Raw genomic sequence first — 55,335 nt, 5'->3', positions numbered from 1 at the left:
ATCACGCTTTCGAGCAGGGGCGCCTCGACTTCGGAGAGCACCAGGTTGTACACGTCCGTCACGGTCGCGCCTTCCAGGTGGGCGAAGTAGTTGTGCAGCGCCTTCTCGACGCTGTCGCGAAGGGTCTGGCCCTCTTCGCTCGGCGTGTTGAGGTGCTGTTTCAGGTTGGCGTTGTCGCTCACGGGCGTTGTTCCACTCACAAATGTCTCGGTCATCATCGTCATGCGGCCACCCCTTGTCCGTCCTCTGTCTCAAGGCTCTGTCGACGTTCGCTGAAAAACGCGCGAACGTTGGCGCACTGCGCTTGTGTGTCTTCCAAAGCGTTGAACCGGGAGCGAAACTCCTTGCCGCCGGGTCGTGTTGCCAGGTACCAGCCAACGTGCTTGCGGGCGATACGAACGCCCATCACATCGCCATAGAAGGCATGCAGCGCGGCCAGGTGCTCCAGCAGGATGCGTTCCACTTCGTCCAGCTGCGGCGCTGGCAAATGTTCGCCAGTGCGCAGGTAATGCTCGATCTCGCGAAAGATCCATGGCCGCCCCTGGGCAGCCCGGCCAATCAGCAGGCCATCGACCCCGGTGGCGTCCAGCACCGCTCGGGCCTTTTCTGGCGAAGTGATATCGCCGTTGGCAAAAACCGGGATTGACACCGCCTGCTTGATGGCAGCGATGGTGTCGTATTCGGCATCGCCGGTGTACAGGTCGGCGCGTGTGCGGCCATGCACCGCCAGCGCCTGGATGCCGGCCTGTTCAGCGATCTTCGCCACGTTCAGGCCGTTTTTGTTCGCCCGGTCCCAGCCGGTGCGGATCTTCAGGGTCACCGGAACGTCCACAGCGCCGACCACGGCATGGAGGATCTCACTGACCAAGGCCTCATCTCTCAATAAAGCAGAGCCTGCAGCTTTGTTGCAGACTTTTTTTGCCGGGCAGCCCATGTTGATATCGATGATCTGGGCACCCGCTTCGACGTTGGCCTTCGCCGCCGCCGCCATCATCTGCGCATCACCGCCGGCGATCTGCACCGAGCGTGGCTCGGGATCGCCTTCATGGATGCGGCGCAGGCTCGACTTGCGGCTGTTCCACAGGCTCATGTCGCTGCTGACCATTTCCGACACCACCATGCCGGCGCCCAGGCGCTGGCAAAGTGTACGGAAAGGCTGGTCCGTGACCCCGGCCATGGGCGCGAGGATCAGGTTGTTACGTAGTGTGTATTGGCCGATGCGTACCGCCGACATAGGTGATCCCTGTTGTGGGGCCGAATCTTGGAGTTCGAAAAAGGGTTGGCATGATACCCGCTCTCGGTGACCGGATAAAGATGGATTTGGATAAAATCTGAACAGTTGTCGGCTTATGACATTTGGTAAGCGCGGGGGCTTGTTACTGTGTTGCAGCCCCCGGCAAGCCGGCCCTTCATTCCGGCGAACGGAAGCTCAGGCTGTAATTCACGGCCTTCGGCCCCGGGTCGAGGATGTCCAGGGCGATGTGGATTGGCGTCTGGCTGGGCATTTCGCCACGCCCTGCCAGTTCGCCGGACAGGTACTCGCTGGGCTTGAAGCGACGGCTGGCGATCAGCTGGCCATTGAGGTCGGCGAAGCGCAGCTCCAGCAGCGGGAACGGCTGGGCGAAGGGTGCGCGGTTGTAGATGATCGCGTCGACGATCAATGCGCCCTTGAAGTCCGGGTGGCTACGCACCACCAGGTTGCTGCTCTTGATACGGGCAATGTCGACGCGGGTGGGTACCTGGCAGCCGACCATCGGGCAGATTTGCTGGAAGATCGGCCGATACTGGTCCTGGCGGGCCATTTCGTCGAAGTGGAACCACACGTACTGAAACGCCAGCAGGCCGGCGGCCAGCAGGGTCAGAAAACCCCACAGCAGGCGCTTGCCCCAGTTAGGCGCGGGCTTTTCCCAGCCCAGTTGCAGCGGATCGTCGACCACGTCGACCAGTGGCTCCTTGCGCGAGGGGCGTTCGGCTTTGCCGGTAAGGCCCGGTTCCAGGCGCTCCCCGGGCAGTACCTCGACGGGTTCGTCGTCGCGCGCCGACAGGTGCAGCGCCAGCGGCTCATCGTCGCGGGCACTCAGGCCTCTTTCCGGGGGTTCGTCATCGCTGGCGCGCAGCGGTTCGCCGAATGCGGGCTGTTCATCGGTTTCGGCCGCGCGGTGCGCGGGCGGCTCGTCTTCGATGTCCAGGTCAAGGTTGCTGCCCAGGGTCGGCTCGGTGCGCTCGCCGGGTGCAGGGCCCAGGTCCAGCTCAAGGGGTTCCGGCTGCAGCAATACTGGGGCGGGCTCTGCCGGGTGCTGCTGCTCGAAGGGCTCATCGGTGGCCGTGCCGAACAGGTCGTCTGCGTGCTCGTCCAGGTGCAGTTCGTCGCGCCGTGCCTGCAGCCCGTCATCCTGGCTGGCCGGGCGTGTCGGGGCGGTTTGGCCGCGACGCTCCAGGCGTTCCAGTTCCTTGTCGAGGTCAAGCTCGTCCAGCGCCTGGGCGGTAAGCGCCCAGTCCTGGTCAAGGGTACTGCTGCGTACTTCGACGGCAGGCTCAGGGGTACTGGCAGGCTCGATCAGCGGCTCGGTAGGCGCGGCAGGTGCCGGCGCAGGTGCCGCAGCCGCGGCCGCGGCCGCGCTGGCGGTACCGGCACGGTTCTGCTCCAGCAACTGCTTGGCGGCGTTGAACACCTGCAGGCAGTGACCGCAGCGCACCACGCCACGGGCCACGCTCAGCTGGTGGTGGGTGACGCGAAAGCTGGTCTGGCAATGCGGGCACTGGGTGACGAAACTGTCGGTCATGCGGCAATCCGGGAGCTGTGCAGAAAAGTATTCTAGGCCCGCTTAGCGGCGCCGACCACTGATGCGCACCCAGCCGTCGCGCACGACGATAGGGTCCAGATCAAAGTCGGCGGCGTAGGCGGCGGCTACTTCCTCGCCCTGCTCGGCAAGGATACCCGACAGCGCCAGCAGGCCACCTGGGCGAACCAGGCCGGACAGCTGCGGTGCCAGCGAAACCAGTGGGCCGGCGAGGATGTTGGCAACCAGCACGTCGGCCTGCATCGCTGGCATGTGCTCGGGCAGGTACAGTGCCAGCTTCTCATCGGCAATGCCGTTGCGCTGGGCATTGTCGCGCGAAGCCTCGATGGCCTGCACGTCGATGTCGGTACCTACCGCTTCACGGGCGCCCAGCAGCAGTGCGGCGATGGCGAGGATGCCCGAGCCGCAGCCAAAGTCCAGCACCTGGGTGCCGTCGAGTTGCTGGCCGTCGAGCCATTCCAGGCACAGAGCCGTGGTGGGGTGGGTGCCGGTACCGAAGGCCAGGCCTGGGTCGAGCAACAGGTTGACGGCATCTTTTTCCGGGGCTTCGTGCCAGCTGGGCACGATCCACAGACGGCGGCCGAAGCGCATCGGCTGGAAGTTGTCCATCCAGCTGCGTTCCCAGTCCTGGTCCTCGATCACCTCGGCTTGGTGTTCGGGCAGCTCGGCGCCAGTCAGCAAACGCAGGTGGGCGAACACCTGCTCTGGGTCGGCATCGGCCTCGAACAGGGCCAGCAGGTGGGTGTGCGACCACAGCGGTGTGGTGTTGAGGTCGGGTTCGAAGATCGGTTGATCTTCGGCATCCATGAACGTGACCGAGACGGCGCCTACTTCAAGCAGGGCGTCTTCGTAGGTTTCGGCTTGTTCCGGGCTGATGGCCAGGCGTACTTGCAGCCAGGGCATGGCGGGCACCTTTGGTAAATCGACAGGGGCAGCCCTTGGCTGCGCGAAGGCTGGCAGTTTACGCGAGTGCGCAGGGTTTGTAGAGGAGGCCGGGCGCACACCCTGTGGGAGCGGTTTTAGCCGCGAACACCGGCAACGCCGGTGCCATGCCACGCAGCGGATGCTTCGCGGGTGAGCCCGCCCCCACAAGTACCGTGCGGCCTAGACGAAGCAGAGCGAGAGCGACTCCGCTATATAGGCAGGCTTTTCTTCGCCGTCGATCTCCAGCGTGGCAATCGCCTTGAGCAGCCACTGCCCCGGCTTCTTCTCCACCACCTCGGCCAGGTCCACCTTCAGCCGAACCTGGCTGTCTACCTTGACCGGCTGGATGAAGCGCACGCTGTCCAGCCCGTAGTTCACCACCATTTTCAGCCCTTGTGGCAGGACCAGGATGTCCTCGATCAGTTTGGGAATCAGTGACAAGGTCAGGAACCCGTGGGCGATCGTGCCGCCAAACGGGGTTTTTGCCGCTTTTTCAGGGTCGACATGGATGAACTGGAAGTCGCCAGTCGCCTCGGCGAACAGGTTGATGCGCTGCTGGTCGATCTTCAGCCAGGCAGAGCGGCCCAGTTCCTTACCAACGTACTGCGAAAGCTCTGTAACCGGTACATAGGGCATCGCGGACTCTCCGGGTTGTCAGTTGGTACGAAAGTGCAAGATCAGCACGGCGAACCGTTTCAGTCAAGTTGCCTGCTTTTCGGCGAATATCGGTCTATAGCCGCGCGTGCTTATAATGGCGGCCATGCCCGAGGGAGATGCTTATGCTGTTGCGTGGTTTGACCTGGCTGGTGCTGTTCCAGCTTTTGGGGACGGCGATCAATCACCTGTTTGTGCCGTTCTTGCCTGGGCCGATCATCGGCCTTTTGTTGCTGCTGTTCTTCCTCATGGCTCGCGGCGAGGTGGGCAAGCCGCTGAACGAGGCCGCCAGTAGCCTGTTGCGCTACTTGCCGCTGTTGCTGGTGCCGCCGGCAGTGGGGGTGATGGTGTATGCCAAGGACATTGCCGCCGACTTCTGGGCGATTGCCGGGGCCTTGCTGATTTCTTGTCTGATGACCCTGGTGTTCGTCGGTGTGCTGATGCAAAAGCTCATCCATCGCCAGGGCAAGCGTGAGGAGCAGCCATGATGCTCGACTGGCAAGGTGCACTCGATGCGGTCGTGCATCACCCGTTGTTCGGCATCGGCATCACCCTTGGGGCCTACCAGGTGGTGCTGGCAGCCTACGAGAAAACCCGCTGGATCTTCCTGCAACCTGTACTGGTATCGATGTTGCTGGTGATCGGTGTGCTGCTGTTGTGTGGCATCGATTACAGGGAATACCGCAAGAGCACCGAAATCATGAACATCCTGCTGGGGCCCGCCACCGTGGCCTTGGCTGTACCGCTCTATCTCAACCTGCGGCGTATCCGCCAGCTGTTCTGGCCGACATTTACTACGCTGGTAGTCGGAGGCCTGTTCGCCACGCTCTGTTGCCTGGTGCTGGGCTGGTGGTTCGGTGCCGAGCACATGATCCTGATGACCATGGCGCCAAAGTCGGTCACCTCGCCGATCGCCATGCTGGTCGCCGAGCAAATTGGCGGTGTGGCGGCCCTGGCAGCGGTGTTCGTGCTGATTACCGGGGTAATCGGGGCCATCTTCGGCCCGGCCCTGCTAAGCCGCTTTGGCGTGCACAGCCCCGAGGCGCGCGGCATGTCGCTGGGGGTGACTGCACACGCGGTGGGCACTTCGGTGGCCCTGCAGGAAAGTGACGAATGCGGCGCCTTTGCCGCGCTGGCGATGAGCCTGATGGGCGTGGCCACGGCGGTGTTCCTGCCGCTGGCAGTCAGCCTGGTGGCTTGAGGAGTTGTGATGACGCTACCGCTGTTTCCGCTCAATACCGTGTTGTTTCCCGGCTGCTTTCTCGATTTGCAGATTTTCGAGGCGCGCTACCTGGACATGATCGGGCGCTGCATGAAGCAGGGCGAAGGTTTTGGTGTGGTGTGCATCCTTGAAGGGGAGCAGGTCGGCAAGGCTCCGCCAGTGGTGGCCTCGATCGGCTGCGAGGCCGTCATTCGCGACTTCGTGCAGCAGGACAACGGCTTGCTGGGTATCCGTGTCGAGGGCGTGCGACGCTTCAATCTGGGAAGCACCGAAGTGCAGAAGGACCAGTTGCTGGTGGGGCAGGTGCAATGGCTGCCGGAGCAAGTGGACAGCCCGTTGCTCGAGGCCGATGACGACCTGATGGCGCTGTTGGTGGCGTTGGGCGAGCACCCCATGGTCGAGGCGCTGGACATGCCGCGCCCGGTGGATGGGCGCCAGGCGTTGGCCAATCAGCTGGCGTACCTGCTGCCGTTCATGGAAGAGGACAAGCTGGATCTGCTGGCAATCGATTCGCCGCAGCTACGGTTGGGGGAGATCCAAAAGCTGCTGGAGCGGATTCAGGGTGAGCTATTCGCCTGATGGTTCTGTTTTGCTTGTGCCTGCCCCTTCGCGGGTACTCCCCGAAGGGGCAGGCACTGGCGACCTCAATATTGGTACCTGAGCAAAGCCTGTGGCAGTGCATGCATGGCAAAGAACGCCAGCAAGGCCAGGCACGCCGGCAACACCAGCCACCACACCCGCAGCGGCAGGGCCGGTAGCGTCTGCTGGCGCTGTACCAGGGTCAGGCTAAGCGCGCACACGCAACATGCCAGCAAGGCCCCAGCCAGGATGTCGGTCGGCCAGTGCGCCCCCAGGTAAACCCGTGACAGGGCAATCGCCAGCGCCGGAATACAACCCAGCATCACCCAGGTCAGGCGCATCCGTGGCGGCTGTCCGCGCCCGGCCAGCACTGCCATCACCAGAAAGAACGCGAACGACGCCGAACTGTGCCCGCTGGGCATGCTGTAGCTGGTCAGCGGGTCGGTCAACACTTCCGGCCGGGCCCGGGCAAACAGCCATTTCAGGGTGCCGTTGGCGATCGCCGTGCCCATCAGTGCGCCGGCGGCGAAAAACGCATGCCGCCACTGACGGGCAAGCAGCAGCAGGCCGGTCAGCAGGCCGCCGAGGAACAGTTGGGTGCGGAAGTCGCCCAGCCGCGTCACCAGGACCACAATGCCGTCGATGGCCTGGCTGCGATGTTCCTGCACCAGTGTCATCACCCCTTGGTCGAACTCATGCAGGTAGGGCCAGCCGAGGAACACGCCGGCCAGGGCGATGAAACTGAGGGCGGCCACCAGCCGAGTACCGTGGCGCTGGTCACGCAGGCTACTGTTCAGGCTCAGGCCGATCAGCACCGCCAGGGTACCGGCGATGATCCCGGCATCCAGCCAGAAGCCTTCTGGCAGAGGCAGGCGCATGGCAGCACCGGTGGCCCAGCCGGGCAGTAAGTACGCGACCGACCAGCCGGCGCCCGCCACCAGGCTGACGGCGATGAAGCGCGGCAGTGGCATGTCGAACATGCCGGCGACCATGGGCAGCATGGGCCGCAGCGGACCGATGAAGCGGCCTACCAGCAGGCTGGCAATGCCGTAGCGCTGGAAGTAGCTTTCGGCGCTGCCGATCCATTCCGGGTGGTGACGCAGCAGGGGCAGGCGGCGGATGTTCTGGTGGAAGTACTTGCCCACCGTGTATGACAAGGCGTCGCCCAGCAGGCCACCTAGAAAGCCCAGCAGCAAGGTTTCGCCCAGGGTGAATGCGCCGCTGCCGGCCAGTACCGCGACGGCGAACAGCAGCACGGTGCCTGGCACGATGATGCCGGCGATGGCCAGGCATTCAATGCAGGCGATCAGGAAAATCGCCAGGCCAAGCCACTGGGGGTTGGCGCTTAGCCAGCCGGTCAGGCTGTCGAGCCATTGGCCCATGTTCAGCTTCCTTGTTCGAGAATGAAGAAGTCACGGCCTTCGACTTGGCCGCGACGTAACGGGTTCCGCGTGCAGAAGCGCGCGTACTCGGCGTCGACGAAGCGGTACGGGAGGTGCTCGTCGCGCCCGTGTGGGATGCCCAGGCGGGCGGCCTGGATTACCCGGGGCACGGCGTTGCCACAATCCTCGACGTACAGGCGTTCGGCGTCGAAACGCTGGGCGTCCCAGTGCGGTACTTTCAGGCCCAGGGCCCGGCACAGCAGGGTCTGGCCGGCGCACAGGCGCTCATCCGGGCGCAGCCTGCCGCTGGCGTCGGGGTTGTTCAGCTGCATCTGCGCCAGGCTGTTGGGCCCCGAGAGGGCGTCCTGCCAAGGATAGGCAGACTTGATCAGCACCGCGTTACCCGGCCCGTGCGCGCTGAAGTTCAGCGAGTCGCCGCCGCGGGCGTAGTACATGTAGATATGCCCGCCATCAAGGAACAGCGCCTTGCGCTTTTCGGTGTAGCCGAGCGAGGCGTGGCTGCCTTTGTCGGTGAGGTAGTAGGCCTCGGTCTCGATGATCCGCGCAGCCAGCCACAGGTCGCCGTGGCGATGGCGGATAACCTTGCCGAGCAGGCCCTTGGCCACGGTTTGGGCATCACGGTCGAAAAAGCTGTCGGGCAGGGCTGGCATGCGGGCGGTTCGTGGCTGGGGAGGCGGGATGATAGCAATGAATGGCTTAATCGAGGCTGAATCGATCGTGATGTTGGCAGTGTCGTTGTAAGGGGGCAGGCCTTATGAAAGCCCTGTGGGCGTGGGCGTGCCCGCGAAAAGGCCACAACGGGTGGTGAATTTTTCGATAACCCTGGTTACATCTTTCCCGTCCATTGCCCCAGCCATTTTCTACCATCCGCCACCCGCCGCTGGGCGTACACCTGCGCGGCAGTTATAATCAGCCGATTTCCCCTTCGCCAAGACACCGAACCCATGACTGAGTCCGTTCTTGACTATATGACCCGCCTGGGTCGCGCCGCCCGTGAGGCTTCCCGGGTGATCGGCCGTGCCAGCACCGCGCAGAAGAACCGCGCCCTGCAAGCCGCCGCCGATGCGCTGGACGCCGCCCGTGCCGAGCTCACTGCTGCCAATGAGCTGGACCTGGCCGCTGGCCGCGCCAATGGCCTGGAGCCAGCGCTGCTCGACCGCCTGGCGCTGACCCCGGCACGCATCGACGGCATGATCACCGGCCTGCGCCAGGTGGCCAGCCTGCCGGACCCGGTCGGTGCCATCCGCGACATGAGCTACCGCCCATCGGGTATTCAGGTCGGCAAAATGCGCACGCCGCTGGGGGTGATCGGGATCATCTACGAGTCGCGCCCGAACGTGACCATCGATGCCGCCAGCCTGTGCCTGAAGTCGGGTAACGCGACCATCCTGCGTGGCGGCTCCGAAGCCATCCATTCCAACCGCGCCATTGCCACCTGCATCCAGCGTGGTCTGGCCGAAGCCGGCCTGCCGGCAGCCGTGGTGCAGGTGGTCGAGACCACCGACCGCGAAGCCGTGGGCGCGCTGATCAGCATGCCGCAGTTCGTCGACGTCATTGTGCCGCGCGGTGGCCGTGGCCTGATCGAACGCATCAGCCGCGATGCCCGCGTGCCGGTGATCAAGCACCTGGACGGCATCTGCCACGTTTATGTCAGCCAGCATGCCGACCTGGACAAGGCCTGGAACGTGGCCTTCAACGCCAAGACCTACCGCTACGGCATTTGCGGCGCCATGGAAACCCTGCTGGTCGACCAGCGGGTGGCGGAGCGCTTCCTGCCGGAAATGGCCCGCCGCTTCCAGGAGAAGGGCGTGGAGCTGCGTGGCTGCGAGCGTACTCGCGCGCTGGTCGAGGCCAAATCGGCCACTGAAGACGACTGGCACACCGAGTACCTGGACGCGATCCTGTCGATCCGCGTCGTCGATGGCCTGGACCAGGCCATCGAGCACATCAACCACTATGGCTCGCACCACACCGACTCGATCATCAGCGAACACCAGGGTGAAGCCCGCCAGTTCATGGCTGAAGTCGATTCAGCGTCGGTCATGCTCAACACCCCGACCTGCTTTGCCGACGGCTTCGAGTACGGCCTGGGCGCGGAAATCGGTATTTCCACCGACAAGCTGCATGCCCGTGGCCCGGTCGGCCTGGAAGGCCTGACCTGCGAGAAGTACGTGGTAATCGGTGACGGCCAGCTGCGCGGCCAGGGGACCTGCTGAGTTGAGCAAGGCCCAGGCAGTCCGGCGCATCGGCATTCTAGGCGGCACCTTCGACCCCGTGCATATCGGCCACCTGCGCAGCGCGCTGGAAGTGGCCGAGCTCATGGGGCTGGACGAGTTGCGCCTGTTGCCCAATGCCCGGCCGCCACACCGCGACACGCCACAGGTGGCCGCGCAGGATCGCCTGGCCATGGTGCGTGAAGCGGTGCAGGGCGTCGCTTGCCTGAGCGTCGACGCCCGCGAGCTGGAGCGCGACAAGCCGTCGTACACCATCGATACGCTGGAATCGATCCGCGCCGAACTGGCCGGCAACGACCAGCTGTTCCTGGTGCTGGGCTGGGATGCCTTTTGTGGCCTGCCTGCCTGGCACCGCTGGGAAGAGTTGCTGCAACACTGTCACATCCTGGTGCTGCAACGCCCGGATGCCGACGTAGAACCCCCTGATGAGCTGCGCAACCTGCTGGCTGCGCGCTCGGAGAGCGATCCCACCGCCATGTCCGGCCCGGCGGGAAATATTTCGTTCGTCTGGCAGACGCCGCTTGCGGTGTCGGCTACACAGATCCGACAGCTGCTGGCCAGCGGCAAATCGGTGAGGTTCCTGGTGCCGGACGCCGTACTGGCCTATATCGAGGCGCACGAACTGTATCGTGCGCCCAACTGACGGTGCCTCTGGCGCCTCATCCAACGAGTTGAACGAGTTTTTTATGACCAAGCAAAAAATTTACGGCGAAGAACTGGTCGCAGTGACCAAGGCAGCGCTGGAAGACGTCAAGGCCCAGGACATCCAGGTCATCGACGTGCGCGAAAAGCACAGCCTGACCGACTACATGATCATTGCCACCGGTACCTCCAACCGCCAGATCAACGCGATGGCCGAAAAGGTCCGTGAAGCGGTCAAGGCCAAGGGCGCCCAGCCACTGGGTGAAGAAGGCAAAGGCGACAGCGACTGGGTGCTGCTGGACCTGAACGACGTCATCGTGCACATGATGACCGCCGCTGCCCGCCAGTTCTACGACCTGGAGCGTCTGTGGCAGGGTGCCGAGCAAAGCCGTGCCGCCGATGGCAAGCACCACAGCCCGGACCATGCTCACGAGTACTCCGACAAGCTCAAAGACCGCGAATAAGGAAAGCGCTGTGCGTCTGCGCCTGATTGCGGTCGGCTCGCGCATGCCCAAGTGGGTCGAGGAAGGCTGGCATGAATATGCCAAGCGCCTGCCCACCGAGCTGTCGCTGGAGCTGGTGGAAATCCCGCTGAATACCCGTGGCAAGAATGCCGACGTCGCCCGTCTGATCCGTCAGGAGGGCGAAGCCATGCTGAGCAAGGTGCAGCCTGGGGAACGCATTGTCACCCTCGAGGTCCATGGCAAGCCCTGGAGTACCGAGCAGTTGGCCACCGAGCTGGACCGCTGGCGCCTGGATGCGCGCACGGTGAATTTGATGGTGGGTGGCCCGGAAGGCCTGGCGCCCGAGGTTTGCGCGCGCGCCGAGCAACGTTGGTCGCTGTCGCCGCTGACTTTGCCGCACCCGTTGGTAAGGATACTCATCGGCGAGCAGATCTACCGCGCCTGGACCGTGCTGTCCGGGCACCCTTACCACAAATGAGCCTGTAAGCAGTCCGATGTCGCAGCCGATCCGTCTCAAGGACCACGAGAAAGACGCCCGCCTGGTGCGCAACCGCGTCGTGGTCGGCGCGGTGGCGATCATGCTGCTTATTTGCGTGCTGATTGCGCGGCTGTACTACCTGCAGATCATCCAGTACGACTACCACTCCACGCTGTCGGAAAACAATCGGGTGCACGTGCAGCCGATCCCGCCGACCCGCGGGCTGATCTTCGACCGCAATGGGGTGATCGTCGCCGATAACCGGCCCAGCTTCAGCCTGTCGATGACCCGCGAACGCGCGGGTAACTGGCAGGAAGTGCTGGATACCATCGTTGAAGTGCTGGAGCTGACCGACGACGACCGCGCCCTGTTCGAGAAGCGCATGCGCCAGGGCCGCCGGCCGTTCGAGCCGGTGCCGATCCTGTTCGAGCTCAACGAAGAGCAGATCGCCCGGGTGGCGGTAAACCAGTTCCGCCTGCCGGGCGTGGAAGTGGTGGCCCAGCTGGTGCGGCATTACCCGCAGGGTGCGCATTTCGCCCATTCGGTGGGTTATGTAGGGCGGATTAACGAGAAAGAGCTGAAAACGCTCGACCCGGTGAACTACAGCGGCACCCACCATATCGGCAAGACGGGCATCGAGCGCTTCTACGAAGATGCCCTGCACGGCCAGGTAGGTTACGAGGAAGTCGAGACCAACGCCCGTGGCCGTGTGCTGCGGGTGCTCAAGCGCACCGACCCGAAACCGGGCAAGGACATTGTGCTGAGCCTGGACATCAAGCTGCAGGAGGCTGCCGAGGCTGCCCTGGGTGGCCGACGCGGTGCGGTGGTGGCGCTCGACCCTCGGACCGGCGAGGTGCTGGCAATGGTCAGCCAGCCAAGCTTCGACCCCAACCTGTTCGTCACCGGCATCAGCTTCAAGGCCTATGCCGAACTGCGCGACTCGATAGACCGGCCGCTGTTCAACCGCGTGCTGCGCGGCCTGTACCCACCGGGTTCGACCATCAAGCCGGCGGTGGCCATTGCTGGCCTGGACAGTGGTGTGGTCAATGCGGGCAGCCGGGTGTTCGACCCGGGCTACTACCAGTTGCCCAACTACGATCACAAATACCGTAACTGGAACCGTTCCGGTGATGGCTGGGTCGACCTGGACACCGCCATCATGCGGTCCAACGACACCTACTTCTACGACCTTGCGCACAAGATGGGCATCGATCGGCTGTCCAGCTACATGAACAAGTTCGGCATCGGCCAGCGGGTTTCCCTCGACATGTTCGAGGAGTCCGCCGGGTTGATGCCTTCGCGCGAATGGAAGCGTGCTACCCGTCGCCAGGCCTGGTTCCCCGGCGAAACCCTGATTCTCGGCATCGGCCAGGGCTACATGCAGGCCACGCCGCTGCAACTGGCCCAGGCCACTGCATTGATCGCCAACAAAGGCGTGTGGAACCGCCCGCACCTGGCCAAGACCATCGAAGGCCAGGCACCGGTGGACGACAACCCGATGGAAGACATCGTGCTGCGTGACAAGTCCGACTGGGCCAAGGTCACCCATGGCATGGAGCAGGTGATGCACAACGCCCGTGGTACCGCGCGCAAGGCCGCCGCCGGTGCTCAGTACCGCATTGCCGGCAAGAGCGGTACCGCCCAGGTGGTGGCGATCAAGCAGGGCGAAAAGTACGACCGCAACAAGCTCCAGGAGCGCCACCGCGACCACGCGCTGTTCGTCGCTTTTGCCCCGGCCGAGGCCCCGAAAATCGTGGTGTCGGTGATGGTCGAGAACGGTGAGTCCGGCTCTGGTGTCGCCGCGCCGGTGGTACGCCAGATCATGGACGCCTGGCTGCTCGACGAAAATGGCCGGCTCAAGCCCGAGTTCGCGCCTGCCACCGTTACCCAGGAATCGCCTCTGTGATGAACAATTTCGATCGCATGCTCTCCAGCGAGGATGTGATGCGTCGGCGCGCCAGCTTTCTGCAGCGCATCCATGTCGACGGCCCCCTGCTGATCATTCTGCTGACCCTTGCGGCTGGCAGCCTGTTCGTCCTTTACTCGGCCAGTGGCAAGAACTGGGACCTGCTGCTCAAGCAGGCCACCTCGTTCGGCATCGGCCTGGTGTCGATGTTCGTCATCGCCCAGCTGGAGCCGCGCTTCATGGCCCGCTGGGTGCCGCTGGCCTACCTGGCCGGGGTGCTGTTGCTGGTAGTGGTGGACGTGATGGGCCACAACGCCATGGGCGCCACGCGCTGGATCAACATCCCCGGGGTGATTCGCTTCCAGCCCTCGGAATTCATGAAGATCATCATGCCGGCGACCATCGCCTGGTACCTGTCCAAACGCACCTTGCCGCCGCATTTGAAGCACGTGGCAATCAGCCTGGTGCTGATTGGCGTGCCGTTCATCCTGATCGTGCGTCAGCCCGACCTGGGCACAGCCTTGCTGATTCTCGCCTCCGGCGCCTTCGTGCTGTTCATGGGTGGCCTGCGCTGGCGCTGGATCCTCAGCGTGCTGGCCGCGACGGTGCCGGTGGCGGTGGCGATGTGGTTCTTCGTCATGCACGACTACCAGAAGCAGCGGGTGCTGACCTTCCTCGACCCGGAAAGCGACCCGTTGGGCACCGGTTGGAACATCATCCAGTCCAAGGCGGCGATCGGCTCGGGCGGCGTGTTCGGCAAGGGCTGGCTGCTCGGCACTCAGTCGCACCTGGACTTCCTGCCGGAAAGCCACACCGACTTCATCATCGCCGTGCTTGGTGAGGAATTCGGCCTGGTCGGTATCTGCCTGCTGTTGATCGTCTACCTGCTGCTGATCGGCCGTGGCCTGATGATCACCGCCCAGGCACAGACCCTGTTTGGCAAGCTGCTTGCGGGCAGCCTGACCATGACCTTTTTTGTATACGTGTTCGTCAATATTGGAATGGTCAGCGGCCTTCTGCCCGTGGTGGGCGTGCCGCTGCCTTTCATCAGTTATGGCGGAACATCGTTGGTGACGCTGCTTTCAGCGTTTGGCGTTCTGATGTCGATCCATACGCACCGCAAATGGATCGCGCAGGTTTGAATAAGGTGAACAATTTCATGCAAGCAGTGCGTAACTGGGCTGCCCGTTGTGCGCCGTGGATCGGTGCGGTGGGCCTGTTCGGCGCTGTACAGCTGGCCCATGCCGGTGATTACGAGGGCTCGCCGCAGGTAACCGAGTTCGTTGGCGAAATGAGCCGCGACTATGGTTTTGCCCCTGAGCAACTGATGGGCGTGTTCCGTGAGGTACAGCGCAAGCAGTCGATCCTCGACGCCATTTCGCGCCCGGCCGAACGGGTAAAACCGTGGAAGGACTACCGGCCGATGTTCCTCACCGATGCGCGCATTGCCCGCGGTGTAGATTTCTGGCGCCAGCATGAGGCGGTATTGGCGCGTGCCGAGCAGGAATACGGCGTACCGGCGCAGTACATTGTCGCGATCATCGGCGTGGAAACCTTCTTCGGCCGCAATACCGGCAACTACCGCGTGATCGACGCCCTGTCGACCTTGGGCTTCGACTACCCGCCACGGGCCGAATTCTTCCGCAAGGAGCTGCGCGAGTTCCTGCTGCTGGCGCGTGAGGAACAGCTCGACCCCTTGACGCTCAAGGGCTCGTACGCCGGCGCCATGGGCTTGCCGCAGTTCATGCCAAGCAGTTTTCGCAACTACGCGGTGGACTTCGACGGCGACGGTCATATCAATATCTGGAACAACCCGGACGATGCCATCGGCAGCGTGGCCAGCTACTTCAAGCGCCACGGCTGGGTGGCTGGTGAGGGTGTGGTCAGCCGTGCCTGGATCGAAGGTGAGCGCGCAGACGAAGGCCTGACTACCGGCATCGAGCCGGTGAAAACGGTAGGGGAGTTGCGCGGGCTTGGCTGGTCGGTTCATGATTCGCTGCGCGATGATCTGCCGGTTACCGCCTTCCGTCTCGAGGGCGACAACGGCCCCGAGTACTGGATGGGCCTGAAGAACTTCTATGCGATCACTCGCTACAACCGCAGCGTGATGTATGCCATGGCGGTGCATCAGCTCGCGGAACAGCTGGTTCAAGTACGGGGCGTCAAGTAATGCGTGCAATCATTTCTGGCAACGCTTTCAAGCTGTTCACCTGCCTCGCCGTCGGCGTGGCGCTGGCCAGTTGCTCTTCCAACCGCCCGGCCCAGCAAAGCAGTGGCAATGTCGTGCGCAGCCAGCCGGGCCTGGACATCAACCGGGCGCACAAGGACGGCGCACCGTGGTGGGACGTGGATGTGAACAAGATCCCCGATGCCACGCCGACCGTGCATACCGGCAACTACAAGGCCAACCCGTACACGGTGCTGGGCAAGACGTACTACCCGATGCAGGACTCGCGCAACTACCGCGCCGAGGGCACGGCGTCGTGGTATGGCACCAAGTTCCACGGGCAAAACACCGCTAACGGCGAGCTGTACGACCTGTATGGCATGAGCGCGGCGCACAAGACCCTGCCGCTGCCGGCCTATGTGCGGGTGACCAACCTGGCCAACGGCCGTAGCGTGATCCTGCGGGTGAACGACCGTGGCCCGTTCTATTCCGACCGCATCATCGACCTGTCCTATGCCGCGGCGAAAAAGCTCGGCTATGCGGAGATCGGCACCGCGCACGTGCGCGTCGAGGGTATCGACCCGCAGCAGTGGTGGGCCCAGCGTGGCCAGACGCCGCCGATGGTGCTGAAAGAGCCACAAGTGGCGCAGACCCAAGCGATCCCGGCCAGCACCGGGCGCGTCGAGCAATGGACCCCGCCGCCACAGCAGCATGCGGCGCCGGTGGTGCCGGTTCAGGTAGGTGGCAACAATGTACCCGGCGGCAACGGCGGCAGCTTCCTGCAGGTAGGCGCTTTCGCCAACCCGGACGCTGCCGAGTTGCTGCGCTCCAAGCTCAGCACCATGGTCAGCGCGCCGGTGTTCATCAGCTCGATCGTGCGAAACCAGCAGACCCTGCACCGCGTGCGCCTGGGGCCGATTGGCAGCCAAGGTGAGATCCAGCAAGCACAAGACAGCATCCGCCTGGCGAACTTGGGGCAGGCCAAGCTGGTCACAGCTGACTGACTGTGGGAGCGGGCTTGCCCGGTCCTGCAGGGCAACTCCAAACTGTCGGTTTTGTCATGAATTGCCGGGCGCGCCCATGTACAATGACGGCTTTTGCCCGCAGCGACATAAAGCCGCACGTTCGCGGGCCAGGCCACCGGCCATAAAACTAGACTGACTGGCGCTGGGCACATGATCTTGCCCAGGGAACATCTCAGACCATTAGCGATTTTCGAGAGACGGATGAACATCACCAACCTTGCCAAACGACTTTGCCTGCCTGTACTGCTGATGATCACGCCTGCCGCCTTCGCGGCAGAGCAGATGACGCCGGCGCCACCGCAACTGGCAGCCAAGTCCTACGTACTCATGGACGCGTCCAGCGGCAACGTGCTGGTCGAGAACAACGGTGACGAGCGCCTGCCGCCAGCCAGCCTGACCAAGCTGATGACCGCCTACATCGCCACCCTGGACATCCGCCGTGGCCAAATCGGTGAGAACGACCCGGTTACCGTCAGCGAAAACGCCTGGCGTACCGGCGGTTCGCGCATGTTCATCAAAGTTGGCAGCCAGGTGACTGTCAGCGACCTGCTGCACGGCATCATCATTCAGTCCGGTAACGACGCCTCGGTCGCCTTGTCCGAGCACATCGCCGGCAGCGAAGATGCGTTTGCCGACATGATGAACAAGACGGCTGCCGACCTGGGCATGACCAACAGCCACTTCATGAACCCGACTGGCCTGCCGAACCCGGAGCACTACTCGTCGGCGCACGACATGGCGACCCTGGCCCGCGCGATCATCACCGTCGACCCGGCTCACTACGCGATCTACTCGCAGAAAGAGTTCTTCTGGAACAACATCAAGCAGCCCAACCGCAACCTGCTGCTGTGGCGTGACAAGACCGTCGATGGCCTGAAAACCGGCCACACCGACGAGGCTGGCTACTGCATGGTGGCTTCGGCCGTTCGCGATGGCCAGCGCCTGATCGCCGTGGTGTTCGGCACCAACAGCGAGCAGTCGCGTGCTGCCGAGACCCAAAAGCTGCTGACCTATGGCTTCCGCTTCTTCGAAACCCAGACCTTCTACCAGAAGGGCACCGAGCTGACCCAGGCTCCGGTCTGGAAGGGCGCCACCGGCCAGATCAAGGCTGGCCTGGCTGACGACCTCACCATGACTATGCCTAAAGGCCAATTGAAGCGCCTGCAGGCTTCGATGACCATGAACCCGCAGCTCACCGCACCGATCGCCAAAGGTGACGTGATCGGCAAAGTGGAAGTCAAACTGGACGAGAAAGTGGTTCACAGCGCCGACCTGATCGCCCTCGATGGCGTCGAGGAAGGTGGTTTCTTCCGCCGTATGTGGGATAGCATCCGTCTATTCTTCTACGGGTTGTTCAACTGATACGTGACCTGCATGCCCCCGCGTATCTCGCGGGGGCGTTGTTGTTGCCACGGCTTACGAGGCCGTTTCCGCCATGAGCGAACCAGACGTCAAGTCGCATAAGATCGAATTCCCTTGCGACGATTACCCGATCAAGGTAATCGGCGATACCGTTGTCGGTTTCAAGGACACGGTCATCGAGATTCTCAGCAAGCACGCCAAAGTCGACCTTTCCACCCTGGCCGAACGCCAGAGCAAGGAAGGCAAGTACACCACCGTGCAATTGCACATCGTTGCCGAAAGCGAGAACCAGCTGCACGATATCAACAGCGCCCTGCGCGCTACCGGCATCGTGAAAATGGTGCTCTGATGTCCGCTTGCCTCGGTTTTCGCGAGCTTGGCCTGCAGCCCTATGAACCGGTGCTGGAGGCCATGCGCCGTTTTACCGAGCAGCGCAGCCCGGACAGTCAGGATGAAATCTGGCTGGTCGAGCACCCCGCGGTCTTCACCCAGGGCCAGGCTGGCAAGGCCGAGCACCTGCTGGTGCCGGGCGACATCCCGGTGGTGCAGACTGACCGCGGTGGCCAGGTGACCTATCATGGCCCCGGTCAGCAGGTGGCCTACCTGCTGCTGGACGTGCGCCGGCTGGGCTTTGGCGTGCGTGAGCTGGTCAGCCGTATCGAACAGGCCTTGATCGGCCTGCTCGCCAGTTACGACGTGCAGGCATCGGCCAAGCCCGATGCTCCGGGCGTCTATGTCGATGGAGCGAAAATCGCCTCCCTCGGCCTGCGAATCCGCAACGGCCGTTCGTTCCACGGCCTTGCCCTGAACGTGGACATGGACCTTGCGCCATTCCGCCGAATCAACCCCTGCGGCTATGCGGGGCTGGCCATGACCCAGCTGCGCGATCTGGCAGGCCCGATCGAACTCGACGAGGTCAGGACAAGGCTGCGCGGACAGCTGGTCAAGCACCTCGACTACGCTGAGCAGACGACCCTCACGGGCGGAATCGACTGAATATGACAACTGTGCAAGAAGCCGTGCCGAACCTGATACCTACCCAGGATGCCACCCCGCGCCCAGCGCCAAAGAAGGTGGAAGCTGGGGTCAAGCTGCGTGGCGCCGACAAGGTGGCGCGCATCCCGGTAAAAATCATCCCTACCGACGAGTTGCCGAAAAAGCCTGACTGGATCCGCGTGCGGATCCCGGTGTCGCCCGAGGTAGACCGCATCAAGCAACTGCTGCGCAAGCACAAGCTGCACAGCGTGTGCGAAGAGGCCTCCTGCCCGAACCTGGGCGAGTGCTTCTCCGGTGGTACCGCTACCTTCATGATCATGGGTGACATCTGCACCCGTCGTTGCCCGTTCTGCGACGTTGGCCACGGCCGGCCGAAACCGCTGGACCTGGACGAGCCGAAAAACCTGGCTGTCGCGATTGCCGACCTGCGCCTGAAGTATGTGGTGATCACCTCGGTGGACCGCGACGACCTGCGTGACGGCGGTGCCCAGCACTTTGCCGACTGCATCCGCGAAATCCGCGCATTGTCGCCGGGTGTGCAACTGGAAACCCTGGTGCCGGACTACCGTGGCCGCATGGACGTTGCGTTGGAGATTACCGCGCAAGAGCCGCCAGATGTGTTCAACCACAACCTCGAAACCGTACCGCGCCTGTACAAGGCCGCACGCCCAGGCTCGGACTACGACTGGTCGCTGGACCTGCTGCAGAAGTTCAAGCAGATGGTGCCGCACGTACCGACCAAGTCGGGCTTGATGCTCGGCCTGGGCGAGACCGACGAAGAAGTGATCGAGGTGATGCACCGCATGCGTGAGCATGAAATCGACATGCTCACCCTCGGCCAGTACCTGCAGCCATCGCGCAGCCACCTGCCGGTACAACGTTTCGTGCACCCGGACACCTTCGCCTGGTTCGCCGAAGAAGGTTACAAGATGGGCTTCAAGAACGTTGCCTCCGGCCCGCTGGTGCGCTCTTCGTACCACGCCGACCAACAGGCTCACGAAGCCAAGATCAAGCTCTGAGCCTAGCGCAGAGCGACCTATGCCGATGCACGCCGTAAGGCGGCATCGGCATTTTTGTTTGTGCCACACGCGCTGCAAGGAGCCGCGATGAATTGCGCCGAAACCTTTCAACCCAGCCTGCCAGCCGCACTGCCGGCCAACGCCTGCTTTGCCATTGTCGCCCCGGCGGGTGCGGCGCGTCTGGATACGCACAAGGTCAGCCAGTGGTTCGCTGACCGTGGCTACCGTTGTCGTATCTACCCGGGGGCCCTGCAAGCCCAGGGTTACCTGGCCGGGCCGGACCAACAGCGCCTGCAGGACCTGCACGATGCCTTTGCCGACCCGTCCATCGACGCCATCCTGTGCATGCGTGGTGGCTACGGCAGCATGCGCTTGCTCGACCAGCTCGACTTCGAGCTGGTTCGGCGCAACCCTAAGCCGTTGATCGGTTACAGCGACATCACTGCGTTGCACACGGCGATCTACCGGCATGCCGGGCTGGTTACCTTCCATGGGGGGATGCTCAATGCCGACCTGTTGGGGGCGAAGTTGCCACCGACCGAGTCGTCGTTGCTGGCGCAATTGGGCGGGCATGTGCGGGCAGGCGAGCAGATCGCGCACCCGGCGGACTATGCCTTGAGCAGTGTGTTGCCGGGAGCGGCCAGCGGGCCGCTGCTGGGCGGCAACCTGTCTATGTTGGGTGCGACCATGGGGACCCTTGCCGAACTGGATACCCAGGGGTGCATCCTGTTCATCGAGGACGTCAACGAGCCGTTGTACCGGGTGGACCGGTTGCTGACCCAGTTGCGTCTGGCAGGCAAGCTGGAGGGGGTGAAAGGTGTGCTGGTGGGGGACTTTGCCGGGATTACCACGGCGGCGTTGGCGCCGTTGCTGGAGGACACTTTCGCGCCGCTGGGTGTGCCGGTGCTGGCGGGGTGGCGCAGTGGGCATTGCGACCCGAATGTATGTTTGCCGCTGGGGGCTCGGGTCAGGCTGGACAGTGATCGGCAGAGCTTGGTGCTGGAGCAGGACTTGTACAAGGCTTGAGATTGCCGGGGCTGCGTTGCAGCCCATCGCGACACAAGGTCGCTCCCACCAGAGCGATGCGATCCTCCTGTGGGAGCGGCCCGGGCAATCTCACTGCTGGCGCAAGCTCTCGAGCAGCTTGTGGGTCGGGTATCCATCCGCCGGCCACCCCAGCCCCTGCTGGGCATTACGGATTGCCTTGCGGGTGTTGGCGCCGATAATGCCATCGGCATTGCCCGCATCATGCCCACGGCTGTTCAGCAGGTTCTGCAACTCCATGCGCTCGCTGCGGCTGAGCGGCAAGTCTTCCTTCGGCCAAGCGCCGGCAATGAAGCCCCAGCCGCTAAAGCGGTCACCCAACAGGCTCACTGCCAGCGCGTAGGACGACGAGTTGTTGTACTTGAGAATGGCGCGGAAGTTGTCCAGTACCAGGAACGCCGGGCCGCGCGCGCCAGCCGGCAGCAGCAGGGCGGCAGACAGCTGGTTGCTACCGGCCGGCAGCTGGGTGCCTGCTGGCAGTTTCACGCCCATCGCCAGCCATTCGCTCACCGGTTTGCGCAGCGCGCCATCGGCCTGCCAGAAGTCGAAACCAGCCGGCACCTGTACCTCGAAGCCCCACGGCTGACCACGCTTCCAGCCCGAGCTTTGCAGGTAATGCGCGGTCGAGGCCAGGGCGTCCGGTGTGCTGTTCCAGATGTCGCGGCGGCCATCACCGTCGAAGTCCACGGCATGGGTGTTGTAGGTGGTCGGGATGAACTGGGTCTGGCCCATGGCGCCGGCCCACGAACCGCGCATGGCCTCGGGCTGGATGTCGCCATGCTGAATGATCTGTAGCGCGGCGATGAGCTGGTCCTGGGCGAACTGCGGGCGGCGGCCCTCATAGGCCAGGGTGGCCAGCGAGCGGATCACCGACTTGTTGCCCTGGAACTGGCCAAAGTTGCTTTCCATGCCCCACACCGCGACCAGCACCTGGCGGTCGACGCCATAGCGTTGTTCGAGGCGGGTCAGCAGTTCGGCGTTCTGCTCCAGCAGCTTCTTGCCGTTGCGCACGCGCAGGGGCGATAGGGCGCCTTCGAGGTATTCCCATACCGGGCGGGTGAACTCCGGCTGGCTGCGGTCGGCCTTGATCACGTCCATATCGGGGGTGACGCCGAGGAAGGCTCGGTCGAAGGTGCTCGGCGAGATGCCGGCTTGCAGGGCTTGCTGGCGGAAGCCTGCCTGCCACTGGGCGAAGGTTTGCAGAGGCTGGATTTCAGTGCTGACGTCAGGCGTTATGCCGGGCACAGTCACCACTGGAGCGGGTTGGGCAGGGGCCAGCGGCAGTGCGTCGGCGGCGGTGGGTTTTTCCGCGCAGGCCACAAGCAGGATGAAGCTGGAGGCCGCGATCAGCTGGCGGGTTTCCCAACGGGGGAGAAGACGGAAGAGCATGCACAGATCCAGAATTGCAGGTCAGGTGACGACCATACCATGCCTGCGCTTGCGATGCTTTCATGCCGCCAAAAAGTAGGAAGCCTCCCAATCTCTCGATTGGAAGGCTTCGCGGCGGTAGCTGCCTTTGCCCTTGTCGGGTTGTTCCTGGCGACAGCGGAACAGGGGCTGGGCGATGATCGACTTGGCCTTGTTGGGGCCGTGTTTTTTCGGCTTTTTGCTCATGGCGGGGTTCCCCGGTTGGGTGGGTTTCGGGGCGCACTGTAGGGCGTGGTGCGGGGTGGGGCCAATTGATTGTGTTTATGGCCGCGAAAGGGCTGCAAAGCAGCCCCCATTACTCAGGGGGGAGGGTCAGGCGCTGCCCAGCCATCAACAGTGATAGCCGCGCCAGGCCCGTCCAGGGCGATCCCTCGGCCTGGCCCTTGATTTGCGCATCGATGCGCTGGGCGTCCTGCAGCAACTGCGCCCAGCGCTGCGCCGAGAGGCGCTGCAGGGCCTTGCTGACCAGCGGCCTGCGTTTGTCCCAGACAGGCGGGCGGGCCTGGCTGAAGGCTTTGTCCAGCGGCACGCCCTGGCTGAACTGTTGGGCCAACCCAGCCAGCTGACGCAGCTCGCGGGCCAGGGCCCAGAGGATGACTGGCGGCTCCACACCCTCACCGCGCAAGCCTTCGAGCATGCGCAGCGCATGTGCAGCTTCGCCGTTGAGAATGGCATCGACCAGGCCGAAGACATCGAAGCGGGCACTGTCGGCCACGGCGGCCTGCACGGTTTCCACGGTGATTTGGCTGCCTTCGGCCAGCAATTTGAGCTTTTCGATTTCCTGCGCGGCTGCCAGCAGGTTGCCTTCCACGCGGGCGGCAATCAGGTCGACGGCGTCACGCTGTGCTGATAAACCGGCCTGTTGCAGGCGCTGGTTGATCCACTGCGGCAACTGGTGCACATCCACCGGCCAGATCTGGATGAACTGGCAGTGGGCGCCTTCGATCAATGCCTTGCCCCACTTGGTCTTCTGCGCACTGCCGTCGAGCTTGGGCAGGCTGATCAGCAGCAGGGTGTCTTCGGCAGGGTTGGCGCAGTACTCCATCAGCGCGGCGGCGCCCTTGTCACCGGGCTTGCCCGAGGGCAGGCGCAGTTCCAGCAGGCGGCGTTGGGCGAACAGCGAGAGGCTGGCGCCAGCCTGGAGCAGCGTGCCCCAGTCGAAGTTGGCGTCGGCACTGAATACCTGGCGTTCGTCGAAACCTTGCTGCCGCGCGGCATTGCGGATGGCGTCGGCGGCTTCCTGGCACAGCAGCGGGTCGTCGCCGCTGACCACGTAGACCGGTGCCAGGGCGCCTTGCAGGTGCTTGTTGAGTTGGGCGGGGGCGAGCTTCATGGGGAACAGGCGGGGCACCCGAGGGCGCCCCGCACGGGCTTAGTTGCCCGGTACTTCCAGTGGCGATTGCTGAGGTGTTTCGGCTTGCTGGCGGCGGGCAGCCTCCAACGCGGCAGCTTCGGCTTTGGCGCGCTCGTCGGCTTTACGCTGCAGCTCGTCCAGCTGGGACGGGGTCAGCATTTGCAAACGCACGACCATGCCGTTGACCAGGTCGCGGCGCATTTCTTCACGGGCGCGGTTGGCTTCCTGCTCGGAACCGGTGATGTTCGAGCCGTCACGCACGTAGATCTTGCGCACTTCCAGCTTGTCGCTCATCAGCTCCAGGTTATTCAGGCCCTGGATGCTGTAGTTCAGCTCTGTGGTCAGCTCGTACTCGGCGGTACGGTTGCCACTGTTGTAAGTGGCCGAGCGCTCACGCTCCTGTTCGTTGGTCAGCACCAGGCGATACGGTGCACCTGCGTGCACGTTGACGCCGCTACGTTCCAGTACTTCACGCAGTTGAACCACGGTCGGGCCGTAGGCATTGCGTGCGCTGACGTCCATTTCCTTCACGCTCAGCTCGGTGGAGCCGGTGCCGCGCAGCTGGAAACCGCAGGCGCTCAGCATGACCGCCAGGCCGATTACCAGCAAATTGCGTTTGATCATGTTGTTGCTCCCTTGTGGGCCTGTTCCGCCCACCCGCAGCCAATGCGGGTGGGCGTTTTCATCAGTTGGCGACGATGTTGACCAGCTTGCCCGGTACCACGATGACCTTGCGGATGGTCAGACCATCAATGAAGCGCAGGACATTCTCGTTGCTGCGGGCAGCGGCCTCGACTTCTTCGCGGCTGGCAGCGGCAGGCATTTCGACCTGGCCGCGCAGTTTACCGTTGACCTGAACCACCAGGGTAATGGTGTCCTGCACCAGCGCTTGTTCGTCGACGCTCGGCCAGGCGGCATCGATCACCGACCCTGCGTGGCCCAGTTGCTGCCACAGCTCGTGGGAGATGTGCGGGGTGATCGGCGCCAGCAGCAAGGTGACGGCTTCCAGGCCTTCCTGCAGCAGGGCGCGGTCCTGTTCGGTGGCTTGCGGGGCCTTTTCCAGCACGTTCATCACGGTCATCACCTGGGCGATGGCGGTGTTGAACTTGTGGAACTGGCCCACGTCGGTGCTGGCCTGCTTGATGGCAGCGTGAATGGCGCGGCGGATGACCTTTTGCGCGTCGTCCAGGGTGGCAACATCCAGCTTGCCTGGCAGGCCCTGGCTGACGTGAGCCTGAGCCAGGCGCCAGACACGGCGCAGGAAGCGGCTGGCGCCTTCGACGCCGGAGTCGGACCATTCCAGGCTCATGTCGGGCGGCGAGGCGAACATCATGAACAGGCGGCAGGTGTCGGCGCCGTAGGCTTCGATCATGGACTGCGGGTCGACGCCGTTGTTCTTCGACTTCGACATCTTTTCGGTGCCACCGATTTCCACCGGCAGGCCGTCGGTCTTCAGGCGTGCGCCAATGATCTTGGCCTTGGCATCGCGCTCGATTTCGACATCGGCTGGGTTGAACCAGTCCTTGCCGCCGTTGCTGGCCACACGGTAGTAGGTCTCGGCGACCACCATGCCCTGGGTCAGCAGGTTCTTGAACGGCTCGTTCGAGGTCACCAGGCCTTCGTCACGCATCAGCTTGTGGAAGAAGCGCGCGTACAGCAGGTGCAGGATCGCGTGCTCGATGCCACCGATGTACTGATCCACCGGCAGCCAATGGTTGGCGGCTTTCGGGTCGACCAGGCCTTTGTCGTAGTTTGGCGAGGCGTAGCGGGCGAAGTACCAGGACGACTCGACGAAGGTGTCCATGGTGTCGGTTTCGCGCTTGGCCGCGGTGCCGCATTTCGGGCAGGTGCATTCGTAGAATTCAGGCATGCGCGCCAGTGGCGAGCCGGCGCCGTCCGGCACCACGTTCTCCGGCAGGATAACCGGCAGCTGGTCTTCCGGCACCGGTACGTCGCCGCAGGACGGGCAGTGGATGATCGGGATCGGGCAGCCCCAGTAGCGCTGACGGCTGATACCCCAGTCGCGCAGGCGGAACTGGGTACGCGATTTGCCCAGTTCCTTGCGGATCAGGGCTGCTTCGATGGCGTCGAAGGCGCCAGCGAAGTCCAGGCCGTCGAACTCGGCGGAATTGATCAGTTGGCCGTGCTCGCCATAGGCGGCCTGCCACTCGCTGCCGACTTCATCGCCAGCGCTGGTGCGCACCACGGCCTTGACCGGCAGGTTGTACTTGTGGGCGAACTCGAAGTCGCGCTCGTCGTGGGCTGGCACGGCCATGACCGCGCCATCGCCGTAGTGCATCAGCACGTAGTTGGCGACCCATACCGGCAGCTTCTCGCCAGTCAGCGGGTGCTCGACCAGCAGGGAAGTGGCCATGCCCTTCTTCTCCTGGGTGGCCATGTCGGCTTCGGCAACGCTGCCGCTCTTGCATTCGTCGATGAACGCCTGCAGCGCCGGGTTGCCCTGGGCGGCTTGGGTGGCCAACGGGTGCTCAGCGGCGACGGCGACGTAGGTGGCGCCCATCAGCGTGTCGGGACGGGTGGTGAAGACCTTCAGCGTACCTTCATGGCCAATGCTGGCCTGGTCGTACGGGAACTGGACTTCCATGCCGCGCGACTTGCCGATCCAGTTGCGCTGCATGGTCTTGACCTGTTCAGGCCAGCCCGGCAGCTCGTCGAGGCTTTCCAGCAGCTCGTCGGCGTAGTCGGTGATGCGGAAGTAGTACATCGGGATTTCGCGCTTTTCGATCAGCGCGCCCGAACGCCAGCCACGGCCGTCGATGACCTGTTCGTTGGCCAGTACGGTCTGGTCCGCCGGGTCCCAGTTCACGGTGCCGTTCTTGCGGTAGATGATGCCTTTCTCGAACAGGCGGGTGAACAGCCACTGCTCCCAACGGTAGTAGTCGGGTTTGCAGGTGGTGACTTCACGTGCCCAGTCGATGGCCAGGCCCAGGCTCTTGAGCTGGGTCTTCATGTAGTCGATGTTTTCGTACGTCCACTTGGCCGGGGCGACGTTGTTTTTCATCGCCGCGTTTTCCGCGGGCATGCCGAAAGCGTCCCAGCCCATCGGTTGCAGGACGTTCTTGCCCAGCATGCGCTGGTAGCGGGCAATCACGTCACCGATGGTGTAGTTGCGCACGTGGCCCATGTGTAGCTTGCCGCTCGGGTACGGGAACATCGATAGGCAATAGTAAGTGTCTTTGCCTGGCTGTTCGGTAACAGCGAACGATTGTTGCTCGTCCCAGAACTTCTGGGCGGCGGCTTCGATATCACGGGGCGTGTATTGTTCGTGCATGGCTACTTTTGGCTGAGAGAGAAGAGACCTTGTTCCAGGCAGCGGAACCTCGCTGCGTCCGGCACTCCGGTGTCGTTTAGAGTGAACGCCGTAGCATACAGCAGCGCTGTGCATCGTGGGAAACCTTCGTTGCGAATGCCCGCTGGTCGCGGCGTCCGGCTGCTTTTCATAGCGCCGCTAAGCTCAGGTGTGGGGGGAGATATTCTTTATCTTCAATGAGGTGAACGGATGGGAGAGACGCAGCTACCCGCTATGAAACCGGAGCTTTACGAACGCCTGATCGACCGGCTTGGCCTGGCACTGGAAGTGGCCAGGACCTCGGTACGATTGCGCGACGAGATGCCAGCCGAGCTGGAGTTGCGTGGCCTGAGCCACGCAGAGTTCGAAGTGATCAGGGCCTACCTGGAATCCCTCCCGGAGCGCCACAATGCCTCTGTTGGCAGTTACCCACAAGCGGAGCCGACATCGGCCAAGATCATTTGGCTCAAGGACAAGAAACGCCCCGCCAGTACGGCGAGATCCAGGACGCTGCCACATCGCTAGCCGTTCAGGACGCCAGGCGCAGGCCATCGCGCGCCGGTTCTTCAATATCACACAACTCAGATCGACGCCGGAGCGCACTTGTTGACCGGCGTCGATCCTTCTAGGCTGCACGCCTGCCAAGGAGGTGTGGCCGATGCCGATCCGATTTTTCATCAAACAATGGCTGATGCCGCCGGGCGTCTTGTTCCTGCTGCTGCTTGCGGCTTGGTGGCTGCGTACGCGGCGGCCACGGCTGGCGGTGCTGTGCTTTGCCGTGGGGTTGGGTGGCCTATGGTTGATGAGCCTGCCGCTGGTGGTGCAGGAAACGGCTCGGCAACTGGAAACCGAGCCGCCACTGGTGGTGGGCGACTGGGCAGGCCTGGCGAGCCGGGCCGATGCCATTGTGGTGCTGGGCGCGGGGCGCGAACGCGGTGACCCGGCTTGGGGCGGCAGTGACCAGCCCACCGCCACGGCACTTGAGCGCATGCGCTTTGCTGCGCGATTGGCCAAGGCCTCGGGCCTGCCAGTGTTGACCAGTGGCGGGCTGCATTACGGCACGCCGCCCAGTGAGGCTCGGCTGATGGCTGATCGCCTGCAGGAAGACTTCGCTGTCGCGGTGAAGTGGCGCGAAGAGGCCAGCCGCACGACCTGGGAAAATGCCCAGCTGACGGCCAAGGTGCTGCAGCCGTTGGGGATTCGCCGGGTGGTGCTGGTGACCCAGGCCTGGCACATGCAACGCTCGCGCTGGAGCTTTGAACAGGCGGGGTTCGAGGTGGTGTCGGCGCCGGTGGGGTTCCTGGGGCGCGATCATGCGCGGCCGTTTGCCGGTTTGCTGCCGGAGAGTCGGGCGATTTGGCAGAGCGGGCAGTTGCTCAATGAAGTGGTGGGGTTGGTGGGGTATCGGGTGTTCTACTGATTCACCGGCTCGCGCTCCCTCTGTGGGAGCGCGTATCGCCAATCAGACGGTTTTGGCTATGCGGCCTGCCAGCAACGCCCAACCCAGCAGCAGCGCACAGACAATCGCCAGCGGCCACGAACGCCATTGCAGGTAAGGCGTCAGTTGCTGCATCGGTACTACTTCGCCATACAGCACGGCTTGCTGGAACTGCGGAATCTGCGTGGTAATGCGGCCAAATGGGTCGATCAGCGCAGTCACGCCGTTGTTGGTAGCGCGGATCATCCAGCGGCCGGCTTCCAGTGCGCGCATCTGGGCCATCTGCAGGTGCTGCAAGGGGCCGATCGATTTGCCGAACCAGGTATCGTTGCTGATGGTCAGCAGCAGGTCGCTGCGCGCGGCCAGACCGGCGGCGAACTCGGGGTAGACCACCTCATAACAGATGTACGGCGCAATCTGGTAACCCTTGGCCTGCAGCAGCGGCTGGTCTTCCGGCCCGCGGGCAAAGTCCGACATGGGCAGGTTGAAGAACTCGATGGCGCCACGCAGCAGGTCTTGCAGCGGTACATATTCGCCAAACGGCACCAGCTTCTGCTTGAGGTAGGTGCCATCGCCTTCGCCGGTGACGGTGATGCCGTTGTAGTAGCGGCGCTGGTGATGCACTTCTTCACGCACCGGCACGCCGGTGATCAGTGCCGAATGCCGCTCGGCGGCGAAGCGCCCCATCACGTCGATGTAGCCTTGCGCCTGGTCCTTGAGTACCGGCACTGCAGTTTCCGGCCACACCAACAGGTCCACCGGCTTGGAGCTGAAGCTCAGGTCGCGGTACAGCGCCAGTTGCGCGTCGATGTGTGCCGGGTCCCATTTCAGGTCCTGCTCGACGTTGCCCTGGATTGCCGCCACTTTCAGCGGGTCGCCAGCCGGCTTGGTCCAGGCATGGCCCTTGAGCGCCAGGCCCAGCACCCAAGGGGCCAGTAGCAGTACAGTGGCCACCGCCAGGAACGAGGGGCGGGCGCGCAGGCGGTGCAGGTTGCACAGCAGGGCAGCGGTGAGGGCCAGGGTGAAGGATATGAGCCACACGCCGCCCAGTGGTGCCAGGCCGGCCAGTGGGCCGTCCAGCTGGCTGTAGCCGGCGTAGAGCCAAGGGAAGCCGGTCAGGAACCAGCCGCGGAAGGCCTCTTGCAGCAGCCACAGGGCGGCGAAGCACAGGGCGTCGGCCAGTGGCGCTTCGTTGCGCCGTAGCCAGCGCGCCCATAACCAGGTGGGCAGGGCAAAGAACCACGCCAGGGCGGCGAAAAACGCCAACAGCAGCAGAATGGCCAACAGCGGCGAGGCGCCGCCATAGGTGTTCATGCTGACGTAGATCCACCAGGTGCCAGCGCCATACAGGCCAAAACCGAACCACCAGCCACGCCACATGGCCTGGCGCGGGCTGAGCTCGCGTAAGCCGAGGTAGAGCATGGCGATGGACAGCACGGCCAGCGGCCAGATGTCGAACGGCGCCAAGGCCAGTAGGGTGGAAGCACCGGCCGCCAGGGCCAGCAGGTTACCGGGCCAGCCGGGGCGGGTGATCCAACGCATGTTTGTCCTTAACGGGTGATCGGGGTCAGGCGCAGCAAGTGTATCCGCCGGCTGTCGGCGTTGAGAATACGGAACTTGTAAGACCCGATCTCGGTGGTTTCGTTGCGCTTGGGCAGGTGGCCAAAGGCGCTCATCACCAGGCCGCCGACCGTGTCGAACTCGTCATCGGAGAACTCGCTGTCGAAGAACTCGTTGAAGTTCTCGATCGGGGTAAGCGCCTTGACCAGGAAATCACCGCTGGGCAGCGGCTTGATGTAGCTGTCTTCCTCGACGTCGTGCTCGTCCTCGATGTCGCCGACGATCTGCTCAAGCACGTCCTCGATGGTGACCAGGCCCGCTACACCGCCATATTCGTCGATGACGATGGCCATGTGGTTATGGTTGGCGCGGAACTCGCGCAGCAACACGTTCAGGCGCTTGGACTCGGGCACGAAGGTGGCCGGGCGCAGCAGGTCCTTGATGTTGAAGCTGTCGCCGTTCTCCTTGAGGATCAACGGCAGCAGGTCTTTGGCGAGCAGGATCCCGAGCACATCGTCATGGCTTTCGCCGATGACCGGGTAGCGCGAGTGCGCGGCGTCGATCACCGCCGGCAGGAACTCGCGTGGCGACTGACCTGCCTTGATGCTGTTCATCTGCGAGCGCGGCACCATGATGTCGCGCACCTGCAGGTCGGCGACCTGGATGGCGCCTTCGACGATGGTCAGTGCTTCGCTGTCCAGCAGTTTGTTCTGATGGGCTTCGCGCAGCAGCTCAAGCAGCTCCTGGCGGTTTTTCGGCTCATGGGCAAAAGCCTGGGTCAGTTTACCCAACCAGGACTTCTGCCCGTTGCTCGATCGATCTTCGCTCATGGCGGTTCTCGTGATCCTTCGTGTATCAGTGTGTGATTGTGTCGGTTTCATCGTCGGCGTACGGGTCGGGGTGACCCAGTTCTGCCAGCAATTCCCGTTCCAGGCCTTCCATTTCCTCGGCTTCCTCATCCTCGATGTGGTCGTAGCCGAGCAGGTGCAGGCAACCGTGCATGACCAGGTGTGCCCAGTGCGCTTCCAGCGATTTGCCCTGTTCGGCCGCTTCGCGCTCGACCACCGCCACGCAGATCACCAGGTCGCCCAGTAGCGGGATATCGAGCAGGTCATCGGGCACATCGGCCGGGAACGACAGCACGTTGGTCGCGTAGTCTTTGTGCCGGTAGGTGTGGTTCAGCTCGCGGCCTTCGGCTTCGTCGACCAGGCGAATGGTCATTTCAGAGTCGGCGGTGCGCTGGCGCAGGGCCAGTTCGCACCAGCGGCGGAAGGCGGCGTCATCCGGGGCGGCGGCATCCGTGGCCCGTTGGATATCAAGTTCAAGCATCTTTGCCGGGCGCCTCGGGCTTGTTCTGGCGGCCTTCGAAGCGGTCGTAGGCCTCGACGATGCGCTGCACCAGTGGGTGACGAACCACATCTTTGGGTTGGAAGTGGGTGAAGCTGATACCCGGAACGTCCTCGAGCACCTCGATGACGTGTGCCAGGCCCGACTTGGTGCCCCGTGGCAGGTCGACCTGGGTGATGTCACCGGTGATCACCGCCGTGGAGCCGAAGCCGATGCGGGTGAGGAACATTTTCATCTGTTCCAGCGTGGTGTTCTGGCTTTCGTCGAGGATGATGAAGCTGTTGTTCAGGGTGCGGCCTCGCATGTAGGCCAGCGGGGCGATCTCGATCACCTGGCGTTCGATCAGCTTGGCCACGTGTTCGAAGCCGAGCATTTCGTACAGCGCGTCGTACAGTGGGCGCAGGTACGGGTCGATCTTCTGTGCCAGGTCGCCGGGCAGGAAGCCGAGCTTTTCACCCGCCTCGACCGCCGGGCGCACCAGCAGGATGCGGCGCACCTGTTCGCGCTCCAGCGCGTCCACGGCGCAGGCCACGGCCAGGTAGGTCTTGCCGGTACCGGCCGGGCCGATGCCGAAGTTGATGTCGTTGGCCAGGATTTCCTTCACGTAGCGCTGCTGGTTGAGCCCGCGCGGGCGGATGTTGCCCTTGCGCGTGCGCAACGACACGCTGACCTCGTTGACGGCCGGGTTGTCGATGTTCTCGACGGCCGATTCCTGCAGGTACAGGTGCACGGTTTCCGGCGACAGGTCGGTGGCCTTGGTCTCGCGGTAGAGACGGCGCAGCAGCTGTTCGGCAGCGGAGGTGGTCCTGGGTTCGCCGATCAGTTCGAACTGATTGCCGCGGTTGCGGATTTCGATGGCCAGGCGCTGTTCGATCAGGCGCAGGTGCTCGTCGAACTGGCCGCACAAGTTGGCGAAACGGTGGGCCTCGAAGGGCTCGAGGATGAAACGATGGGGTTCTATGGGTGCGTTCAAGGTCGTTTTTAGCCGCTCGACGGCGATGGATGTGAACTCAAGAATAACCCTTGAATGGCAGTGGCGAAAGCACTGAAACGTTCAACGGTATGTGCGGCCTGTTCCGGCCTCGTCGCGGGTTTACCCGCGAGCAGGCCGGCACTGCTATGATGCCCGCCTTTTCTTACGCATGTGTTATCCCGTCGAACATGAGCAAACGCGAACCTGCCATCTATAAAGTGATCTTCCTCAACCAGGGGCAGGTCTTCGAGATGTACGCCAAGCAGATCTACCAGAGCGACCTATGGGGTTTTCTGGAAATCGAGGAGTTCGTGTTCGGCGAGCGCTCGCAACTGGTGGTGGACCCGAGCGAGGAGAAGCTCAAGAGCCAGTTCGAGGGCGTTATCCGCAGTTTCGTGCCGATGCATGCGATTGTGCGCATCGATGAGGTGGAGCGACTGGGCACGGCGAAAATCAGCGAAGCCAAGGGTGGCGGCAATGTCATGCCGTTCCCGATGCCGATGCCGGAAAAGTAACCCTCAGGGGAGTGGCGAGAACGGCGTGCGGCCTTCGGCGTTCTGCAGTTCCAGCAGGTATTTGCGGAAGATCTGGCCGAGCACCTGGGTGGCATGCTCCAGCTCGTCGCGGGGCATTTGCTCGGTCACTTCGTCGGCCATGTCCAGTGCATCTTCGGCGCCATTGACCGCGGCCATCTTCAGCAGAATGTAGGCCTGTACGTTGTTGGCCTTGACCCCTTCACCATGGAAGAACATGGCACCCAGGCGATACTGGGCATCAGCCTGGCCTTGCAGCGAAGCCTTCTGGAACCAGTCCAGGGCTTTGTCGAGTTTTTTTGGCGTTTGCGTGTAGTAGTACTCGCCCAGTTCGAACTGCGCCTGGGCATCCCCCGCGGTTGCCGTCTGCTCACAGGCCTTGAGGGCGTTTGCCAGGTCTTCAGGCTGAACGTTCAAGGTGCAGCGGCCCGTCGCCGGAATCAGCAACGAGTTACCGCCCTCCGCCAAGGCCAGCAGGGGCTGAAGAAGCAACAGGCAGCCCAGGGTCAGGGCGCGGCCGGTGCGGTTCATGGGGATCGACTTACCTCTGCAAAGCTGCGGCCAATGTCTCTGGTGGCACATTATGGGATAAGCAGCGCCAACCTTACAAAGTTTTACTCGAATTTCTGCTTGGTTGGGGGCGTCAGCTGATTGTGCGCGGTCTTTTGTTGCCTCTACCAGCCTCTGTGGGCGCGGCCTTGTGTCGCGATAGGGCTGCGCAGCAGCCCCATAATTTCAGCAAAAATGCATCAATCGCTGGGGCCGCTTTGCGCCCCTATCGCGACGCAAGGCCGCTCCCACAAAGGGGAGCAGCTGCTTATTTCAGCGCTGCAAAAGCCTTTTCAGCCGCATCCAGGGTGATCTGCAGCTCCTTGTCGCCATGGGCGATGGAGGTGAAGCCCGCCTCGAACGCGCTCGGCGCCAGGTACACGCCACCGTCGAGCATCAGGTGGAAGAAGCGCTTGAAGCGTTCGGCATCGCTGGCCATCACGTCTTCGAAGGTGACAATGTCGTCAGCGCCGCTGAAGTACAGGCCGAACATGGCACCGGCCTGGGTGGTGACGAATGGTACGCCAGCAGCATCGGCGCGCTGCTGCAGGCCGTCGAGCATGCGGCTGGTGTAGTCGGTCAGTTCGGCGTGGAAGCCTGGGCGGCTGATCAGCTTCAGGGTGGTCAGGCCGGCGGCCATGGCCAGCGGGTTGCCCGACAGGGTGCCCGCCTGGTAGACCGGGCCGAGCGGGGCGATGCAGCCCATGATTTCGCGTTTGCCGCCGAAGCAGCCGACCGGCATGCCGCCGCCGACGATCTTGCCGAAGGTGGACAGGTCCGGCTTGATGCCATAGTGGCCCTGGGCGCCACCGAGCGAGACGCGGAAGCCGGTCATCACTTCGTCGAAGATCAGCACCACGCCATGCTTGTCGCACTGCTCGCGCAGGCCTTCAAGGAAGCCCGGCGCCGGGGGGACGCAGTTCATGTTGCCAGCCACCGGCTCGACAATGATGCAGGCCACGGTCTGGCCGACTTCTGCCAGTGTCTTCTCGACCGCGGCGATGTCGTTGAACGGCAGGGTCAGGGTGTGCTTGGCGAAGTCCGCCGGCACGCCTGCCGAGCTTGGCACGCCTTGGGTCAGCAAGCCGGAGCCGGCTTTTACCAGCAGGCTGTCAGAGTGGCCGTGGTAGCAGCCTTCGAACTTGATGATGGCGTCACGGCCGGTGTAGCCACGGGCCAGGCGGATGGCGCTCATGGTGGCTTCGGTGCCCGAGCTGACCATGCGCACCATTTCCATGGACGGCACCAGCGAGCAGACCAGGTCGGCCATGTCGGTTTCCATGGCGGTCGGTGCGCCATAGGACAGGCCGTGCTCCAGTTGCTTGCGTACCGAGTCCAATACGTCCGGGTGGCCGTGACCGAGGATCATCGGGCCCCAGGAGCCAACGTAGTCGACGTAGCGCTTGTCGTCCTCGTCAACGACATAGGCGCCTTCGGCATGCTTGAAGAACAGCGGCGTGCCGCCAACGCTCTTGAAAGCGCGGACCGGCGAGTTGACGCCACCGGGGATGTGCTTCTGGGCTTTGGCGAACAGGTCTTCGGAACGGGACATGGAAGTTCTCTCGAAATCAGGATGCGAACAAGGCATTGAAGGCGCGGGCGCGGCGGGTGACTTCCTGCGCGCTGTCGGCGCCGAACAGGCCGTGGATCACCGCCAGCAGGTCGGCGCCATGGGCGACCAGCGGGGCGGCGTTGTCGAGGGTGATGCCGCCGATCACCGCGATTGGCAGCTTCACCTGGGCGCGGGCCTGCTCCAGCAGGTCGACGTTGGCAGCGGGCGCGCCCGGCTTGGTGACGGAATTGAAGAAGCGGCCAAAGGCCACGTAGCTGGCGCCTTCGCTGGCGGCCTGGGCGGCTAGCTCGAGGCTGGCGTGGCAGGTGGAGCCGATGATCGCCTGGCGGCCGAGCAGGGTGCGGGCCGGGGTCAGCGGGCCGTCCGTCTGGCCCAGGTGCACGCCGACGCCCAGGCGTGCGGCCAGTTCGGCGTCGTCGTTGATCAGCAGTTGGGTGCCGTAGCGCTCGCAGAGCTTCATCAGCCCTTCGGCTTCACGCAGACGGCGCGCCGCGTCGTCACTTTTGTCGCGGTACTGCAGCAGGCACACGCCGCCGTCCAGGGCCGCCTCGACATGGGACAGGAAACGGCCGGCGAGCAGCTGGCTGTCGGTGATGGCATACAGACCGCGTAGCTTCATTGTGGGCCTCGTATCAGGAGCAGAAGTCCAGGGGCAGGCGGCGCGGCACGAACTGGCCCTTGCCCAGTTGCTCGGCGTCACGCAGGGTGCGCCAGGTATAGTCCAGGGCGCTGCGCACGGCGCTTTCCAGCTGTTCACCGAGGGCCAGGCGGCCCGCCAGGGCGCTGGCCAGGGTGCAGCCCGAGCCGTGGTAGCTGCCTGGCAGGCGCTGGCAGGTCCAGGTGTGTTGCTGGCCGTCCTGGGTGTACAGGCGGTTGTGAATTTCGACTTCGTCGCCGTGACCGCCGGTAATCAGCAGGTGTCTACAGAACGGCAACAGTTTTTCGGCGCACTCGTCGGCGGTGCCTTCAGGCAGCTCGGCGAGGATGCGTGCTTCGGGCAGGTTCGGCGTGGCGATGGTCGCCAGCGGCAGTAGCCGTTCGCGCAGGGCGTAACCCACTTCGTCCTTGCCCAGGCGGCCACCGCCACCGGCCCGCAGCACCGGGTCGCAGACCAGCGGCAGGTGCGGGTGGGCAGCCAGCAGTTCGGCGACGGTGTCGACCATGTCGATCGAGCCGAGCATGCCTAGCTTGACGGCGGCCACCGTGGAGTCGGCCAGCACGGCGTTGGCCTGGGCCAGCACCCACTCGCGGTCGAGCACGCGGAAGTCGGAAACGTTGACGGTATCCTGCACGGTCAGGGCGGTCACTGCAGGTGCAGCGTGACAGCCTTGGGCGATCAGGGCTTCGATATCTGCCTGCAAGCCGGCGCCGCCACTGGGGTCGTGGCCGGAGAGACAGAGGACAACGGGGCGGGAGCTGTAGGTATTCATGGTCGGCGAGCTTACCACCAAACCTGTTTGGGCGGATCGTCCGACAAACGAGATTTGTTGATCGAACGGTCAGATTAGATTTTGTTTTTCTTCTGAAAGCATTGAGTTAGAGCCTTTTCTTTGTGTTTTTATATCGCCGATTACCAGGTTGTGAAGCTATGCTAGAGTGCTCGGATAACTCGACAAACGGGTTCTGCAGGATCACGTCGTCTCAAACGGATGGGAGGCTACCGCGACGCGACCGGACAGGCCATGCTGGGGCTGTATGCGCTATTTGCTGATTGTGCTTCTGGGTTTGCTGCCCGTGCTGGCCGGAGCGGTCGATTTCGACGACGCTACCCGGCATCTTCCACTGGGCAAGGCCATGCAGGTTTATGAAGACCTCGATGGCAGTGCCAGCATTGCCCAGGTCAGTGCCCCTGGGTTCGCCAAACACTTCCAAGCCCACCATGAAGACGTGCTGAACGCCGGTTACTCCACCTCGGTGTTCTGGCTCAAGGTCGAGCTGCGCCCGCTTGCCGCGCCTGGCGCGGCCCCACGGCAATGGCTGCTGGAGCTGGCCTACCCGCCGCTGGATCACCTTGAGCTATTTTTGCCTGACAGCAGCGGCTTGTACCGCCTGGCGCAACGCACCGGTGATGCCTTGCCCTACGACAGCCGGCAGATCCTGCAGAACAATTACCTGTTCGAACTGCAGTTGCCCCCTGGCAAGGTGACCACCGCCTACCTGCGGCTGCACAGCCAGGGTTCGGTGCAGGTGCCGTTGGCGCTGTGGTCCGCCGAGGCCTACATGGAGGAGCAGCCCACACGCCTGTATGTGCTGGGGATGATCTACGGCGTGTTGCTGGTGATGCTGGTGTACAACCTGTTCATCTACCTCAGCGTGCGCGACGTCAGCTACCTCTACTACATCCTCTATATTGCCTCGTTCGGGTTGTACCAGGTGTCGGTGAACGGTGCGGGCGTGGCCTACTTCTGGCCGGACAGCCCCTGGTGGGCGAATGCATCCACGCCACTGTTCATTGGTGCCTCCGGCCTGTTCGGTTGCCAGTTCGCCCGGCACTTCCTGCAACTGGGCAACACCAGCCGTGGTTTCGACCGGCTGCTGCAGCTACTGATGCTGGGCGGCGCGCTGGTCATGGTGCTGGCGGTGAGCATGCCCTACGGCATTGCCCTGCGCATGGCCACGCTGCTGGCATTGCTGTTTACCGTGAGCATCTTCAGCGCCGGCTTGTACGCCTGGTGGCGTGGCTTGCGCGTGGCGCGCTGGTTCATTATCGCCTGGACTGCGTTCCTGCTCGGTGGCTTGGTCAACACCTTGATGGTGCTGGGCTACCTGCCAAATGTGTTCATTACCATGTATGCCAGCCAGTTGGGTTCTGCGCTGGAGGTGGCCTTGCTGTCGCTGGCGCTGGCCGACCGTATCAACAGCCTGCGTGAGCAGCAGGCGCAGACCTTGCGCGAAACCGGGCGCACACTGGAGCAACTGAACCTGCAACTGGCCAGGAGCAACCGTCTGAAGGACGAGTTTCTGGCCAGCGTCACCCATGAACTGCGTACCCCGATGAACGGCGTGATTGGCTCGCTGGAGCTGATGCACACCCTGCCGATGGAGGCCGAAATGGCGCAGTACCATCGCACGGCGGCGGGGTCTGCCCAGGGCATGATGGACATGGTGGATGCGATCCTCACCCTGTCCGAACTGCAGGCCGGCCGCCTACGGGCGCAGCCAGCGCCGTTCAGCCTGCGTGCCCTGTTGCAGGGGTTGCGCGCCGGTTATGCCGGGCAGGCCTTGGGCAAAGGTTTGTACCTGAGCCTGGATATCCCGGCCGACCTGCCGGACGGGTTGCTCGGTGACGGGCAGAAACTGGCGCACTGCCTGGGCTGCCTGGTGGACAACGGTTTGAAGTTCACTCATCAGGGCGGGGTGATGATTCAGGTGCGCGGCCGCCGCGTGGGGCCGGACGATCTGGCGTTGACCTTCACGGTCAGTGATAGCGGTATCGGCTTTGATGACCTGGACCAGTCGACCCTGTACCAGCGGTTCTTCCAGGTGGATGGTTCGATGACCCGGCGCTACGGCGGCTTGGGGATCGGGTTGTCGATTTGCCGGCAGATGGGGGAATTGCTGGGCGCCAGGTTGGCGCATGAGTCGACGCGCGGGTTGGGCAGCCGGTTTGAACTCAGTTTGAACATGGCTATTTCGCAGGTGCAGATGAGTCCGAGTATCCTGCAGTCACGGCGCTCGCTGTAGCACTCATGGCCTGTGGCGCGCGTTTGCTCCCACCGCCACACGTTTAGTCATGAATGCCACTTTGACTGCCCCGCAGGGAGTGCTTCACTGGGTCTCTCAAGCCTACCCGGATCCAGGAGCCCCCCGATGAACCTGCACCAGTACGCTGAAACCCACGAAGTCACCAACCAGCCGCCGTCCCTCGACGGTGCCAACCTGTACCGCCTCGACTTGCCATTGCAAGAATGGTCCCGGCGTTTTGGCGCGGGCTGGGCCGAATCGCGGATCGATGCCTACGGTGCCCTGGCCGGCGGCCCACTGATGCAGGCGGGCTTCCTGGCCAACGCGCATAAGCCTGAATTCAGCAGCCACGACCGCTATGGCCATCGCATCGACCTGGTTGAGTTTCACCCGGCCTACCACGTGCTGATGCGCACCGCCGTCGAGCACGGGTTACCTTCTTTGCCATGGGCCGAACCCCGCGCAGGCGCCCATGTGGCGCGGGCGTCGATGACCTACCTGCACAGCCAGGCCGAGGCTGGCACCGGTTGCCCGCTGACCATGACCTTCGCCGCTGTGCCGGCGCTGCGCTTGCAACCTGAGCTGGCCGAATACTGGCTGCCAAAAATGCTTGCCTGCGAGTACGACCCGCGCAACGTCGGCGACCGGCACAAGGCCGGGGTCACCCTGGGCATGGCCATGACTGAAAAGCAGGGCGGTACCGACGTGCGCGCCAACACTACGCGGGCCTACCCTGTCGGTGCACCAGGCCCTGGCCAGGCCTATGAGCTGGTCGGCCACAAGTGGTTCTGCTCGGCGCCCATGTGTGATGCTTTCCTCACCCTGGCGCAAACCGAAAAAGGCCTGAGTTGCTTCCTGCTGCCGCGCCACCGCCCGGATGACAACCGCAACCAGTTCTATATCCAGCGCCTGAAGAACAAGTTGGGCAACAGTTCCAACGCCTCCAGCGAGGTGGAGTTCCGTGGGGCGCTGGCGTGGATGATTGGCGAAGAAGGGCGGGGCGTACCGACCATCATCGAGATGGTGGCCATGACCCGTTTCGACTGCATGGTCGGCTCCAGCGCCTTGATGCGCCAGGCGTTGACCCAAGCCGCCCACCACTGTGCGCACCGCAAGGTCGGTGGCCGTGTGCTGAACGAGCAGCCACTGATGCAGAACGTTCTGGCCGACCTGGCCCTGGAAAGCGAGGCGGCACTGGCCCTGAGCCTGCGCATGGGCCAGGCGCTGGAGCAATTGGACGACCCACAGCAAGCGCATTTCGCCCGGCTGGTCACGGCGGTGGGCAAGTACTGGATCTGCAAGCGTGCGCCGGCCATGATCAACGAGGCTGCCGAATGCCTGGGTGGCGCCGGTTATGTGGAAGACAGCATTCTGCCAAGGCTGTACCGCGAGGCGCCGGTCAACTCGACCTGGGAGGGCTCGGGCAATGTGCAGTGCCTGGATGTGCTGCGGGCCTTGTCCAAGGAGCCGGGTGTGCTCGATGCGCTGTTCACCGAACTGGGCGATGGCCATGGCGACCCGCGCCTGGCGGCGCACATCGGCAACCTCAAGGGTGCGTTTGCCGACACCGGCGATATGCAGTACCGGGCGCGGCAGTTGACCGAAGATATTGCCTTGGCGTTGCAGGCCAAGCTGTTGCTGGAGGCGGGGAATGCGGTGGTCAGCGATGCGTTTATCGGCAGCCGCCTGGCGGGGAGCGGGAGGGCGTACGGGGCATTGCCGCGGGGGGTTGATGCCGAGGCGCTGGTAACAAGGGCTACGCCCGCCTGGCCGCTGTAGGCGCGGGCTTGCCCGCGAATGAATCCAGCACCGATCAATGGGGGTGTATTTAACCCAGAAGGCAGGCAAGATGGTTCACATGCATGTCCAGACAGGAAGCACAGTGTGAGCCAAGCTTTTGTAGTCGTTGATACCCCCGAACAGGCCGTCGACCGTCTGGCGGCCCTGCATGAACAGGCCACCGGGGCCCTTAGCCAGGCCCTCAAGCGTTACCTGAAGGACCGTACCGAGCCGAACGCCGAGGAGCGCGACCTGTTCCGCTACCCTGCATTGCGCCTGACCTACATCAGCCACGGTGAGGTCGCCGCCACCACGCGCGCCTACGCCAAGGTCCAGGTAGCCGGTACCTACAGCGTTACCGTCACCCAGCCTGCTGCATTTCGTGGCTACCTGCTGGAGCAACTGCGCCCGCTGATGCACGACTACACCGTCACGGTAGAAGTCGGCGTCAGTGAACAGAACATCCCGTACCCCTACGTGGTCGATCAGGGCGACGAGCTGGCCGGCAGCGGCATTACCGCCGCGCAGCTGGCGCGGGTGTTCCCCAGCACCGACCTGTCGGCCGCCACCGACAATATCGCCGATGGTCTGTACGACTGGGACCGTGCCGAAGTGCTGCCGCTGGCGCTGTTCGATGCCGCGCGGGTCGATTTCTCGCTGCGCCGCCTGGTGCACTACACGGGCAGCGACTGGCGCCATGTGCAGCCGTGGATCCTGCTGACCAACTACCACCGTTATGTCGACCAGTTCATCAGCCATGGCCTGGAGCAACTGCGTGACGACCCGCGCTTCGTGCGCATGGTGCTACCGGGCAACGTGGTGATCGAAAAGGGCATGGACCACGGCGAAACCCAGGCCCTGGTGGCCAGCGTGGTCTGGCACCGCTACCAGATGCCGGCCTACCACCTGATCGCCGCCGACGGCGACGGTGTTACGTTGGTCAACATCGGTGTCGGCCCGTCCAACGCCAAGAACATCACCGACCACCTGGCGGTACTGCGCCCGCACTGCTGGCTGATGATCGGCCACTGCGGTGGCCTGCGGCAGTCGCAAACCATTGGCGACTATGTGCTGGCCCACGCCTACATGCGCCGCGACGGGATTCTCGACCGGGTTGTGCCGCCGAATATCCCGATCCCGGCCTTGGCCGAAGTGCAGATGGCCTTGCAGGAAGCCGCCGCGCAGGTCACTGGCGAGCGTGGCGAACAGCTGAAGAAGCGCCTGCGCACCGGCACCGTGCTCACCTACGACGACCGCAACTGGGAGCTGCGCTGGGCTCAGGAACGCCCGCTGATCAACCTGTCGCGTGCGGTGGCGGTGGACATGGAAAGCGGCACCATCGCTGCCCAGGGCTACCGATTACGCGTGCCGTACGGCACCTTGCTGTGTGTGTCCGACAAGCCGCTGCACAGCGAGATCAAGCTGCCGGGTTCGGCCAACGCCTTCTACAACCGCGCGGTCAGCCAACACCTGAAAATCGGCATTGCTGCTCTCGACCTGCTGCGCACCGAGCTCAACTCGCTGCACTCGCGTAAACTGCGCAGCTTCGATGAGCCGCCGTTCCGCTGAGGATTCATGTCACTGCCACCCCGTAACAAGCCGCGCCGTCCCCAGGCGCGGCCTGCCACCGGCCCGCGTCGCCAGGCCAAGGCGCCACCGACCGAGCCGCGCCTGATCCTGTTCAACAAGCCGTTCGACGTGCTGACCCAGTTCAGCGACGGCGAAGGGCGCGCGACCCTCAAAGACTTCATCGACATCGCGGGCGTGTACCCGGCCGGTCGGCTGGACCGCGACAGTGAAGGCCTGCTGTTGCTGACCAACGATGGCGGGCTGCAGGCGCGGATTGCCGACCCCAAGCACAAGTTGGCCAAGACTTACTGGGTACAGGTGGAGGGCGAACCGAGCGACGAGCAGTTGCAGCGCTTGCGTGACGGTGTGGAACTGAACGATGGGCCAACCTTGCCGGCCGAGGCGCGGCGGCTGGAAGAACCCGAGCTATGGCCGCGCAACCCGCCTGTACGCTTTCGCAAAAGCGTACCGACCAGCTGGCTGGAACTGGTGATCCGGGAGGGGCGTAACCGCCAGGTACGACGGATGACGGCGGCGGTGGGGTTGCCGACCTTGCGCCTGGTGCGGGTGAGGATTGGTGATTGGGCGCTGGATGGGCTGGAGCAGGGTTGCTGGCGCGAAGTCCCGGCTAAATTACAGCGCTAGCCGGGGCCGCAGCACGCTCCCGGCAGCCTTGAGCCTTACACCCCTTCGAGAAACCCCACCACCACGCTCTTGATGATAAAGGCCAGCACCCCGAGCCCCAGCACGAAGAACAGGATCAGCGTCCCGAACTTGCCCGCCTTGGATTTTTTTGCCAGGTCCCAGACGATGAAGCCCATGAAACCGATCAGCACGGTGACCAGGATGATCATCATCCACTCTTCGAATACGGCGGGATCCATCGGTGTTCTCCAGGCGGGTTGAGCGTCCGATTATACGCTGGCTGGTGTGAGGGATTAACGCAGGTGGGTCAATGGCAGTTCGGTGCTGGCCAGTACCTGGTTGAGCACGAAGCTCGAACGCACGCTGGTGACGCCTTCGATACGGGTCAGGCTGCCTAGAAGCAGTTTCTGGTAGTGGTCCATGTCGGGCACCACCACTTTGAGCTGGTAGTCGGCATCCATGCCGGTGACCAGGCTGCATTCCAGCACCTGCGGCAGGTTGCGGATGGCGGCCTCGAACGTTTCGAAACGCTCAGGGGTGTGGCGGTCCATGCCGATCAGCACATAGGCCGTCAGGCTCAGGCCCAGCTTCTTGCGGTCGAGCAGCGCAACCTGGCGCGAAATGTAGCCATCGTCCTCCAGTTGCTTGACCCGACGCGAGCATGGCGAAGGTGACAGGCCGATGCGTTCGGCCAGCTCCTGGTTGGAAATGCGCGCATCGCGCTGCAATTCGGCGAGGATGCTCAGGTCGTAACGGTCAAGTTTGCTCATGGCATTTGCCTTTTCTGTTCGTATTGCGGCGAATTATCAATCCAGGGTGAAAAATTGCGCAAGTGCTATTTATCTGAGCAATCTTCGCAATCATCTGTCGCAAGCCGTCCGGTATCTTTATCACCAGAATCACTGCCCGGACATCAGTCCACGGCGACGCGCCCTAGGCGGGCGGTCGCGGCCAGCCATCCAACAGGATCTGCAGGCCCCCGGGCTACACACCCTCCAGAAGACGGTGTGAGGTGAGCCGGCGCCACAAGTGCCGAGCACGGACGACAATTCCTGAAGGGAGGCCTTGTGGCCTCCCTTTTTTCTGTCCGGAAATTTAATTGGCCTGCGTGATGGGCGCGGTAGACTGGTTGCGGGCGCAGTTTTCTACCGAGAGGAATACCATGAAGTCGCGCATCTGGCAGTTGGCAGGTGTTGGTTTGCTGGGTTTGAGCATCAGCCTCGGGGCCATGGCCGAAGGGCCGGGCGAGGGGCATGGCGAACGCGGCCAGCAGGTGCAAGGTGAGGGCGTGCCTGGCCGCTCGCTCAACTCGCGCGACGAAGTGCGCCAGACCCAGCCCCCGCGCCAGGGTTATTACCAGGACATTCCCCGCCGCCACGGTGATGACCATCACTGGCAAGCCGGTGGCCCTGGGCAACGGCCCGGTGCTGACTGGCAAGGGCGCCCGGATGGCCATGGCAATGGCTGGGGGCCTGGGCCGCAGTATCGCCCGGGGCACACCGTCGACCATTTTCCCGACCGCTACTGGAAAGTGCCTTACCGTGGTGCTGACTACTTCTACTCCGGCGGCTACTGGTACCGCCCTCATGGTGGCAGCTACATCGTGGTGAGGCCGCCCTATGGCGTGCGGGTCAATTACCTGCCGCCTTATGCGCGGGAAGTGTGGCTGGGGGGTGGGCTGTTCTTCCTGGTAGCCGATACCTACTACCAGTACCTGGCGGACAGCCAGGAGTACGTGGTGGTCAACCCACCGGTCGGCGTGCCGGCGCCCGTACCGGTGGCACCGTCGAACGGTGGGTATGACGTGGTGGCTTACCCGATGTATGGCCAGGGGCAGGAACAGCAGGAGCAGGACCGTTACCAGTGCCATCGCTGGGCAGTGAGCCAATCCGGCTTCGATCCGGCGACGGCGACGTACGCACCGCCAGCCAATGTGCTCGACAATTACCGGCGGGCGCTGGGTGCCTGCTTCAGTGGCCGGGGATACAGCATCAACTAAAGCGGTAGGCGCGGCCTGTTAGCCTGAAGAATATCTATACCGGGTCGGCGTGCACCATCACATCCGCCTGTGGATAACGCTGGCGGATCACCCGTGAGGCCTCCACGCACAATCCGTGTGCTTCATGCAGTGGTAGCTGCCCTGGTAGCTCCAGGTGCAACTGCACGAACCACTGGTTGCCCGACACCCGCGTACGCAGGTCGTGCACGCCCTTGACGCCGGGAATGGCCAGTACCCGCGTGGCCATGTCTTCGCCGACATCGCTGGGCAGTTCCTTGTCCATCAGGATTGCCGTGCTTTCGCGGGCAATCTGCAAGGCACTCCAGAGGATGTAAAAGGCGATGCCCAGGCCGAACAGCGCATCCAGCTGGGGCCAGCCGAAACGCGCCAGCAGCAGGGCCAGCAGGATGCTGCTGTTTAGCAGCAAGTCCGAGCGGTAGTGCAGGGAGTCGGCCCGCACCGCGGTAGAGCCGGTCAGGCGGATGACCTTGTACTGCAAGGCCAGCAGGGCGACGGTCAGCACCAGCGACAGCAGCATCACCGCGATGCCGATGGCGGTATCACCCAGCGGTTGTGGGGTGTGCAGGCGCTCGACCGCCTGCACGCCGATCAGCACTGCACTGACCCCGATGAACAGCGCCTGCGCCATGCCGGCCAGGGCCTCGGCCTTGCCATGGCCGAACCGGTGATCGTCGTCTGCCGGGCGCAGCGCATAGTGCACCGCCAGCAGGTTGAGGAACGAGGCTACAGCGTCCAGTGCCGAATCGGTCAGCCCGGCCAGCAGGCTCACCGAACCGCTCAGCCACCAGGCCAGCGCCTTGCTCAGCACCAGAATACTGGCCACCGCCAATGACGCGCGCGTGGCCAGGCGTAGCAGGCGCTGGTGTTCAGCCGGGGTGGTGATCATCCGTGGTCGGTGTCCTTGTGGCTCAGGCGGCTGGCACCAGGCCCAGGCTGGCCAACTGCTCGACACTGCCGCGGTGCTGGATCAGCCGAGGGTCGTCCAATGGCAGGCGCTGGCCCAGTTCGCTTTCGAGAATGGCCTGCAACTTGAGGTTGTCGACCTTGCCATCTGGTTTGACGGCTTCTTGCAGTTTGGCTGGGTCGACCTGGGCGGTGCGGCCACCTGGGTAGTAGATGGCGCCCGTGGCGAAGTCGATGCCGAAGGCGATCAGCCCAGGGATCACGTAGAACAGGATGCCAATGGCGTCCATTGCGGCAACCACAGGGTCGATCTTGCCGCCGATCTGGCCGCGCCGGTCCGGGTAGAAAATGGTGCCGCAGGCCGTCAGTTGGGTCAGCAGGGTGGCAATGAGGGCGCCACCGATGACGCGGGTCGAGATGCGCATGTAAATCTCCGAGAAGGTGTTCAGCAGGGCAAGCGAAGCGCCTGCGCCTGATGCTAAGACCATGATAGAGCAGGCTGGGTTCGCCGTTATACTCGCCAGACTGTTCGAGGACCACCATGATTTCATTACCCATTGATGCGGCCTTGCCCGCTTTGCGCCAGGCCCTGGCAAACCGTGACGAAGCGGTGCTTGAAGCGCCGCCCGGCGCTGGCAAGACCACCCGCGTGCCGTTGGCGCTGCTGCACGAGCCGTGGCTGGCCGGGCAGACCATCCTGATGCTTGAGCCACGGCGCCTGGCGGCGCGGGCGGCCGCCGAGCGGCTGGCCAGCGAGCTGGGCGAGCAGGTGGGGGAAACGGTGGGTTACCGCATCCGCCTGGACAGCAAGGTCGGGCTTAAAACCCGTATCGAAGTGGTGACCGAGGGCATCCTCACCCGCCGCCTGCAGGCCGACCCGGCACTGGAGGGTGTGGGCTTGCTGATCTTCGACGAATTTCACGAGCGCAGCCTGGATGCCGACCTGGCCCTGGCGCTGAGCCTCAATGGCCGCGAGTTGCTGCGTGACGACCCGCCGCTGAAGATTCTCCTGATGTCCGCCACCCTGGAAGGCGAGCGCCTGTCGCGGTTGCTGGACGATGCGCCGGTGGTCAGCAGCGAAGGCCGCATGCATCCGGTGGATATCCGTTGGGGGCGAGCGTTCCAGCCGGGCGAGTTCATCGAACCACGGGTGGTGGACAGCGTGCTGCAGGCGCTGGCAGACCAAGCCGGCAGCGTGCTGGTATTCCTGCCTGGGCAGGCCGAGATCCGCCGGGTGCACCAGAGCCTGCAGGAGGCCTTGGGCGATCGGCCCGAAATTCTGCTCTGCCCACTGCATGGCGAACTGGATCTCAATGCCCAGCGTGCCGCCATCGACCCGCCGGCCAAGGGCCTGCGCAAGGTGGTGCTGGCCACTAACATCGCCGAAACCAGCCTGACCATCGATGGCGTGCGTGTGGTGATCGATGCCGGCCTGGTCCGTGTGCCGCGCTTCGACCCTGGCAGCGGTATGACCCGCCTGGACACTCAGCGTATCTCCCGCGCCAGCGCCACTCAGCGCGCCGGCCGGGCCGGCCGCCTGGAGCCCGGCGTGTGCTACCGCCTGTGGTCCGAAGCCCAGCATGAGCAACTGGCCGCCCATGGCAGCGCCGAAATCCTCCAGGCCGACCTGGCCGGGTTGGCCCTGCAACTGGCGCGCTGGGGCGTTACCCCCGAGCAGTTGCGCTGGCTTGACCAACCGCCGGCTGCCGCGTTCGCCCAGGCCCAAGACCTGTTGGTGCGGCTCAATGCCTTCAAGCCTGGTAGCCGTGACAACCTCAGCGAACACGGCCAGGCCATGGCCGAACTGCCGGCGCACCCACGCATCGCGCATTTGCTGCTGCGTGGCCAGGACCTGGGCCTGGCACAGATGGCCTGCGATGTGGCTGCGCTGCTGGGGGAGCGGGATATCCAGCGTGGGGGTGGTGCGGACTTGCACAACCGGCTGGCGCTGGTCAGTGGCGAAAGCAAGGCGGCGCGTGGCGGCCAGGGTGGCGTGCAGCGGGCGCGTCAGCTGGCCCGCCAGTACCGTGGCCTGTTGCGAGGCAAGGCCGGTGCGCCGGTCGCCGACCCGGACCACTCGCGCTGGCTGGGCGCGCTTCTGGCGCTGGCCTACCCCGACCGCGTCGCCTTGCAGCGCCGCGAGGGTGGGGCGGAGTATCGGTTGGCCAACGGCCGTGCGGCGCTGTTTGCCGAGGTTGACGCGTTGATGAAGTGCCCCTGGTTGGTAGTCGCCGACCTGGGTAGCCGCCAGGGGCAGCGTGAGGAGCGCATCTACCTGGCCGCCGAATTCGATCCGGCGTTGCTCGATGGCGTGCTGGCCGAGCAGGTCGAGCGGGTCGATATCGTTGATTGGGACGAGCGCGAGCAGGTGTTGCGCGCCGAGCGGCAGGTCAAGGTTGGCGAACTGGTCCTCAGCCGTGAGCCACTACCGGGCCTGGATGACGAGGCCAAGGCCAGGGCGCTGCTTGGCCTGGTTCGGCGCAAGGGCCTGAACCTGCTGACCTGGACGCCGGAACTGCGCCAGTGGCAGGCACGGGTGGCACTGCTGCGCCAGCTGGACCTGGAAAAGGATGGCCACAGCGAATGGCCCGACCTGGGCGACGAGGCCCTGCTCGCCAACCTGGAAGACTGGCTGCAGCCCTACCTGGGCAAAGTGTCGCGCCTTAGCCACTTTGCCGCGCTGGACCTGCCGTCGCTGTTGCGCAACCTGTTGCCCTGGCCGCTGCCACAGCGCCTGGACGAACAGGCCCCCGCGCACCTGGCGGTGCCGTCCGGCTCGAACATTCGTCTGGACTACAGCGAGAGCCCGCCGGTCCTCGCCGTGCGCTTGCAAGAGCTGTTCGGGCTTGCCGACACCCCACGCATCGCCAACGGCCGGCAGCAGGTCAAGCTGCACCTGCTGTCACCCGCACGCCGGCCGGTGCAGGTGACCCAGGACTTGGCGAACTTCTGGCGCACCACCTACGCCGAGGTGAAGAAGGATTTGAAGGGGCGGTATCCGAAGCATTACTGGCCTGACGACCCCTTGGTGGCCGAGGCTACGGCGCGAGCCAAACCTCGGGGGACCTGAGCGTGGCCGGGGCGGCTGTCAGCCGAGCGGTACGAGCAGGAAGGTGAACACTTCACCTTCCTCGACATTGAGCAAGGCCACCCAGTCGCCGCTTTTGTGCGGCGTATCCTTGATGATGCCAACCCTGTGGCCTCGGTGGTCGCGCAGATGGCAGACCAGGCCGTCCTCGGTCAGCTCCAGTGGCTCGATCTTCCAGTAGTCAGTGACGTCGGCATGCCAGTAGAAGCCCAGGTAGCCATTGCGGCTGATGCCCAGTTTCTTGGCTTGTGGTCGCCCAGGGATGCTGATGTGGTGATGCAGGCGATCGTCGGTCTGCGAGTGGTAATGAAAGTCCATCACCGGCGAGTCCTGCTTTCCCCCAATCTGTAGCCAGTCATCCTCAGGGGTAACCCCCCAGCTGAACTTGTCACTGCTGCGGCTCAGGCGCAGTGGGATGTACCGGTTGACGGCGCGCATGTACAGCCTGCCGCGAAACGACCTGGCAAATTCCGCTTTGATGTCTTCGTGCATGGTGCTTTCCTCGGTTGGCATTTAAGGTTTCGCACCCTAATGCCCAAGCGCGACGCCCAGGCAGATCGAAGACTTTCCCCGGTTGCCTCAGGCGCCGGCTTCACCTTCCAGCAGCATGAACAGGCGGTACAGCACCACGGTGCTGAACAGCTGCAGGAAGCCGCTGAGGCTGTCCATGGCCAGCTCCATGCCAGGCGAGGGTTCTGGGAAAGCCATCAGCAGCAGCCCGTCGATCAGCCAGATCGGTGCCAGCACAGCCACCACACAGAACATGATGCGCATGAAGTGACCGGTGGTCATGCTGGCACTTTCGCGCATCGCCTGCACCACCGGGCGGCCGCGCAGCACCAGCAGGTACTCGGCGAACACCAGATTGATCATGATCCATACGCCCGGGAAGACGAACAAGGCAAGGCCCGCCATGATCAGCAGCGAACTGATGAGAATCAGCAGGGCCAGTTGTGGCCAGAGCTGCAGGGCGCGGGCGAACAGATCGCGCTTGGCGATTTCCTGGCCCTTGCTGCGGGTATCGAGGTAAAGGATCAGCGCGGCGCTGTACAGCGGGTAGAGCAGCAGGCTGACGAGCATGCCGTAGGCAGGCGATGCCTGGTCGCCCAACTGCCGGTACAGCAACTGAGTGAGCAGGGCTTCCAGCACCACCAGCGGCAGGCACAGCTGGACAATGTTCGGCAGGTGGCGGCGGAAGAAGTACAGGGAGTCGCGCAGAACGCTCAGCGGATTCATCAGTCAACATCGCATGGCAGTAAAAACAGGGGCCTAACTTTAGCCCAAAGCAGGCCTGGGGCTGTCACTTGCTGAAAAAAGTTTCACCGCGCCGGTGATTGAATCCCGCGTCCGTACGCCCCATCTTTGACGCTGTCCGTTGTCCCGCTACCCCACGAGGTCGCCCATGAACACTGAAGAACAAACCCTGATCGACGGCCTGTTCGGCCGCATCAAGCAAGCTGAAGACCCGAGCCAGCCGCGCGATCCGCAGGCCCAGGCGTGCATCGAGCAACATCTGCGTCAACAGCCGGCGGCGCCTTACTACATGGCACAAGCCATATTGGTGCAGGAGGCTGCGATCAAGCGCCTCGACGAGCAGAACAAGCAGCTGGAGGCCGAACTGCAGCAGGCCCGCGCCCAGGCCCAGGCCGCACAAGCCGCCAGCAGCGCGCCAAGCAATGGCGGGGGTGGTTTCCTGTCCAGCCTCTTTGGTTCGGGTGGGCGTAACGCGGCCCCGGCGGTGCAGCCGCAGCGTCCCGCTGCTGCCCCGGTGGCGTCGGGTGGTGGCTGGCGCGAGCCTTCGGCACCGGGCTTCTCCCAGCCGCCAACACAGCAACCTGGCTTTGCCGCCGCGCCGGCGCGCGGCGGCGCCAGCAGTTTCCTCGGTGGGGCCATGCAGACCGCTGCCGGTGTGGCCGGTGGTGTGTTGCTGGCGCAGGGTATCAGCAGCCTGTTCAACCACAACTCGCAGCCGGAAGAAGTGGTCGAGGTGATCAAGGAAGAACCGACACCGGCCAGCGACAACGGCGGCTGGAACGACCAGGGCGGTCAGCAGCAAGTGGCTGACAATGGCGGTTGGGGCAGTGACCAGGGTGGTTACGCCGACAGCGATTATGGCAGCGATGATGGCGGGTTCTTCTCGGACGACGACTCGTACGTCTGACAGGTCTGGCATACTGCTGGCATTTTTGAGGGGCGCTGTGCGCCCCTTTCGCGACGCAAGGCCGCTCCCACAGGTAAAGTGCAGGTTTCACACGCATTGCCCGACCTGTGGGAGCGGCCTTGTGTCGTGAAAGGGCTGCAACGCAGCCCCAAAATCCCAGACCGGACACGAGGTTCCCAGGTGAAAAAGATCGCGCTGTTCGCCGATGTGCAGAACCTCTACTACACCGTGCGCCAGGCCCATGGCTGCCATTTCAACTACACCGCCCTTTGGGCCGACGTCAGCCGCGAAGGCCAGATCGTCGAAGCCGTGGCCTATGCCATCGACCGTGGCGACGCCAAGCAGCAACAGTTCCAGCAGATTTTGCGCAACCTCGGTTTCGACGTGCGTCTCAAACCCTTCATCCAGCGCAGCGATGGCTCGGCCAAAGGCGACTGGGATGTGGGCATTACCCTGGATGTAATCGACGCGGCAAGCAGGGTCGACCAGGTAGTGCTGGCTTCTGGCGATGGTGATTTCGACCTGCTGCTGGAGCGGGTGATCCAGCGCCATGGCACCGAAGCCGTGGTGTATGGCGTGCCGGGGCTGACGGCGCTGTCATTGATCCGTGCCGCCACCCGCTATGTGCCCATTGAGGGCACACTGTTGCTCAAACACTAAGGTTTTTCATGGAACGTATCGCTGTCATCGACTTTGAAACCACCGGTATTTCCCCCGGTGCCGGTTGCCGCGCCACCGAGGTGGCGGTGGTAATGCTCGAAGGCGGGCGCATTGTCGAGCGCTACCAGAGCCTGATGAACGCGGGCGTGCCAGTGCCGGCCTTCGTCGCCGGCCTGACCGGCATCACCACCGCCATGTTGCGCACTGCGCCGCCGGTGGACAAAGTGATGAACGAGGTGGCCGAGTTTGTCGGTTGCACCCCATTGCTGGCGCACAACGCGGCCTTCGACCAGAAGTTCTGGGACTACGAACTGAGCCGCATCGGTCGCAGCCGCAGCCAGCCGTTCGCTTGCTCTCTGCTGCTGTCACGGCGCCTGCTGCCGGCGGCGCCGAACCACAAGCTGGGTACTCTGACACGTTGGGCTGGGTTGCCGGACACCGGGACCGCGCACCGGGCCATGGCCGATGCCGAAATGGCCGCCAACCTGCTGCAACACCTGACTGGCGTGTTGCGCCAGGACCACGGTTTACAGCAACTTTCGCACGATCTGCTTTGTCGGTTGCAGAAAGTCCCGGCTGCAAAGGTGCGCGACACGCTGGCCAAGTACCGTTAGGGCTGGCCGGCAATACAGGGCTCAAGCCGAACGCACCAAAAGTGTGCCGCTCATTTGAGCCCGTTCTGTAACGTATCTTCGCCCAGGCAGGCCGTTAAACTGAAGCACCCGTAAACGGATTTCGAGTTTTCCCATGCCTGCCGCCCGTCGCTTCCCGCTGTTGCTCATTGGTGCTTTCCTGGCCTTGTACCTGGTTTGGGGTTCCACTTATCTGTTCATTCGTATCGGCGTGGAGAGCTGGCCTCCGATGCTCATGGCCGGGGTGCGCTTTCTGATTGCCGGCGGCCTGCTGTACGGTTTTTTGCGCTGGCGCGGTGTGCCCGCGCCGACCTGGCCGCAGTGGCGGGCGGCAGGGGCAATTGGCTTTTTGCTGCTTAGCTGTGGCAACGGTGGTGTGACCGTGGCCGAGCATGCTGGCGTGGCGTCGGGCGTAGCGGCGCTGGCCGTGGCGACAGTGCCACTGTTCACCCTGCTGTTCGGCCTGTTGTTCGGGCACCGCAATTCGAAGCTGGAGTGGGCGGGCATTGCCCTGGGGCTGGTGGGTATCGGCCTGCTGAACCTGGGTTCCAACCTGCAGGCAAGCCCGATGGGTGCAGCGCTGATCCTGTTCGCAGCGGCGTCCTGGGCGTTCGGCTCGGTGTGGAGCAAAACCTTGCCGCTGCCCCAGGGGCCGATGGCCAGCGCGGCAGAAATGCTGGTGGGGGGGGCGGTACTGTTGCTGGGCAGTGTGCTGTCGGGCGAGCGTATGACGCAGATGCCGACCGCTGCCGGCTGGGGGGCGTTGGCCTATCTGGTGTTCTTCGGCTCGATCCTGGCGTTCAGTGCCTACATGTATTTGCTCAAACATGTGCGCCCGGCAGCCGCCACCAGCTACGCCTACGTCAACCCGGCGGTGGCGGTGCTGTTGGGCATCGTCTTCGCCGGCGAACAGATTGGCGCCGAAGAGTGCGTGGCGATGGCGGTGATTATCGGTGCGGTGGTGCTGATCGGCCTCCCACAGTGGCGCAAGGCGCCTGCGCAGCCGTTGAAAGGCGAAATCTGCAAGTAGGCAGGGGTGATGCGGTAAACTTGCCGCCTTCGCTGAACCCCCCGACGGTATTGCCATGAATTTCGCCAAACTCGGCCTGATCGAACCGCTGCTGCGTACCCTGCAGCAGCTGGACTACACCACCCCGACCCCGGTGCAGGCCAAGGCCATCCCCGCCGTGCTGGCCGGCCGCGACCTGATGGCCGCAGCCCAGACCGGTACCGGCAAGACCGCAGGCTTTGCCTTGCCCGTGCTGCAGCGCCTGGCGCTGGAAGGCGAAAAGGTGGCCAGCAACTCCATCCGTGCGCTGGTGCTGGTACCTACCCGCGAACTGGCCGAGCAGGTGCACAACAACGTGCGCGAATACGCCGAGAACCTGCCGCTGAGCACCTACGCGGTGTATGGCGGCGTCAGCATCAACCCGCAGATGATGCGCCTGCGCCGTGGTGTCGACCTGCTGGTGGCCACCCCGGGTCGTTTGCTCGACCTGTTCCGGCAGAACGCGGTGAAGTTCAACCAGGTGCAGACCCTGGTACTGGACGAAGCTGACCGCATGCTCGACCTGGGCTTTGCCGAGGAGCTGCAATCGGTTTACGCGGTGCTGCCCCGCAAGCGCCAGACGCTGCTGTTCTCCGCCACCTTCTCCGATCAGATTCGCGTGCTGGCGGGGTTGGCCTTGAATGACCCGCTCAGTATCGAAGTGAGCCCGCGCAACGCCACCGCGACCAGCGTCAAGCAGTGGCTGGTGCCTGTGGATAAAAAGCGCAAGGAAGACCTGTTCTGCCACCTGCTGCGCAAGCAGCGCTGGACCCAGGTGCTGGTGTTCGCCAAGACCCGTAACGGTGTCGACCAACTGGTGCAGCGTTTGCTGGCCGAAGGTGTGAACGCCGACGGCATTCATGGGGACCGCCCGCAGGCTACCCGTCAGCGCGCGCTGGACAGCTTCAAGGCCCGCGAAGTGCAGGTGCTGGTGGCCACCGATGTGGCAGCCCGTGGCCTGGACATCGATGATTTGCCGCTGGTGGTCAACCTTGACCTGCCGATCGTTGCCGAGGACTACGTGCACCGCATTGGCCGTACCGGGCGGGCGGGCAACAAGGGCGAGGCGATTTCGCTGGTGTGCGCGGATGAAGTGCAACTGCTGGCGGCTATCGAAGTGCTGACCCGGCAGACCCTGCCGCGTCATGAAGAGCCTGATTTTATCCCTGATCATCGGGTGCCGCTGACCGATGCCAGTGGCCAGGTGATCAAGAAACCGAAGAAGCCCAAGAAGCCGAAAGAAAACAGCGCCAAGCGCGGGCTGGGCCGTTGGATGGACAGTTCTGAGGCGGGTAATTCCGAGCCGGCAGTCAAGGCGGTGCGCAAGGTGCCGAGTTTCAATGGTGGGCCGCGCAAGCGTAAGCCCTGAGATTTCGGGGCCGCTCTGCGGCCCATCGCGACACAGTTCAGGCCCGCGCCGTACCTGTGGCAGCGGCCTTGTGTCGCGAAAGGGCTGCGCAGCAGCCCCGGCAATCGTTCAGGAAACCCGCTTAACCCAATCCGCCGCCGCCCGCCCGGCGTGCAAGCCGCTGGCAAAGCACGCCGTCAGCAAATACCCCCCGGTCGGCGCCTCCCAGTCCAGCATTTCGCCGGCACAGAACACCCCCGGCATGCCCTTGACCATCAACCCCTCATCCAGCCCCTCGAAACGCACCCCGCCGGCGCTACTGATCGCTTCATCCAGCGGCCGTGTACGCACCAACGTGATCGGCAATGCCTTGATCGATCGGGCCAGCGCCTGCGGGTCGGCAAAGCTCGCGTGATCGGTCAGCTCCCGCAGCAGTGCCGCCTTGACCCCATCGATACCCAACTGGCTGTGCAGATGCTTGGCCATGGAGCGTGAACCGCGTGGCTTGGCCAGTGCCTGGGCAATTTTGTCCACAGGCTTGTCCGGCAGCAGGTCGAGCAACAGCAGCCCACGGCCGTCACGGTTGATGGCCTCGCGCAGCGGAGCCGACCAGGCATACACCAGGCTGCCCTCCACACCTTGCGCGGTGAGGATGAACTCGCCTTTGCGCGGTGCACTGCCCGGTACGCTGAGGGCAATGTTCTTCAGCGGCGCGCCGGCGAACTTGTCCTTGAGCAAGGCGCTCCAACTGTCCACTTCAAAACCGCAGTTGCTCGGCTGCAAAGGCGAGATATCCACAGCCCGTTCGGCCAG

The 55,335-nt window shown here is 63.8% G+C and carries 57 protein-coding genes (1 of these 57 only partly in view); 30 read left to right on the top strand and 27 right to left on the bottom strand.

The annotated features are described in order from the left end of the window. The 5 genes from fis to APH35_RS04505 form a co-directional block, all read right to left on the bottom strand. Positions 1-224 carry the 5' portion of a DNA-binding transcriptional regulator Fis gene (gene fis, locus APH35_RS04525; protein WP_012274390.1) on the bottom strand. The gene continues 97 nt to the left of window position 1, outside the view, so only the first 224 of its 321 coding nucleotides appear in the window; the start codon lies at positions 222-224; its stop codon lies off the left edge, out of view. Next, positions 221-1,234, bottom strand: a complete 1,014-nt coding sequence (dusB, locus tag APH35_RS04520; RefSeq protein ID WP_012274389.1) for a tRNA dihydrouridine synthase DusB — start codon at positions 1,232-1,234, stop codon at positions 221-223. The genes fis and dusB overlap by 4 nt, the downstream gene beginning before the upstream one ends. 175 nt (positions 1,235-1,409) lie before the next feature. Further along, positions 1,410-2,783 carry a DUF3426 domain-containing protein gene (locus APH35_RS04515; protein ID WP_060514267.1) on the bottom strand — a complete coding sequence of 458 codons (1,374 nt, stop codon included), beginning with the start codon at positions 2,781-2,783 and terminating at the stop codon, positions 1,410-1,412. A 42-nt stretch (positions 2,784-2,825) separates the two neighbouring features. Continuing rightward, positions 2,826-3,704 (bottom strand): 50S ribosomal protein L11 methyltransferase, encoded by an 879-nt coding sequence (gene prmA / locus APH35_RS04510; RefSeq protein WP_060514266.1) that lies wholly within the window; start codon positions 3,702-3,704, stop codon positions 2,826-2,828. A gap of 201 nt (positions 3,705-3,905) precedes the next feature. Next, positions 3,906-4,361, bottom strand: coding sequence for a MaoC family dehydratase (locus tag APH35_RS04505; RefSeq protein ID WP_012274386.1), 456 nt, complete (start codon positions 4,359-4,361; stop codon positions 3,906-3,908). Between the two features lie 143 nt (positions 4,362-4,504). Between APH35_RS04505 and APH35_RS04500 the strand changes: the two genes are divergently transcribed. From APH35_RS04500 to APH35_RS04490, 3 genes are read left to right on the top strand one after another with little or no spacing between them, the layout of a single operon-like run. Further along, a complete protein-coding gene (locus APH35_RS04500; protein WP_012274385.1) occupies positions 4,505-4,867 on the top strand; it encodes a CidA/LrgA family protein in 363 nt (120 codons plus the stop codon). Continuing rightward, on the top strand, positions 4,864-5,580 hold the full coding sequence (locus tag APH35_RS04495) for an LrgB family protein (RefSeq protein ID WP_012274384.1): 717 nt from the start codon (positions 4,864-4,866) through the stop codon (positions 5,578-5,580). The genes APH35_RS04500 and APH35_RS04495 overlap by 4 nt, the downstream gene beginning before the upstream one ends. A gap of 9 nt (positions 5,581-5,589) precedes the next feature. After that, a complete protein-coding gene (locus tag APH35_RS04490) occupies positions 5,590-6,180 on the top strand; it encodes an LON peptidase substrate-binding domain-containing protein (protein WP_012274383.1) in 591 nt (196 codons plus the stop codon). Positions 6,181-6,245: 65 nt separating this feature from the next. On the opposite strand, the gene APH35_RS04485 is transcribed toward APH35_RS04490, so the two are convergent. Further along, a complete protein-coding gene (locus tag APH35_RS04485) occupies positions 6,246-7,562 on the bottom strand; it encodes a bifunctional DedA family/phosphatase PAP2 family protein (RefSeq protein ID WP_012274382.1) in 1,317 nt (438 codons plus the stop codon). A 2-nt stretch (positions 7,563-7,564) separates the two neighbouring features. Further along, positions 7,565-8,233, bottom strand: coding sequence for a DNA-3-methyladenine glycosylase (locus APH35_RS04480; protein ID WP_060514265.1), 669 nt, complete (start codon positions 8,231-8,233; stop codon positions 7,565-7,567). Between the two features lie 294 nt (positions 8,234-8,527). Here APH35_RS04480 and APH35_RS04475 point away from each other — a divergent pair, with 294 nt between their 5' ends. From APH35_RS04475 to APH35_RS04415, 13 genes are all read left to right on the top strand, one after another. Then, positions 8,528-9,799 (top strand): glutamate-5-semialdehyde dehydrogenase, encoded by a 1,272-nt coding sequence (locus APH35_RS04475; RefSeq protein WP_060514264.1) that lies wholly within the window; start codon positions 8,528-8,530, stop codon positions 9,797-9,799. Between the two features lies 1 nt (position 9,800). Then, positions 9,801-10,460 carry a nicotinate-nucleotide adenylyltransferase gene (nadD, locus tag APH35_RS04470; RefSeq protein WP_012274379.1) on the top strand — a complete coding sequence of 220 codons (660 nt, stop codon included), beginning with the start codon at positions 9,801-9,803 and terminating at the stop codon, positions 10,458-10,460. 43 nt (positions 10,461-10,503) lie between these two features. Then, positions 10,504-10,923 (top strand): ribosome silencing factor, encoded by a 420-nt coding sequence (rsfS, locus tag APH35_RS04465; RefSeq protein WP_009685825.1) that lies wholly within the window; start codon positions 10,504-10,506, stop codon positions 10,921-10,923. A gap of 10 nt (positions 10,924-10,933) precedes the next feature. After that, entirely contained in the window at positions 10,934-11,401 is a 468-nt protein-coding gene (gene rlmH / locus APH35_RS04460; RefSeq protein WP_012274378.1) for a 23S rRNA (pseudouridine(1915)-N(3))-methyltransferase RlmH, read from the top strand. 16 nt (positions 11,402-11,417) lie between these two features. After that, positions 11,418-13,307 (top strand): penicillin-binding protein 2, encoded by a 1,890-nt coding sequence (gene mrdA / locus APH35_RS04455; RefSeq protein WP_012274377.1) that lies wholly within the window; start codon positions 11,418-11,420, stop codon positions 13,305-13,307. A 38-nt stretch (positions 13,308-13,345) separates the two neighbouring features. After that, positions 13,346-14,449, top strand: coding sequence for a rod shape-determining protein RodA (gene rodA, locus APH35_RS04450; RefSeq protein ID WP_049773313.1), 1,104 nt, complete (start codon positions 13,346-13,348; stop codon positions 14,447-14,449). Between the two features lie 17 nt (positions 14,450-14,466). Beyond that, positions 14,467-15,477, top strand: a complete 1,011-nt coding sequence (mltB, locus tag APH35_RS04445; protein WP_012274375.1) for a lytic murein transglycosylase B — start codon at positions 14,467-14,469, stop codon at positions 15,475-15,477. Next, positions 15,477-16,478, top strand: coding sequence for a septal ring lytic transglycosylase RlpA family protein (locus APH35_RS04440; protein ID WP_060514263.1), 1,002 nt, complete (start codon positions 15,477-15,479; stop codon positions 16,476-16,478). Before mltB ends, APH35_RS04440 begins: the two co-directional genes overlap by 1 nt. Before the next feature lie 222 nt (positions 16,479-16,700). Beyond that, positions 16,701-17,861: a D-alanyl-D-alanine carboxypeptidase family protein gene (locus APH35_RS04435; protein WP_012274373.1), complete on the top strand. Its 1,161-nt coding sequence runs from the start codon at positions 16,701-16,703 to the stop codon at positions 17,859-17,861. A 73-nt stretch (positions 17,862-17,934) separates the two neighbouring features. Further along, complete coding sequence (locus APH35_RS04430; RefSeq protein ID WP_003249736.1) at positions 17,935-18,210, top strand: DUF493 domain-containing protein; 276 nt, start codon at positions 17,935-17,937, stop codon at positions 18,208-18,210. Further along, positions 18,210-18,857 (top strand): lipoyl(octanoyl) transferase LipB, encoded by a 648-nt coding sequence (gene lipB, locus APH35_RS04425; RefSeq protein ID WP_012274372.1) that lies wholly within the window; start codon positions 18,210-18,212, stop codon positions 18,855-18,857. The genes APH35_RS04430 and lipB overlap by 1 nt, the downstream gene beginning before the upstream one ends. Positions 18,858-18,859: 2 nt before the next feature. After that, positions 18,860-19,876 carry a lipoyl synthase gene (gene lipA / locus APH35_RS04420; RefSeq protein ID WP_012274371.1) on the top strand — a complete coding sequence of 339 codons (1,017 nt, stop codon included), beginning with the start codon at positions 18,860-18,862 and terminating at the stop codon, positions 19,874-19,876. Positions 19,877-19,963: 87 nt separating this feature from the next. Next, complete coding sequence (locus APH35_RS04415) at positions 19,964-20,902, top strand: S66 peptidase family protein (protein WP_012274370.1); 939 nt, start codon at positions 19,964-19,966, stop codon at positions 20,900-20,902. A gap of 90 nt (positions 20,903-20,992) precedes the next feature. Here APH35_RS04415 and APH35_RS04410 read toward each other — a convergent pair whose 3' ends face one another. From APH35_RS04410 to leuS, 5 genes are all read right to left on the bottom strand, one after another. Further along, positions 20,993-22,309 carry a lytic murein transglycosylase gene (locus APH35_RS04410; protein WP_060514262.1) on the bottom strand — a complete coding sequence of 439 codons (1,317 nt, stop codon included), beginning with the start codon at positions 22,307-22,309 and terminating at the stop codon, positions 20,993-20,995. A gap of 60 nt (positions 22,310-22,369) precedes the next feature. Beyond that, on the bottom strand, positions 22,370-22,534 hold the full coding sequence (arfA, locus tag APH35_RS04405) for an alternative ribosome rescue factor ArfA (RefSeq protein WP_012274368.1): 165 nt from the start codon (positions 22,532-22,534) through the stop codon (positions 22,370-22,372). A gap of 109 nt (positions 22,535-22,643) precedes the next feature. After that, positions 22,644-23,681: a DNA polymerase III subunit delta gene (gene holA / locus APH35_RS04400; protein ID WP_041166601.1), complete on the bottom strand. Its 1,038-nt coding sequence runs from the start codon at positions 23,679-23,681 to the stop codon at positions 22,644-22,646. A gap of 39 nt (positions 23,682-23,720) precedes the next feature. After that, entirely contained in the window at positions 23,721-24,326 is a 606-nt protein-coding gene (locus tag APH35_RS04395) for an LPS-assembly lipoprotein LptE (protein WP_012274366.1), read from the bottom strand. A gap of 61 nt (positions 24,327-24,387) precedes the next feature. Continuing rightward, the gene (leuS, locus tag APH35_RS04390; protein ID WP_060514261.1) at positions 24,388-26,994 is read right to left on the bottom strand and encodes a leucine--tRNA ligase; all 2,607 of its coding nucleotides are present in this window, start codon (positions 26,992-26,994) and stop codon (positions 24,388-24,390) included. A gap of 228 nt (positions 26,995-27,222) precedes the next feature. Here leuS and APH35_RS04385 point away from each other — a divergent pair, with 228 nt between their 5' ends. Both APH35_RS04385 and APH35_RS04380 read left to right on the top strand, forming a co-directional pair. Then, entirely contained in the window at positions 27,223-27,537 is a 315-nt protein-coding gene (locus tag APH35_RS04385) for a hypothetical protein (RefSeq protein WP_012274364.1), read from the top strand. Positions 27,538-27,670: 133 nt separating this feature from the next. Beyond that, a complete protein-coding gene (locus APH35_RS04380; protein WP_060514260.1) occupies positions 27,671-28,432 on the top strand; it encodes a YdcF family protein in 762 nt (253 codons plus the stop codon). 42 nt (positions 28,433-28,474) lie between these two features. Here the strand turns inward: APH35_RS04380 and lnt are convergent, their stop codons facing one another. The 4 genes from lnt to APH35_RS04360 are packed head-to-tail and all read right to left on the bottom strand — an operon-like array spanning position 28,475 to position 32,330. Continuing rightward, positions 28,475-29,992 (bottom strand): apolipoprotein N-acyltransferase, encoded by a 1,518-nt coding sequence (gene lnt, locus APH35_RS04375; RefSeq protein WP_060514259.1) that lies wholly within the window; start codon positions 29,990-29,992, stop codon positions 28,475-28,477. Positions 29,993-30,000: 8 nt separating this feature from the next. Continuing rightward, positions 30,001-30,840, bottom strand: coding sequence for an HlyC/CorC family transporter (locus APH35_RS04370; protein WP_003249762.1), 840 nt, complete (start codon positions 30,838-30,840; stop codon positions 30,001-30,003). A gap of 25 nt (positions 30,841-30,865) precedes the next feature. Further along, positions 30,866-31,339, bottom strand: coding sequence for an rRNA maturation RNase YbeY (gene ybeY, locus APH35_RS04365; RefSeq protein ID WP_012274361.1), 474 nt, complete (start codon positions 31,337-31,339; stop codon positions 30,866-30,868). Then, the gene (locus APH35_RS04360; protein WP_060494519.1) at positions 31,332-32,330 is read right to left on the bottom strand and encodes a PhoH family protein; all 999 of its coding nucleotides are present in this window, start codon (positions 32,328-32,330) and stop codon (positions 31,332-31,334) included. The genes ybeY and APH35_RS04360 overlap by 8 nt, the downstream gene beginning before the upstream one ends. Positions 32,331-32,518: 188 nt before the next feature. Here APH35_RS04360 and APH35_RS04355 point away from each other — a divergent pair, with 188 nt between their 5' ends. Then, positions 32,519-32,845, top strand: a complete 327-nt coding sequence (locus APH35_RS04355) for a DUF1820 family protein (RefSeq protein ID WP_041166798.1) — start codon at positions 32,519-32,521, stop codon at positions 32,843-32,845. 3 nt (positions 32,846-32,848) lie between these two features. Here APH35_RS04355 and APH35_RS04350 read toward each other — a convergent pair whose 3' ends face one another. The 4 genes from APH35_RS04350 to APH35_RS04335 all read right to left on the bottom strand — a co-directional run bounded on the left by APH35_RS04350 (position 32,849) and on the right by APH35_RS04335 (position 36,415). Next, a complete protein-coding gene (locus APH35_RS04350) occupies positions 32,849-33,394 on the bottom strand; it encodes a tetratricopeptide repeat protein (RefSeq protein WP_012274358.1) in 546 nt (181 codons plus the stop codon). A gap of 286 nt (positions 33,395-33,680) precedes the next feature. After that, positions 33,681-34,964 (bottom strand): glutamate-1-semialdehyde 2,1-aminomutase, encoded by a 1,284-nt coding sequence (hemL, locus tag APH35_RS04345; protein WP_060494518.1) that lies wholly within the window; start codon positions 34,962-34,964, stop codon positions 33,681-33,683. Positions 34,965-34,980: 16 nt separating this feature from the next. Then, positions 34,981-35,604 (bottom strand): thiamine phosphate synthase, encoded by a 624-nt coding sequence (gene thiE / locus APH35_RS04340; protein ID WP_012274356.1) that lies wholly within the window; start codon positions 35,602-35,604, stop codon positions 34,981-34,983. 13 nt (positions 35,605-35,617) lie between these two features. Next, positions 35,618-36,415, bottom strand: a complete 798-nt coding sequence (locus tag APH35_RS04335; protein WP_012274355.1) for a hydroxymethylpyrimidine/phosphomethylpyrimidine kinase — start codon at positions 36,413-36,415, stop codon at positions 35,618-35,620. A gap of 265 nt (positions 36,416-36,680) precedes the next feature. Here APH35_RS04335 and APH35_RS04330 point away from each other — a divergent pair, with 265 nt between their 5' ends. The 4 genes from APH35_RS04330 to APH35_RS04315 all read left to right on the top strand — a co-directional run bounded on the left by APH35_RS04330 (position 36,681) and on the right by APH35_RS04315 (position 42,662). Beyond that, entirely contained in the window at positions 36,681-38,669 is a 1,989-nt protein-coding gene (locus APH35_RS04330; protein WP_060514258.1) for a sensor histidine kinase, read from the top strand. A 126-nt stretch (positions 38,670-38,795) separates the two neighbouring features. Further along, the gene (locus tag APH35_RS04325) at positions 38,796-40,448 is read left to right on the top strand and encodes an acyl-CoA dehydrogenase family protein (RefSeq protein ID WP_060494515.1); all 1,653 of its coding nucleotides are present in this window, start codon (positions 38,796-38,798) and stop codon (positions 40,446-40,448) included. A 105-nt stretch (positions 40,449-40,553) separates the two neighbouring features. Next, on the top strand, positions 40,554-42,017 hold the full coding sequence (gene amn / locus APH35_RS04320; RefSeq protein ID WP_012274352.1) for an AMP nucleosidase: 1,464 nt from the start codon (positions 40,554-40,556) through the stop codon (positions 42,015-42,017). Positions 42,018-42,023: 6 nt separating this feature from the next. Then, positions 42,024-42,662: a pseudouridine synthase gene (locus APH35_RS04315; RefSeq protein WP_060514257.1), complete on the top strand. Its 639-nt coding sequence runs from the start codon at positions 42,024-42,026 to the stop codon at positions 42,660-42,662. A gap of 35 nt (positions 42,663-42,697) precedes the next feature. Here the strand turns inward: APH35_RS04315 and APH35_RS04310 are convergent, their stop codons facing one another. Then, entirely contained in the window at positions 42,698-42,901 is a 204-nt protein-coding gene (locus tag APH35_RS04310) for a DUF2788 domain-containing protein (protein WP_003249787.1), read from the bottom strand. Positions 42,902-42,955: 54 nt separating this feature from the next. Then, positions 42,956-43,432, bottom strand: a complete 477-nt coding sequence (locus tag APH35_RS04305; RefSeq protein WP_003249795.1) for an Lrp/AsnC family transcriptional regulator — start codon at positions 43,430-43,432, stop codon at positions 42,956-42,958. A gap of 392 nt (positions 43,433-43,824) precedes the next feature. Between APH35_RS04305 and APH35_RS04300 the strand changes: the two genes are divergently transcribed. After that, positions 43,825-44,661, top strand: a complete 837-nt coding sequence (locus APH35_RS04300) for a DUF6515 family protein (RefSeq protein WP_060514256.1) — start codon at positions 43,825-43,827, stop codon at positions 44,659-44,661. Between the two features lie 34 nt (positions 44,662-44,695). Here the strand turns inward: APH35_RS04300 and APH35_RS04295 are convergent, their stop codons facing one another. Both APH35_RS04295 and APH35_RS04290 read right to left on the bottom strand, forming a co-directional pair. Further along, complete coding sequence (locus APH35_RS04295) at positions 44,696-45,568, bottom strand: cation diffusion facilitator family transporter (RefSeq protein ID WP_012274349.1); 873 nt, start codon at positions 45,566-45,568, stop codon at positions 44,696-44,698. Between the two features lie 22 nt (positions 45,569-45,590). Beyond that, positions 45,591-46,010 (bottom strand): hypothetical protein, encoded by a 420-nt coding sequence (locus APH35_RS04290; RefSeq protein ID WP_012274348.1) that lies wholly within the window; start codon positions 46,008-46,010, stop codon positions 45,591-45,593. 116 nt (positions 46,011-46,126) lie between these two features. Here APH35_RS04290 and hrpB point away from each other — a divergent pair, with 116 nt between their 5' ends. Further along, positions 46,127-48,655 (top strand): ATP-dependent helicase HrpB, encoded by a 2,529-nt coding sequence (gene hrpB, locus APH35_RS04285; RefSeq protein WP_060514255.1) that lies wholly within the window; start codon positions 46,127-46,129, stop codon positions 48,653-48,655. Between the two features lie 18 nt (positions 48,656-48,673). On the opposite strand, the gene APH35_RS04280 is transcribed toward hrpB, so the two are convergent. Further along, complete coding sequence (locus APH35_RS04280) at positions 48,674-49,165, bottom strand: hypothetical protein (RefSeq protein WP_060514254.1); 492 nt, start codon at positions 49,163-49,165, stop codon at positions 48,674-48,676. 87 nt (positions 49,166-49,252) lie between these two features. Further along, positions 49,253-49,909: a YciC family protein gene (locus tag APH35_RS04275; RefSeq protein ID WP_012274311.1), complete on the bottom strand. Its 657-nt coding sequence runs from the start codon at positions 49,907-49,909 to the stop codon at positions 49,253-49,255. Between the two features lie 166 nt (positions 49,910-50,075). Between APH35_RS04275 and APH35_RS04270 the strand changes: the two genes are divergently transcribed. The 5 genes from APH35_RS04270 (at position 50,076) to APH35_RS04250 (ending at position 54,543) form a co-directional block, all read left to right on the top strand. Then, complete coding sequence (locus tag APH35_RS04270) at positions 50,076-50,834, top strand: DUF2076 domain-containing protein (RefSeq protein ID WP_060494263.1); 759 nt, start codon at positions 50,076-50,078, stop codon at positions 50,832-50,834. Positions 50,835-51,014: 180 nt separating this feature from the next. Continuing rightward, positions 51,015-51,494 carry a LabA-like NYN domain-containing protein gene (locus APH35_RS04265; RefSeq protein ID WP_060494262.1) on the top strand — a complete coding sequence of 160 codons (480 nt, stop codon included), beginning with the start codon at positions 51,015-51,017 and terminating at the stop codon, positions 51,492-51,494. An 8-nt stretch (positions 51,495-51,502) separates the two neighbouring features. Beyond that, positions 51,503-52,108 (top strand): 3'-5' exonuclease, encoded by a 606-nt coding sequence (locus APH35_RS04260; protein WP_060494261.1) that lies wholly within the window; start codon positions 51,503-51,505, stop codon positions 52,106-52,108. Positions 52,109-52,241: 133 nt separating this feature from the next. Beyond that, positions 52,242-53,156 (top strand): drug/metabolite exporter YedA, encoded by a 915-nt coding sequence (gene yedA, locus APH35_RS04255; protein ID WP_012274307.1) that lies wholly within the window; start codon positions 52,242-52,244, stop codon positions 53,154-53,156. Positions 53,157-53,211: 55 nt separating this feature from the next. After that, positions 53,212-54,543, top strand: coding sequence for a DEAD/DEAH box helicase (locus APH35_RS04250; protein ID WP_060494260.1), 1,332 nt, complete (start codon positions 53,212-53,214; stop codon positions 54,541-54,543). Between the two features lie 108 nt (positions 54,544-54,651). Here the strand turns inward: APH35_RS04250 and APH35_RS04245 are convergent. Continuing rightward, a partial coding sequence (locus tag APH35_RS04245) for a TIGR03862 family flavoprotein (protein WP_156341192.1) occupies positions 54,652-55,335 on the bottom strand: 684 nt, incomplete at its 5' end.

Origin of the sequence: Pseudomonas sp. NBRC 111132 (assembly GCF_001320565.1) — a bacterium.
GTDB classification, from domain to species: domain Bacteria; phylum Pseudomonadota; class Gammaproteobacteria; order Pseudomonadales; family Pseudomonadaceae; genus Aquipseudomonas; species Aquipseudomonas putida_P.
The sequence above is the reverse complement of the archived record's forward strand: the minus strand, read 5'-3'. Positions and strand labels throughout refer to the sequence as shown.

Coding starts and splice junctions, on each gene's coding strand:
- dusB (WP_012274389.1), bottom strand. CDS start 1,234: ATGTCGGCGGTACGCATCGGCCAATACACACTACGTAACAACCTGATC.
- APH35_RS04515 (WP_060514267.1), bottom strand. CDS start 2,783: ATGACCGACAGTTTCGTCACCCAGTGCCCGCATTGCCAGACCAGCTTT.
- prmA (WP_060514266.1), bottom strand. CDS start 3,704: ATGCCCTGGCTGCAAGTACGCCTGGCCATCAGCCCGGAACAAGCCGAA.
- APH35_RS04505 (WP_012274386.1), bottom strand. CDS start 4,361: ATGCCCTATGTACCGGTTACAGAGCTTTCGCAGTACGTTGGTAAGGAA.
- APH35_RS04500 (WP_012274385.1), top strand. CDS start 4,505: ATGCTGTTGCGTGGTTTGACCTGGCTGGTGCTGTTCCAGCTTTTGGGG.
- APH35_RS04495 (WP_012274384.1), top strand. CDS start 4,864: ATGATGCTCGACTGGCAAGGTGCACTCGATGCGGTCGTGCATCACCCG.
- APH35_RS04490 (WP_012274383.1), top strand. CDS start 5,590: ATGACGCTACCGCTGTTTCCGCTCAATACCGTGTTGTTTCCCGGCTGC.
- APH35_RS04485 (WP_012274382.1), bottom strand. CDS start 7,562: ATGGGCCAATGGCTCGACAGCCTGACCGGCTGGCTAAGCGCCAACCCC.
- APH35_RS04480 (WP_060514265.1), bottom strand. CDS start 8,233: ATGCCAGCCCTGCCCGACAGCTTTTTCGACCGTGATGCCCAAACCGTG.
- APH35_RS04475 (WP_060514264.1), top strand. CDS start 8,528: ATGACTGAGTCCGTTCTTGACTATATGACCCGCCTGGGTCGCGCCGCC.
- rsfS (WP_009685825.1), top strand. CDS start 10,504: ATGACCAAGCAAAAAATTTACGGCGAAGAACTGGTCGCAGTGACCAAG.
- mrdA (WP_012274377.1), top strand. CDS start 11,418: ATGTCGCAGCCGATCCGTCTCAAGGACCACGAGAAAGACGCCCGCCTG.
- rodA (WP_049773313.1), top strand. CDS start 13,346: ATGCGTCGGCGCGCCAGCTTTCTGCAGCGCATCCATGTCGACGGCCCC.
- mltB (WP_012274375.1), top strand. CDS start 14,467: ATGCAAGCAGTGCGTAACTGGGCTGCCCGTTGTGCGCCGTGGATCGGT.
- APH35_RS04440 (WP_060514263.1), top strand. CDS start 15,477: ATGCGTGCAATCATTTCTGGCAACGCTTTCAAGCTGTTCACCTGCCTC.
- APH35_RS04435 (WP_012274373.1), top strand. CDS start 16,701: ATGAACATCACCAACCTTGCCAAACGACTTTGCCTGCCTGTACTGCTG.
- APH35_RS04430 (WP_003249736.1), top strand. CDS start 17,935: ATGAGCGAACCAGACGTCAAGTCGCATAAGATCGAATTCCCTTGCGAC.
- lipB (WP_012274372.1), top strand. CDS start 18,210: ATGTCCGCTTGCCTCGGTTTTCGCGAGCTTGGCCTGCAGCCCTATGAA.
- lipA (WP_012274371.1), top strand. CDS start 18,860: ATGACAACTGTGCAAGAAGCCGTGCCGAACCTGATACCTACCCAGGAT.
- APH35_RS04415 (WP_012274370.1), top strand. CDS start 19,964: ATGAATTGCGCCGAAACCTTTCAACCCAGCCTGCCAGCCGCACTGCCG.
- APH35_RS04410 (WP_060514262.1), bottom strand. CDS start 22,309: ATGCTCTTCCGTCTTCTCCCCCGTTGGGAAACCCGCCAGCTGATCGCG.
- arfA (WP_012274368.1), bottom strand. CDS start 22,534: ATGAGCAAAAAGCCGAAAAAACACGGCCCCAACAAGGCCAAGTCGATC.
- holA (WP_041166601.1), bottom strand. CDS start 23,681: ATGAAGCTCGCCCCCGCCCAACTCAACAAGCACCTGCAAGGCGCCCTG.
- APH35_RS04395 (WP_012274366.1), bottom strand. CDS start 24,326: ATGATCAAACGCAATTTGCTGGTAATCGGCCTGGCGGTCATGCTGAGC.
- leuS (WP_060514261.1), bottom strand. CDS start 26,994: ATGCACGAACAATACACGCCCCGTGATATCGAAGCCGCCGCCCAGAAG.
- APH35_RS04385 (WP_012274364.1), top strand. CDS start 27,223: ATGGGAGAGACGCAGCTACCCGCTATGAAACCGGAGCTTTACGAACGC.
- APH35_RS04380 (WP_060514260.1), top strand. CDS start 27,671: ATGCCGATCCGATTTTTCATCAAACAATGGCTGATGCCGCCGGGCGTC.
- lnt (WP_060514259.1), bottom strand. CDS start 29,992: ATGCGTTGGATCACCCGCCCCGGCTGGCCCGGTAACCTGCTGGCCCTG.
- APH35_RS04370 (WP_003249762.1), bottom strand. CDS start 30,840: ATGAGCGAAGATCGATCGAGCAACGGGCAGAAGTCCTGGTTGGGTAAA.
- ybeY (WP_012274361.1), bottom strand. CDS start 31,339: ATGCTTGAACTTGATATCCAACGGGCCACGGATGCCGCCGCCCCGGAT.
- APH35_RS04355 (WP_041166798.1), top strand. CDS start 32,519: ATGAGCAAACGCGAACCTGCCATCTATAAAGTGATCTTCCTCAACCAG.
- APH35_RS04350 (WP_012274358.1), bottom strand. CDS start 33,394: ATGAACCGCACCGGCCGCGCCCTGACCCTGGGCTGCCTGTTGCTTCTT.
- hemL (WP_060494518.1), bottom strand. CDS start 34,964: ATGTCCCGTTCCGAAGACCTGTTCGCCAAAGCCCAGAAGCACATCCCC.
- thiE (WP_012274356.1), bottom strand. CDS start 35,604: ATGAAGCTACGCGGTCTGTATGCCATCACCGACAGCCAGCTGCTCGCC.
- APH35_RS04335 (WP_012274355.1), bottom strand. CDS start 36,415: ATGAATACCTACAGCTCCCGCCCCGTTGTCCTCTGTCTCTCCGGCCAC.
- APH35_RS04330 (WP_060514258.1), top strand. CDS start 36,681: ATGCGCTATTTGCTGATTGTGCTTCTGGGTTTGCTGCCCGTGCTGGCC.
- APH35_RS04325 (WP_060494515.1), top strand. CDS start 38,796: ATGAACCTGCACCAGTACGCTGAAACCCACGAAGTCACCAACCAGCCG.
- APH35_RS04315 (WP_060514257.1), top strand. CDS start 42,024: ATGTCACTGCCACCCCGTAACAAGCCGCGCCGTCCCCAGGCGCGGCCT.
- APH35_RS04310 (WP_003249787.1), bottom strand. CDS start 42,901: ATGGATCCCGCCGTATTCGAAGAGTGGATGATGATCATCCTGGTCACC.
- APH35_RS04305 (WP_003249795.1), bottom strand. CDS start 43,432: ATGAGCAAACTTGACCGTTACGACCTGAGCATCCTCGCCGAATTGCAG.
- APH35_RS04300 (WP_060514256.1), top strand. CDS start 43,825: ATGAAGTCGCGCATCTGGCAGTTGGCAGGTGTTGGTTTGCTGGGTTTG.
- APH35_RS04295 (WP_012274349.1), bottom strand. CDS start 45,568: ATGATCACCACCCCGGCTGAACACCAGCGCCTGCTACGCCTGGCCACG.
- APH35_RS04290 (WP_012274348.1), bottom strand. CDS start 46,010: ATGCGCATCTCGACCCGCGTCATCGGTGGCGCCCTCATTGCCACCCTG.
- hrpB (WP_060514255.1), top strand. CDS start 46,127: ATGATTTCATTACCCATTGATGCGGCCTTGCCCGCTTTGCGCCAGGCC.
- APH35_RS04280 (WP_060514254.1), bottom strand. CDS start 49,165: ATGCACGAAGACATCAAAGCGGAATTTGCCAGGTCGTTTCGCGGCAGG.
- APH35_RS04275 (WP_012274311.1), bottom strand. CDS start 49,909: ATGAATCCGCTGAGCGTTCTGCGCGACTCCCTGTACTTCTTCCGCCGC.
- APH35_RS04270 (WP_060494263.1), top strand. CDS start 50,076: ATGAACACTGAAGAACAAACCCTGATCGACGGCCTGTTCGGCCGCATC.
- APH35_RS04260 (WP_060494261.1), top strand. CDS start 51,503: ATGGAACGTATCGCTGTCATCGACTTTGAAACCACCGGTATTTCCCCC.
- yedA (WP_012274307.1), top strand. CDS start 52,242: ATGCCTGCCGCCCGTCGCTTCCCGCTGTTGCTCATTGGTGCTTTCCTG.
- APH35_RS04250 (WP_060494260.1), top strand. CDS start 53,212: ATGAATTTCGCCAAACTCGGCCTGATCGAACCGCTGCTGCGTACCCTG.